48 protein-coding genes and 1 pseudogene (1 of these 49 running past the window's edge) are annotated in these 57,671 nt (G+C 63.7%); 26 read left to right on the forward strand and 23 right to left on the reverse strand.

Translation table 11 applies throughout. The features are described 5' to 3' along the window. Positions 1-55: 55 nt before the first annotated feature. Positions 56-1,522 (reverse strand): ABC transporter substrate-binding protein, encoded by a 1,467-nt coding sequence (locus tag AC1DZQ_RS15000; protein ID WP_476952662.1) that lies wholly within the window; start codon positions 1,520-1,522, stop codon positions 56-58. Positions 1,523-1,769: 247 nt separating this feature from the next. On the opposite strand from AC1DZQ_RS15000, the gene AC1DZQ_RS15005 reads away from it, so the two are divergent. Further along, a complete protein-coding gene (locus tag AC1DZQ_RS15005; RefSeq protein WP_156945017.1) occupies positions 1,770-2,642 on the forward strand; it encodes a LysR family transcriptional regulator in 873 nt (290 codons plus the stop codon). Between the two features lie 255 nt (positions 2,643-2,897). Here AC1DZQ_RS15005 and AC1DZQ_RS15010 read toward each other — a convergent pair whose 3' ends face one another. After that, positions 2,898-3,080 (reverse strand): hypothetical protein, encoded by a 183-nt coding sequence (locus AC1DZQ_RS15010; RefSeq protein ID WP_476952663.1) that lies wholly within the window; start codon positions 3,078-3,080, stop codon positions 2,898-2,900. 83 nt (positions 3,081-3,163) lie between these two features. Continuing rightward, positions 3,164-3,781, reverse strand: coding sequence for a TetR/AcrR family transcriptional regulator (locus AC1DZQ_RS15015; protein WP_043433997.1), 618 nt, complete (start codon positions 3,779-3,781; stop codon positions 3,164-3,166). Between the two features lie 163 nt (positions 3,782-3,944). Here AC1DZQ_RS15015 and AC1DZQ_RS15020 point away from each other — a divergent pair, with 163 nt between their 5' ends. The 4 genes from AC1DZQ_RS15020 (at position 3,945) to AC1DZQ_RS15035 (ending at position 7,364) form a co-directional block, all read left to right on the forward strand. Further along, positions 3,945-4,796 carry a nitrilase-related carbon-nitrogen hydrolase gene (locus AC1DZQ_RS15020; protein ID WP_028275098.1) on the forward strand — a complete coding sequence of 284 codons (852 nt, stop codon included), beginning with the start codon at positions 3,945-3,947 and terminating at the stop codon, positions 4,794-4,796. A gap of 10 nt (positions 4,797-4,806) precedes the next feature. After that, positions 4,807-6,237: an APC family permease gene (locus AC1DZQ_RS15025; RefSeq protein WP_084475808.1), complete on the forward strand. Its 1,431-nt coding sequence runs from the start codon at positions 4,807-4,809 to the stop codon at positions 6,235-6,237. A gap of 364 nt (positions 6,238-6,601) precedes the next feature. After that, positions 6,602-6,880: a hypothetical protein gene (locus AC1DZQ_RS15030; protein WP_043433975.1), complete on the forward strand. Its 279-nt coding sequence runs from the start codon at positions 6,602-6,604 to the stop codon at positions 6,878-6,880. Positions 6,881-6,971: 91 nt separating this feature from the next. Then, the gene (locus AC1DZQ_RS15035; protein WP_028275097.1) at positions 6,972-7,364 is read left to right on the forward strand and encodes a RidA family protein; all 393 of its coding nucleotides are present in this window, start codon (positions 6,972-6,974) and stop codon (positions 7,362-7,364) included. Positions 7,365-7,608: 244 nt separating this feature from the next. On the opposite strand, the gene AC1DZQ_RS15040 is transcribed toward AC1DZQ_RS15035, so the two are convergent. The 7 genes from AC1DZQ_RS15040 to AC1DZQ_RS15070 form a co-directional block, all read right to left on the reverse strand. After that, the gene (locus AC1DZQ_RS15040; RefSeq protein ID WP_476964285.1) at positions 7,609-8,835 is read right to left on the reverse strand and encodes an MFS transporter; all 1,227 of its coding nucleotides are present in this window, start codon (positions 8,833-8,835) and stop codon (positions 7,609-7,611) included. Then, positions 8,813-9,709 carry a dihydrodipicolinate synthase family protein gene (locus AC1DZQ_RS15045; protein ID WP_476964286.1) on the reverse strand — a complete coding sequence of 299 codons (897 nt, stop codon included), beginning with the start codon at positions 9,707-9,709 and terminating at the stop codon, positions 8,813-8,815. The genes AC1DZQ_RS15040 and AC1DZQ_RS15045 overlap by 23 nt, the downstream gene beginning before the upstream one ends. 138 nt (positions 9,710-9,847) lie before the next feature. Beyond that, a complete protein-coding gene (locus AC1DZQ_RS15050; RefSeq protein WP_476964287.1) occupies positions 9,848-10,765 on the reverse strand; it encodes an EamA family transporter in 918 nt (305 codons plus the stop codon). A gap of 70 nt (positions 10,766-10,835) precedes the next feature. After that, complete coding sequence (locus AC1DZQ_RS15055; protein ID WP_476964288.1) at positions 10,836-11,579, reverse strand: B3/B4 domain-containing protein; 744 nt, start codon at positions 11,577-11,579, stop codon at positions 10,836-10,838. Next, positions 11,572-12,177, reverse strand: a complete 606-nt coding sequence (locus AC1DZQ_RS15060; protein WP_476964289.1) for a helix-turn-helix domain-containing protein — start codon at positions 12,175-12,177, stop codon at positions 11,572-11,574. The genes AC1DZQ_RS15055 and AC1DZQ_RS15060 overlap by 8 nt, the downstream gene beginning before the upstream one ends. A 458-nt stretch (positions 12,178-12,635) precedes the next feature. Next, positions 12,636-14,462 carry an FAD-dependent oxidoreductase gene (locus tag AC1DZQ_RS15065; RefSeq protein ID WP_476868208.1) on the reverse strand — a complete coding sequence of 609 codons (1,827 nt, stop codon included), beginning with the start codon at positions 14,460-14,462 and terminating at the stop codon, positions 12,636-12,638. Between the two features lie 151 nt (positions 14,463-14,613). Then, positions 14,614-15,954 (reverse strand): MFS transporter, encoded by a 1,341-nt coding sequence (locus AC1DZQ_RS15070; RefSeq protein WP_476952670.1) that lies wholly within the window; start codon positions 15,952-15,954, stop codon positions 14,614-14,616. Positions 15,955-16,103: 149 nt separating this feature from the next. On the opposite strand from AC1DZQ_RS15070, the gene AC1DZQ_RS15075 reads away from it, so the two are divergent. Both AC1DZQ_RS15075 and AC1DZQ_RS15080 read left to right on the forward strand, forming a co-directional pair. After that, positions 16,104-16,967, forward strand: a complete 864-nt coding sequence (locus tag AC1DZQ_RS15075) for a sugar phosphate isomerase/epimerase family protein (RefSeq protein ID WP_476946710.1) — start codon at positions 16,104-16,106, stop codon at positions 16,965-16,967. Continuing rightward, on the forward strand, positions 16,964-17,779 hold the full coding sequence (locus AC1DZQ_RS15080) for an SDR family NAD(P)-dependent oxidoreductase (RefSeq protein ID WP_476946711.1): 816 nt from the start codon (positions 16,964-16,966) through the stop codon (positions 17,777-17,779). The genes AC1DZQ_RS15075 and AC1DZQ_RS15080 overlap by 4 nt, the downstream gene beginning before the upstream one ends. Here the strand turns inward: AC1DZQ_RS15080 and AC1DZQ_RS15085 are convergent. Next, on the reverse strand, positions 17,740-18,777 hold the full coding sequence (locus AC1DZQ_RS15085) for a LacI family DNA-binding transcriptional regulator (RefSeq protein WP_476868212.1): 1,038 nt from the start codon (positions 18,775-18,777) through the stop codon (positions 17,740-17,742). The genes AC1DZQ_RS15080 and AC1DZQ_RS15085 overlap by 40 nt on opposite strands. A 182-nt stretch (positions 18,778-18,959) precedes the next feature. Here AC1DZQ_RS15085 and AC1DZQ_RS15090 point away from each other — a divergent pair. Beyond that, a pseudogene (locus tag AC1DZQ_RS15090) lies at positions 18,960-19,355 on the forward strand (aminotransferase class III-fold pyridoxal phosphate-dependent enzyme); the annotation flags it as partial. Between the two features lie 344 nt (positions 19,356-19,699). Here the strand turns inward: AC1DZQ_RS15090 and AC1DZQ_RS15095 are convergent. Next, positions 19,700-20,476 carry an SDR family NAD(P)-dependent oxidoreductase gene (locus AC1DZQ_RS15095; RefSeq protein ID WP_476946712.1) on the reverse strand — a complete coding sequence of 259 codons (777 nt, stop codon included), beginning with the start codon at positions 20,474-20,476 and terminating at the stop codon, positions 19,700-19,702. A gap of 213 nt (positions 20,477-20,689) precedes the next feature. Here AC1DZQ_RS15095 and AC1DZQ_RS15100 point away from each other — a divergent pair, with 213 nt between their 5' ends. Beyond that, positions 20,690-22,306 carry an FAD-binding oxidoreductase gene (locus tag AC1DZQ_RS15100; protein WP_476946713.1) on the forward strand — a complete coding sequence of 539 codons (1,617 nt, stop codon included), beginning with the start codon at positions 20,690-20,692 and terminating at the stop codon, positions 22,304-22,306. 80 nt (positions 22,307-22,386) lie between these two features. Here AC1DZQ_RS15100 and AC1DZQ_RS15105 read toward each other — a convergent pair whose 3' ends face one another. Then, complete coding sequence (locus tag AC1DZQ_RS15105) at positions 22,387-23,361, reverse strand: helix-turn-helix domain-containing protein (protein ID WP_476964290.1); 975 nt, start codon at positions 23,359-23,361, stop codon at positions 22,387-22,389. Between the two features lie 579 nt (positions 23,362-23,940). Here AC1DZQ_RS15105 and AC1DZQ_RS15110 point away from each other — a divergent pair. The 3 genes from AC1DZQ_RS15110 (at position 23,941) to AC1DZQ_RS15120 (ending at position 26,608) form a co-directional block, all read left to right on the forward strand. Further along, entirely contained in the window at positions 23,941-24,519 is a 579-nt protein-coding gene (locus AC1DZQ_RS15110) for a TetR/AcrR family transcriptional regulator (RefSeq protein ID WP_476946715.1), read from the forward strand. Between the two features lie 458 nt (positions 24,520-24,977). Further along, entirely contained in the window at positions 24,978-26,198 is a 1,221-nt protein-coding gene (locus AC1DZQ_RS15115; RefSeq protein ID WP_476952673.1) for an acetyl-CoA C-acyltransferase, read from the forward strand. Next, complete coding sequence (locus AC1DZQ_RS15120; protein ID WP_476946717.1) at positions 26,195-26,608, forward strand: PaaI family thioesterase; 414 nt, start codon at positions 26,195-26,197, stop codon at positions 26,606-26,608. Before AC1DZQ_RS15115 ends, AC1DZQ_RS15120 begins: the two co-directional genes overlap by 4 nt. Positions 26,609-26,750: 142 nt before the next feature. Here the strand turns inward: AC1DZQ_RS15120 and AC1DZQ_RS15125 are convergent, their stop codons facing one another. From AC1DZQ_RS15125 to AC1DZQ_RS15140, 4 genes are all read right to left on the reverse strand, one after another. After that, positions 26,751-28,070: an NADH:flavin oxidoreductase gene (locus tag AC1DZQ_RS15125; protein ID WP_476952674.1), complete on the reverse strand. Its 1,320-nt coding sequence runs from the start codon at positions 28,068-28,070 to the stop codon at positions 26,751-26,753. A gap of 134 nt (positions 28,071-28,204) precedes the next feature. After that, entirely contained in the window at positions 28,205-29,233 is a 1,029-nt protein-coding gene (locus tag AC1DZQ_RS15130; protein ID WP_476964291.1) for an ABC transporter permease, read from the reverse strand. Continuing rightward, complete coding sequence (locus AC1DZQ_RS15135; RefSeq protein ID WP_476964292.1) at positions 29,230-30,189, reverse strand: ABC transporter permease; 960 nt, start codon at positions 30,187-30,189, stop codon at positions 29,230-29,232. The genes AC1DZQ_RS15130 and AC1DZQ_RS15135 overlap by 4 nt, the downstream gene beginning before the upstream one ends. After that, a complete protein-coding gene (locus tag AC1DZQ_RS15140; protein WP_476946720.1) occupies positions 30,186-31,694 on the reverse strand; it encodes a sugar ABC transporter ATP-binding protein in 1,509 nt (502 codons plus the stop codon). Before AC1DZQ_RS15140 ends, AC1DZQ_RS15135 begins: the two co-directional genes overlap by 4 nt. 126 nt (positions 31,695-31,820) lie before the next feature. Between AC1DZQ_RS15140 and AC1DZQ_RS15145 the strand changes: the two genes are divergently transcribed. Then, positions 31,821-33,080 carry a substrate-binding domain-containing protein gene (locus tag AC1DZQ_RS15145; protein WP_476946721.1) on the forward strand — a complete coding sequence of 420 codons (1,260 nt, stop codon included), beginning with the start codon at positions 31,821-31,823 and terminating at the stop codon, positions 33,078-33,080. A gap of 563 nt (positions 33,081-33,643) precedes the next feature. Here the strand turns inward: AC1DZQ_RS15145 and AC1DZQ_RS15150 are convergent. Both AC1DZQ_RS15150 and AC1DZQ_RS15155 read right to left on the reverse strand, forming a co-directional pair. Next, entirely contained in the window at positions 33,644-34,663 is a 1,020-nt protein-coding gene (locus AC1DZQ_RS15150) for a dihydrodipicolinate synthase family protein (protein WP_476952677.1), read from the reverse strand. 27 nt (positions 34,664-34,690) lie between these two features. Further along, complete coding sequence (locus tag AC1DZQ_RS15155) at positions 34,691-35,704, reverse strand: ornithine cyclodeaminase family protein (RefSeq protein WP_476964293.1); 1,014 nt, start codon at positions 35,702-35,704, stop codon at positions 34,691-34,693. Positions 35,705-35,848: 144 nt separating this feature from the next. Between AC1DZQ_RS15155 and AC1DZQ_RS15160 the strand changes: the two genes are divergently transcribed. From AC1DZQ_RS15160 to hxlA, 10 genes are all read left to right on the forward strand, one after another. Continuing rightward, on the forward strand, positions 35,849-37,225 hold the full coding sequence (locus AC1DZQ_RS15160; RefSeq protein ID WP_476964294.1) for an aldehyde dehydrogenase family protein: 1,377 nt from the start codon (positions 35,849-35,851) through the stop codon (positions 37,223-37,225). Positions 37,226-37,331: 106 nt separating this feature from the next. Beyond that, the gene (locus tag AC1DZQ_RS15165; protein WP_476964295.1) at positions 37,332-38,834 is read left to right on the forward strand and encodes a bifunctional 3-(3-hydroxy-phenyl)propionate/3-hydroxycinnamic acid hydroxylase; all 1,503 of its coding nucleotides are present in this window, start codon (positions 37,332-37,334) and stop codon (positions 38,832-38,834) included. A 41-nt stretch (positions 38,835-38,875) separates the two neighbouring features. Then, positions 38,876-39,814, forward strand: coding sequence for a VOC family protein (locus tag AC1DZQ_RS15170; protein WP_476868224.1), 939 nt, complete (start codon positions 38,876-38,878; stop codon positions 39,812-39,814). 30 nt (positions 39,815-39,844) lie between these two features. Next, a complete protein-coding gene (locus tag AC1DZQ_RS15175) occupies positions 39,845-40,876 on the forward strand; it encodes a fumarylacetoacetate hydrolase family protein (RefSeq protein WP_476944186.1) in 1,032 nt (343 codons plus the stop codon). After that, complete coding sequence (locus tag AC1DZQ_RS15180; RefSeq protein WP_476946724.1) at positions 40,873-41,724, forward strand: ABC transporter substrate-binding protein; 852 nt, start codon at positions 40,873-40,875, stop codon at positions 41,722-41,724. Before AC1DZQ_RS15175 ends, AC1DZQ_RS15180 begins: the two co-directional genes overlap by 4 nt. An 89-nt stretch (positions 41,725-41,813) precedes the next feature. Beyond that, on the forward strand, positions 41,814-42,830 hold the full coding sequence (locus AC1DZQ_RS15185; protein WP_476952678.1) for a fumarylacetoacetate hydrolase family protein: 1,017 nt from the start codon (positions 41,814-41,816) through the stop codon (positions 42,828-42,830). Then, on the forward strand, positions 42,830-43,438 hold the full coding sequence (locus tag AC1DZQ_RS15190; RefSeq protein WP_476858218.1) for a cupin domain-containing protein: 609 nt from the start codon (positions 42,830-42,832) through the stop codon (positions 43,436-43,438). Before AC1DZQ_RS15185 ends, AC1DZQ_RS15190 begins: the two co-directional genes overlap by 1 nt. Beyond that, on the forward strand, positions 43,435-45,405 hold the full coding sequence (locus tag AC1DZQ_RS15195) for an acetoacetate--CoA ligase (RefSeq protein ID WP_476964296.1): 1,971 nt from the start codon (positions 43,435-43,437) through the stop codon (positions 45,403-45,405). The genes AC1DZQ_RS15190 and AC1DZQ_RS15195 overlap by 4 nt, the downstream gene beginning before the upstream one ends. Positions 45,406-45,546: 141 nt before the next feature. Continuing rightward, positions 45,547-46,137, forward strand: a complete 591-nt coding sequence (gene hxlB, locus AC1DZQ_RS15200; RefSeq protein WP_476952680.1) for a 6-phospho-3-hexuloisomerase — start codon at positions 45,547-45,549, stop codon at positions 46,135-46,137. A 111-nt stretch (positions 46,138-46,248) separates the two neighbouring features. Further along, the gene (gene hxlA, locus AC1DZQ_RS15205) at positions 46,249-46,872 is read left to right on the forward strand and encodes a 3-hexulose-6-phosphate synthase (protein WP_476946726.1); all 624 of its coding nucleotides are present in this window, start codon (positions 46,249-46,251) and stop codon (positions 46,870-46,872) included. Between the two features lie 1,185 nt (positions 46,873-48,057). Here the strand turns inward: hxlA and AC1DZQ_RS15210 are convergent. Then, a complete protein-coding gene (locus AC1DZQ_RS15210; protein WP_476952681.1) occupies positions 48,058-48,981 on the reverse strand; it encodes a LysR substrate-binding domain-containing protein in 924 nt (307 codons plus the stop codon). Between the two features lie 134 nt (positions 48,982-49,115). Between AC1DZQ_RS15210 and AC1DZQ_RS15215 the strand changes: the two genes are divergently transcribed. From AC1DZQ_RS15215 to AC1DZQ_RS15225, 3 genes are read left to right on the forward strand one after another with little or no spacing between them, the layout of a single operon-like run. Beyond that, complete coding sequence (locus AC1DZQ_RS15215) at positions 49,116-50,411, forward strand: cytochrome P450 (protein WP_476946727.1); 1,296 nt, start codon at positions 49,116-49,118, stop codon at positions 50,409-50,411. A gap of 26 nt (positions 50,412-50,437) precedes the next feature. Then, positions 50,438-50,761, forward strand: coding sequence for a 2Fe-2S iron-sulfur cluster-binding protein (locus AC1DZQ_RS15220; RefSeq protein WP_028276580.1), 324 nt, complete (start codon positions 50,438-50,440; stop codon positions 50,759-50,761). A gap of 15 nt (positions 50,762-50,776) precedes the next feature. Beyond that, entirely contained in the window at positions 50,777-52,015 is a 1,239-nt protein-coding gene (locus AC1DZQ_RS15225; protein WP_476946728.1) for an NAD(P)/FAD-dependent oxidoreductase, read from the forward strand. 232 nt (positions 52,016-52,247) lie between these two features. On the opposite strand, the gene AC1DZQ_RS15230 is transcribed toward AC1DZQ_RS15225, so the two are convergent. From AC1DZQ_RS15230 to AC1DZQ_RS15240, 3 genes are all read right to left on the reverse strand, one after another. Continuing rightward, a complete protein-coding gene (locus AC1DZQ_RS15230) occupies positions 52,248-53,651 on the reverse strand; it encodes an MFS transporter (RefSeq protein ID WP_476952830.1) in 1,404 nt (467 codons plus the stop codon). Between the two features lie 616 nt (positions 53,652-54,267). Further along, the gene (locus tag AC1DZQ_RS15235; protein WP_476868233.1) at positions 54,268-55,455 is read right to left on the reverse strand and encodes an oxidoreductase; all 1,188 of its coding nucleotides are present in this window, start codon (positions 55,453-55,455) and stop codon (positions 54,268-54,270) included. A 337-nt stretch (positions 55,456-55,792) separates the two neighbouring features. Next, positions 55,793-57,671: the 3' portion of a LuxR C-terminal-related transcriptional regulator gene (locus AC1DZQ_RS15240; RefSeq protein WP_476964297.1), read on the reverse strand. 572 nt of this gene lie beyond the right edge of the window; only the last 1,879 of its 2,451 coding nucleotides appear in the window; its start codon lies beyond the right edge, outside the window — the gene reads right to left on this strand; it ends in the stop codon at positions 55,793-55,795.

A 57,671-nucleotide genomic window follows, 5' to 3' on the forward strand; every position in this document is an offset into this window, starting at 1 on the left:
GGGCAAGGGCCCGGGCTTTGTTGGTGCAGCCCGGGCCCTGCCTGCGTCGTATCGTTTAGGCGGCGCGTTTGATGGGGGCGAAGAAGGCCGTGAACGGGTAATTTTCGTTGTAGGCGGGAACTTCCAACCCGGCCGGAACGACTGAGACTGTGCGGGCATCGTAGAGGAATGCGGCAGGTGCTTCCCTATAGAGGAGGTCCATGGCTTCCTTATAAAGGCCCTGGGCTGCGTCCCTGTCCGTTCCCGTCAAGGTTGCCGCCTTGTCCACCAATTTGTCGTACTCCGGGGACTTCCAATAGCTCAGGTTGAAGGATGGCTTTTCGCTGGAATGGAACAGCGTCGTGAGATTGTCGCTGCCGGCGTCGCTGTAAGTCGGCCAGTAGTTAAGTACAAAGATGTCCTGGGCGCTCTGAGGATCAGCCTTTGCGCTGTCCCATTGCTGGTTGAAAAGTTCGGCTTTCACGTCCAGCTTCACACCGATTTTGGCGAAGGCGTCCTTGATCAGCGGCACGAACCGCGCTTCCGCGGGATTCTCGGAGGCGTAGGTGAGTTTGAGGTTCATGCCGTCGGCATGACCAGCTGAGGCCAATAGTTGCTTGGCCTTTTCCAAGTCCTGGGAGTACTGCGGGACGTCCTGGCTGTAGGGGAAGATGCCGCTGGGAGCAGGGCCGTGGGACTGCGTGCCGTAGCCCTGCCCTCCGATGTCAATGATCTCTTTGTACGGAATCGCGTAGCTGAGCGCGCGGCGGACCTCCGGGTCGTTGAGTGGTGCGCGGCTGGTGTTAAACATGGCCAGGAAGTTGAACGGTGAGTTGAAGTCTTTCACCGTGAACTTCGGATCGCTGGCCAGGGTCTTGAGGTTTTCCAAGGGAATGTTGGTCGCGTAGTCCACCTCACCTGCGGTCAGCATCTGCTGGGCCGTGACTGCGTCCGGGGTGATAGAGATGTCGACAAAGTCGAAGTGCGATGCAGCCTTTTTGTTCCAGTAGCCGTCGTACTTCTTCAGCACGACCTTAGAGCCGGGCTTGTAGGAGCCGATGGTGTAGGGGCCGGAGCCCGCGTCGATTCCGGCCTCGAAGTACTTGTCATTCTTGGCGGATGCGGCCAGGGCCTTCGGGGCAACGATCCAGGCGCCGTAGGTCGAGGAGGCGACGAGGTCCATCGGCGCAGCGTACTTCAGCTGCAGCGTGACAGTGGAGTCGTCCGGGGCGGTAACGCTCTCCACCGGTGCCCAGATGAAGGATGCGGCTGCATGGTCCCTGGCAGCGTCGATGCTGGCTTTGACCGCCGCGGCATTGATCGGCTCGCCGTCGTGGAAGGTGGCTCCGGAGCGGATCTTGAATGTCCAGGATTTTCCGTCTGCACTGGCGCTCCAGGACTCGGCTATTGCCGGGGAATACGCTTCTGCGGAACCTGCAGGGTTCTTCCAAAGCAGGGGTTCGTATATGTTGCCCATGTAGAGGGCTTCGGTGGAAAACGAACGAACCGGATCCCACGTGGTAATGGCTGCAGATGCGGCCACAGAGAAAACGTCGGGGCCGGAAGAAGCTTTGGGTGCGGCAGGACTGCATCCCGCCGCGCTAAGGGCAACGACGGCGGCTGTGGCCGTGACAAGCACCGTCCGAGCCGGGTGTGGAAATGAGAGTGCCAACAGAGACTCCTTGAAGAAGGGTGGGAAGTGTGACGAGTCTAACTAGGTGTACCTATACCTGGGAAATGCCTAACATGAGTAAAACTCATACCTTGGAGGCATAGTGGACTTGAGGCACTTGACGTATTTCCTGAGCATCGTTGATGAAGGATCAATCAATGCCGCTTCACGCTGTTTGCGGGTGGCCCAACCCTCTTTATCCCGGCAGCTTCGCTCCTTGGAGCAGGACCTCGGGCTCACCCTCTTCGATAGGTCAGGAGCAAAATTGTCGCTGACCGCGGCGGGCACTGCGTTTCTGCCCATCGCCAAGGACCTGGTCACCCGCGCCGCCCAGGCCAAATCATCCGCGCGGGCGATGGCCGGAGGTTCGGTGCAACGGCTTACGGTAGCGGCAGCCTCTGCCACCGTCGCCGACATCATCGCCCCTTTCATTGTCTCGCAGGGGCCCGATGGAGTCCTGACCAATGTTGTCGAGGCGACCCCTGAGTTTGTCTACTCGGCGTTGCAGGACGGTAAGGCTGACTTCGCTCTGGGAACAAAGCCCCCACCATCCGAGCTCAAATCGGTTGTAGTTGGCAGGGCGTTCCTTTGGGCCCAGTGCAACGCCAAACACCCTCTTGCCGGGAGGGAGAAAATCAGCCTCCAGGAACTCGTCCAATGGCCTCTCATAACCATGACCGCTGATTTTGGTGTCCGCACAATGTTCGATGATGCTGTCAGCACTGAGCGCCTCACCTACACGACCGGATTTGAAGTACGCTCGGCCGTGGTCGGCCAAGCCTTGGCAGCCGCCGGCAAAGGCATCTGCGTGCTCTCGGATGATCCGAATTTCGGGGTGCACGCCATGCCCATCACTCATCGGGGAAAGGACCTCGTGTTCACTCTTTTCGGTGTCTGGAATCCGCTGCATTTCGCCGCGCCTGCGATAAGGGAGTGCCTGCAGAACCTTTCACGTTTCACCTCGGAGCTGTACCCCGCCGCTCGAATATAGAGGGGATGCAATCCTCAACTCTCGGCCCTGGTGGTTGAGCGGCCTCTCGAACTCTGAGTGCTAAAAGCTCACGAGATTCGCGGGGCGTGGCTCCGGGGGCAGTGGCCATCGACAGGAGCTCTCGAAGCTACTTCCACTGCCTATAAAACGCCGATACTGGACCTTTCGTGAACCTGGGGGAGTGATCGAACCAGGCACTCTTCGCCCACGCAGGAGGATGGGTGCGAGAGCCTGGCTAGTGTTCCTTGACTTCTTTCAGGACCGCACGCGCAGCTGCCGCGTCGTGAAGCTCGGCAGGTACTTCTCCTGTTCTTCGATCCTGCGCCGGTACAAGTCGTGGGCGGCCTGTTTTGTGATCCCCAGCGATTCGCGGATCTGGGCCCACTTCGGTCCGGATACCGCGACATCCTTTGGGGTCAACGACCCCGAGGACTGCATCGCCGGAGCATACCGACGCACCGGGGTGCGCGCCCGATGAGTCGCGCCCGTCAACTTGCTTGTGTCCGCTGTTGCTCGGGGAGTCAGCTGAGCTGCAAGTTGTTGCCGGTCTTGGCTTTTACCATGTTCGTCGCGTAGCTGATCAGGAATTCGTACTCGTCTTCCGGCGTCAGGTCGCCGAGGAGTACATCCATTACGAGGCCGTCCTCGAGGGCTACGAAGCTCCGGGCCAAGAATCCGGCTGGCGCTGAGAGGGTGAAGGCATCCTCCTGCGCGCCTCGTTCCAGGATCCCTTTGTAGAGGTTCGTTTGACGCTCCACGAACGCCATCTGCTGCCGAGCGGCTGCCTTGTTGCGCAGATAAACTGGGATGAGTTCCACGAGAATCCGGGAAGCGGTTTCGCTTTCCCCGGGCCAAGGTACGCCTGAGTGGATGCAGGCCCTCAGTTGCGCTTCAGGGTCGCTTTCGGCTTGGATGCGGGCCTCCCGGCGGTCACAGTACTCCGTCACGCCTTGATGGAAGACCTCGCTGAAGAGCTCGTCGACGTCCCGGTAGTAGTACAGCACCGCAGCCGGGGTGACGCCGGCCTCGTTGGCAATGTCGGAAAGGCGGGCCGCTGATGACCCTCTGTCCAGCAGGACTCGTCCTGCTGCTGCTACGAGTTGATCCCGGCGGGCTGTCTGATTCCGTGGTCTTGCCATGCTCACCATGCTTTCACACTGGCCTCGAAGTGACCCTTGACACACCCAAGTTCGTTAATTATTCTTTAATTAATCTTTAGTTAATGAAATCTCCCACGATAGGAATGCTACCGTCATGACTCGACTTCTCCCTCTGGCTCTTGTGCAATCACCTGCTGAGTCCTTGACTGATTTTGCTGCTGGTCTCGAGCGAAGGGTCAAAGCGCATGCCGTCGCCGACCTTTTCGTTTACCCGGAGCTTCACTTGAACACGGTGGATTCTGCCGGGTTTGTGGACCGGCAGGCCTACATGGAAGCCTCGGCAGAACCTCTTGATGGCCCGCGCGGCCGTACCCTTGCTGAGCTTGCCGGAGACCTTGGGATCTGGCTTTTGCCTGGCAGCGTGCTTGAACGTGGTACGGACGGGCATATCTACAACACCGCCGTTGTCTACTCTCCACAAGGAAAAGCAGTAGCCGCGTACCGAAAGATCTTTCCCTGGAAGCCCTATGAGACCGTTTGTTCCGGTAAGGACTTCGTGGTCTTCGACATGACCGGCTACGGCCGCGTCGGTTTGTCAATTTGCTACGACGCCTGGTTCCCCGAACACAGCAGGCATCTGGCCTGGATGGGGGCAGAGCTCGTTCTCAATGTTGTCCAGACGCCGACCAACGATCGTGTGCAGGAAGTTGTTATCGGTCAAGCCAATGCAATCGTGAACCAGAATTTCGTTGCCAGTGTGAACGCGGCGGGCCCGCACGGGGTTGGACGTAGTTTCCTGGTTGATCCTGAAGGCCGCGTGCGAATTTCGGCAACCGGGCCCGAAGACGCGACATTGGTTGATGTGATCGACCTGGACCAGGTAGGGAACGTCCGTCAATATGGCACAGCGGGCGTCACCCGCCCCTGGGACCAGTTCGCTGAAAACGACGACAGCATTCCATTGCCGCTATACGCCGGCCAGCTTGATCCCCGCCTTTGGCGGCAGACCAACGCCCCGTCAACCCTGACCAACCTCAGCACTGCCCCAGCCTAAGGAACTCCCCATGTCCGCTGAGAACATTAAACTTACCCCCAAGCTATCCCTGCTATCGGTGGTCGTGTTCGGCTTGGCCTATATGGCCCCGGGAATCGTAATGACGATCTTCGGTATCATCTCCTCCACCAGCGACGGAACAGCCCCGACAGCATTCGCCCTCGCCACGGCCGCGATGCTGCTGACTGCCCTCAGCTACGCGAAAATGGCAAAGATCTTTCCGAACTCGGGATCAGCCTACGTGTATGCACGACGGCTCCTCGATTCCCGTGTCGGTTTCCTCGTCGGGTGGGCAATCCTCCTCGACTACCTCTTCCTTCCCACCGTGGCCTGGCTGTTCCAATCGTTCTACCTTGCAGCGCAGTTTCCCGGCATCCCTGTCTGGGCCTGGCTCGCTCTGAACGCTGGACTGACAACGATCATCAACGTCACGGGAATCGTGCTCACTGACCGTGTCAATAAAACGCTGACCCTTCTGGTTGTTACCCTCATCGGGATCTTCATCGCCTACTGCCTGGCCTACCTCGGGGGCAACCCGCCTGCGTCGTTCACAGACCCCTTCTGGAACAATGCCACGACGGTCGGCGGCGTCGCTGCCGCAGCCGCTATCGCGGCCTACGCCTTCCTGGGATTCGACGCCGTCAGCACACTCAGCGAAGAAACCAAAAACGCCCAGCGCAACATTCCCCGCGCGATCCTCCTGACCGTCCTCGTCGGCGGAATAATCTTCGTCGTGGTCTCCTACATCATGCAGCTCGTTCACCCAGGCGGAGACTTCGAGCACGCAGCGACCGCAGCATACTCCATGCAGGTCCTCGTCGGCGGGCAGTTCTACGCCAACATCACCAACATGCTCTTCATCATCGGCGGGTTCGCATCGGGCCTCGCCATCCAGGCCAGCACCAGCCGACTCCTCTACGTCATGGGCCGCGACGGAGTCCTACCCCGCAGGCTCTTCGGACGCCTCCACCCCCGAACCAAAACGCCCATCTTCAACCTGGTCCTCGTCGGTGCCGTGGCCATGCTGGCACTGAACATCTCTTTGGAAACGGCAACCTCCTTCATCAACTTCGGAGCCTTCCTGGCATTCACAGCCGTCAACTTCTGCGTCATCGCCTACTTCATCCGAAACCGCCGGCAAGGCAAAAAGCTTTCGATCATTGGCTTCATCGTCCTACCAATACTGGGCGCCGCGGTCGACATCTACCTTCTAACCCAGCTCAGTCCCATCGCCATCACCATCGGCTGCTGCTGGATCGGTCTGGGAGTTGTTTATCTAACCTTCCTCACCAAAGGATTCCGCAAGGAACCACCAGAGATGGACCTCCACGACCGTGAGAGGCAGCCGGGCGAACCCACCAAGGAGGTTCAGCAACCAAACGCTGACGACACGCGGTCAACTAAGCGGAATGCCAGCCAGGCCCAGCCCACCGAAATCTAACCCCCACCACCAATACAAGGACGGGCCAGGCACCAGTGCCCAGGCCCGTCCCTCTGTGTGGCGGGTGCCATCTCGAGAAACGGGACCTAATYAGCGCCATTGCCACCGTTCCCTTTCACACCCGATCGGCGCTCTCCAAAGTCGTACCGTTCCGTAGTGACAACCCACTGCATCCCGGGCTGCGGAACCGCCACCCGGGATGCGGTGCAAGTTCGGTGGCAAACCTCCGGTCAAGAGAATCCGATCGGGCGAGTATGCCATCGCTGAAAACCATTTCTTCGTCCCAAAGATCCGATTCGCTACGTGCGTGCCCACATCATGAGCATCAAATCAAAGGCGATATTAAGAGCAAATCAGGAGTCCAATGATCATCACGATCGAGGCCGGCCGCTACTTCCACATCACAGGCCTATCCCCGACGGAAATCGCAGACAGTATCAACACGGCTGTAGAGATGGCCCGCGACCACTCGATGACAGAAGGATGGCAGGGCATTCTCGTCACCCGCCACGGACCTGATATGTACACAGTGAACCTCAGCGCTGATGTTCCCTACGGAGTAACTGTGGAACGGGACCTGCCGCAAGAAGTCCCGAGCAGGTGCCGGACGGCTGAGAGCTCACCGCAGCCGTGCCGGCAGTAGACTGAAAATCAGCGAGCGGACTGCCGTGGTAGCCGGTCGCCGGCCGGTACGCTCCGGCAGCGCGCGTCGTCCGACGGAGAGGACCTCAGCGATGGAACCGACCTATGTGATGGCCGAGAGCGCCCCGGCGCCCGTGGGCCCCTATTCCCAAGCGTGCGGTATACCGAATGGCCTGCTGTTCCTTTCGGGGCAGACGCCCATCGACCCGGCGACCGGGCAGCTGGTCGGCGGTGGCATCGAGGAGCAGACCGCACGCGTCTTCGACAACCTTGGCCTCGTCCTCGAGGCGGCCGGCAGCAGCTGGCGCGATGTCGTCAAAGTCAACGTCTTCCTCGTCGACATGGACGACTTCGCAGCGATGAACGCCGTGTACGCGAGGTACTTCGACGGCCAGTACCCCGCGCGCACGACGGTCGCCGTCGCCGGGCTCCCGCTCAGGGCGCGCGTCGAGATCGAACTGCACGCGATGCGCCGCGTGGGGTGATCCAAACGCACGACCACCTCGATACGCTCACTCCCGAGATCATCGACACAGCCAGAGAAGCCCTACTCGTCGGCAACTAAGCCCTGCGAATTCACTGCCAAATAGCGCTGCGATCCACAAAATAACCGTGTGAATCGCAGAGCTATTTGGCGTTGTCTTGGCGGCGCTTTTTGGCGCGCGCCTGATGCACCCCCCGCCGGGCTGCGGGCATGTCGGGGTGAGGGTGTTGTTGAATTCAGGCGGGCTAGTGCTTGGACCAGCGTGGACGGGAGCGCTCGATGATGCTGGTGGTCGCAGCAACTGCTGTGAGGGCTGTCGCCAGCAGAAGTGGTGCCCAGACCGTCTGTGCGATGGTTGCACCCGCGACGGCTGTTCCGGCGGATCCTGCTGCGATCTTGAGTGCGCCTACCCAGATGAAGATTTGGCCGCGGGCCTCGATGGGTGCGTATTCGCTTCGCGCGGCGAGGGTTGCCGCAAAGAACATTGCGTTGGCGATCCCTGCCAGGCCGAAGGCAATGAGGGATGTGGGGAGTGTCGGAGTAAGCATCGCGAGTATCAGCGTTGCCGCGACGAGTGCGGAGAGGGAGCTCATGAGAGGGTCTGCGTCGCGGCGAAGCGGTCGGAGCATGAGCCCTGCTGATCCGAGGAGATTCCCTATCCCGTAGGCTGCGACCAGTGTTCCGGCGGCCGCGGCGCCGCCGAACGCGGGAGCTGTGGCAACGGCGTAGATCGGTAGCGCGGCGACAGAGAATGCGACGGTCACGGTGAGTCCGAGTGTGCGGCGCAGCGGACCACGTTCCCATATGAGGCTCAGTGTTCGTCCGGGTGATGGCACCTCAACGGCCTTGTTGGGCGGCTCTTGCTTGGGGAGTGCGAGGACGGCTCCAGCACCAACGACGGCGGCTCCGGCCAGAACGAGTGTCGCGGTGAGTGCGTCGGATGCTGCCGCGATCCATGCGACTGCTGCGGGGCCGAGGGTGCCGCTGAGTCCGTAGCTTGCGACGTCCCAGCTTTGTGCTCTGCGTTGGCTGCGCAGTTCGGGGCCGGCGATGGAGGGCAGGCGGCTGCTGATCCCGCCGGTGAGCATCGGCCCGAAGATGCCGGAGACGAAGAGCAGCATGGCTGGCCAGATCGGCCAGGCGACGGGCAGGAGCAGTGCAGCAGCACCGAGCAGCACCCCGTGGAGGACGGCGGAGCACGCGATGACCTTGCGTCCGTCGCGGGCTGTATCGAGGCGTCGGGCGATGAAGGGGCCGAGCAGGTGGGGTGCGGTGATTGATGCTCCCAGGATGCCGGCCAGCCAGCCCGGCATCCCGCAGGCGTGCGCGAGCAGCACGATGGCGACCACTGCGCCGCCGTCTGCGCTTCGCACCAGCGTCGCGGCGAAGACGTAGCGCGCCAGCGCCCCGCCCCGGCGGTACTTCCCGCGTGAAACGTCGAGGCCGGCGCTACGGGATAAGCCCGAGCTCATCGACAATCCTGCCAACATGGGCACGCTGCTTCGCGGTCAATCCCTGGAGGGGAAGCGGCAGGCACGATGGTGATGCCAGTCCCAGCTGTTCCGCTATGGCCGCAACGACCCGGATACTCCCGCCAAACTCGGCGAACGACTCCCACAACGGTGCAAGCCGTTCGGACTCAGCGGTCGCGTCTGAGACCCGCCCTTCCAGGGCGGCCCGGGTGATCCGCAGCGCCAGGGCGGGCACGGTGCCGCCGATGACGGAGTACCAGGCATCGCACCCGGCGGCCAGTCCGGCGGCGGCCTTGGCGTCACCGGAAACTCCGATGGTCACGTGCGCCGGGACGGCGGCGCGGATTTCCTGAACCCGCGCCTGTGCTAGCTCGGGATCGGCCGGCACGCCGGGGATTTTGATGGAGGCGATTCCGGTCAGTTCCGCGATGCGTCGGTAAAGCTCGGTCGTGAAGGTGAAATGGGTGGTGCCCGGGTTGTCATAGACGATCACGGGCAGCGACGAGTTCGCGGTGACGGTCCGGAAGAGTTCGAACACGTCATCGTCGGTGAGGGACTGATAGGTCATGGGCGCAAGCAGGAGCCCGGAAGCCCCCGCCTGCTCTGCCATTTCAGCGTTCGCGAGGACGTGTGAGGTCCGCAAGGCCCCAACACCAATGAACACCGGTGTCGCGCCGGCGTGCTCGACGGCAAGACGAGCCACACGGCTCCGTTCCTCGCCGCCCAGATACGCGTAGGAGCCCGTGGATCCGAGCGCGGTAATGGAGTCAACCTTCGCCTCCGAAAGCCGTTCGATCAGGCGAACGAAGGCGGGCTCGTCAACAGCATCATCTGCCAGAGGGGTCAGGGGGAAGGCACTCAAGCCGGTGAACATGGTTATAACTCCTTAGGTCTGAATAACAGGGAAGCAAAGTCTGAGGCACTCCCTGGGGGACTTAGCTGCGGGGCCCTGTCAGCAGGGAATTCCCGCGTAGCGACAGTCTGGCGGACCCCCTATTTGGAGGACTGTCGCTTACTTTGGCCCTTGGCCGATGAGGTCGGGGGCGATGCGGGCGCCGGCGTGTTCGCGGGAGCGCGGTTGCCGTCGGCCGCCGCGTTGCGCGGCGGCGCCGGCGAGGACGACGAGCGTGATGCCACCGAATTGGGTGAGTGAGGGCTGCTGGTGCAGCACGAGCAGCCCGAGGAGCACCCCGATGGCGGGTTCGAGGGCCATCAGGGTGCCGAACGCGGTGGGCGTCATCCGGCGCAGGGCGAGCATCTCGAGCGCCATTGGCAGCACCGGCATCAGGACGGCCAGTCCGAAGGCGGCTGCGAGGATCCCGAGGTTGAGATGTCCGGCGGACTGCGGGATGCCGACGACCGCTGCCGTGGCAGCTGCGACGGGAACGGTGAGTGAAAGCGCACCGATGCCCGTGAAGCGGTCGCCGATCCGTTGGGTGAGCACAATGTAGACGGCCCACCCGACGGCCGCGAGGCCTGCCAACCCGATACCGGCGAGGTTGATGTCACCGGCCCAGGGTTCGGTCAGCAGGACGACGCCGATTAGCGCCAGGGCTGGCCAGATAAGCGCCCGTGCGCTGTGGGTTCGCACCGCGGCGACGGTCAGCGGACCGAGGAACTCGATCGCGACGGCGGTGCCGAGCGGGATGCGTTCGATGGAGGCGAGGAAGGCGATGGTCATCAGTCCGGTGGCGGCGCCCAGCCCCAGGAGCACGGGGATGTCGGGGCGGCGCAGCGCGCGCAATGGGGGGCGGGCGATGGCGAGGAAGATGAGTGCTCCCACGCTGAGTCTGAGCCAGGCGGTTCCGGCCGGCCCCACCGCCGCAATCAGATCCACTGACAGGGCCGAGCTCAGCTGGACCGAGAGCATGGCCGCCACGGCCAGCCCCCACGGCGGAACGGGAACATTCTTGGGGACGCGCTGGCTCACGGCTGGCCCTTTCGGGCCTGCCGGTCACCGATCGCGCGTGTCCGGGAGTGGAAGGGCATGTCAGTCTCCTTCATTGAGCATCTCCATTGGTCATCGTGCCGGCGGGGATCAGGCGGCGGGCGACCCCGACGTCGGGACCCAGTAGGGTCAGCCGGGAGACCAGGTCCTCGGCTGCGGCCTGGAGCGCCTCATCGGTCATGGGTTCGAGCGCGTCGAGGATGAACAGCGCGGAGGTGGTCTCCTCGCCGAGCTGGGTGCGGCGTGCCTGTCGCCAGTTCCAGCGCCGGCAGGTCACCCCGGCATCGTCGCACCACACCACCTCGCCGGATTCCGGGTGCTCGATCACCGCGGCGCCGTCGGCGGCGGTATCAAAGGGCTCCTTGCCGGTGGCTCGAACCAGCCGCGGCGCACCGCTGTAGCGGGTCAGATCCTCCCCACCCAGCGGGACCTGATGGAGCACCGAAACCGCATTATAGAGATCGGTGAGACGGTTCACCCGGGGCAACCCGGACACCGCCCGGCGCAACAGCGCCTCCAGGGAGTTGCGCGTGCGGTTCGGTTTGGCTCCGAAGCCCTGATAAGCATCGCGCCACGCAGCCACGTGCGGGAGCCGCTCAACCGGTCGGCCGTTGAGCAGCTCCCGGGCTGCGGATTCCGCCTCCTGGAGCAGCTCCTCACCGGCCTGGTCACTCGGGCCAGGGACGAGTCCGTCAACGGCCAGCAGCAACGCCCGGTAGTCGGGCCGCAGCGCGAACACGGTGGCGTCAACATGGCCGCCGTCGAGAAATTCCTGAAGCATGCCCGACTCAGGCATCGGACGCCTCCGGCCGGTGTCCCGTCCCCACGCCCGGCTCGAAGACGGCCAGGGAGAACCTCGCCGGCTCCGTGCCCGAATTGGCGTAAGAGTGTGCCACGTCGCCCGGGAACGTCACCGCATCGCCCTCATCGAGGGTGAGCAATTGACCTGCGACCTCCACCGTGACCGTGCCCTGCTGGACCTGCAAAAGCTCCTTGGTGCCCGATGTGTGGGCCTCGCTCACATGACGGTCACCGGGACCCAACGTCCAGTCCCACAGTTCAACCACGTCCGGCGGCTCGGTGCCGGCCACCAACACCCCGCGCCCGCCGGACTCACCGCTCCACAAAGCAGCGCCCTCACCACTGCGGGTGACCTTCACCGGCTTCGGCCGAGGTGACTCGACCAGCGCCGGCAGCCCCACACCGAGCGCGTCACTGATCCTCAGGAGCGTTCCAACGCTGGGATTCGCGGCACCCTGCTCCACGTTGACGACCATCCTGCGGCTTACCCCGGCAGACTCCGCCAGCTGATCAAGCGTCCAGCCCCGCGACTGCCTCTCCTGCTTAACCCGGGAGCCGATTGCCAGCGCCAAGCTCGTTGTACTCTCATCCATAAGTGCATCATACTGCACTTTGAGTGCATTATCTAGAACACCTAAATGCGCTGTTACCGTCACGATCGTCACCGGTTGGGGCCAGTTTCAGTTGCTCGCCCGGGGCCAGAAATACTTGACACAATCAGGCCGGCAGTCGGGTAGCTGTAGATCCAGTTCCCCTCACGTCGAAGTGATGCCGTATGTATATGTGGAAACACTGAACTGGTCATCACGGAAGGGGAGTTCTAGCGCCTACTTCCACTCCCGTGTTTTTAACTCCGATAATGAAGATTCCGTAAGGGTGCACTCGTAACCGACGAATCTTCGCCTTGCGCTACCACTGATGGTGCGATGCCTCAGTGGTTCAGCAGGTCACATCGTCATTGGGGAGGGCCGACGCCCTCCCTGTGGAACCGCGTTTGGGGAGCCCGCCGTCTTCCGGCGTTGGGCCGCGCCGGGGCGCCATGAGGTGCTCGTTATCGCTGGTATGCGGAAGGCTGCCGGGCTGTGGCGTCCTGTTTTTTCTGGATTGCTTGTGCCATTGGCGCGGGGTCGTCTTCATAGTCGGTGGCCCCGGCCAGATCGCGGCCGGCGATGTAGCCGAATGTCAGTGCGGGTCCCAGGTTGATGCCGCCGGCAGGGTAGTGGCCGCCCATGACCGATGCGTGATCGTTGCCGGCTACATACAGCCCCGGGATGGCTTCGCCGTCGTTGTTCAGGACGCGGGCGCGGCCGTCCGCGTCGAGGCCGGCGAAGGTACCGAAGCTTCCTGGCACTACCTTGACCGCATAGTAGGGGCCTTTTTCAAGGGGTGCCAGGGATGGGTTGGGACCCACGTTCGGATCGCCGCCGTAGCGGTTGAATTCGGTGTCCCCTCTCCCGTAGTCCGGGTCCACGCCTTGGCGGGCGTGTTCGTTGAAGCGCTCCACGGTGTGCCGCAGGGCGACTGGGTCGATCCCGGATTTGGTGGCGAGTTCTTCAATCGTGCGGCCCTTCTTCAGGTAGCCCGAGCGCAGGTAGGGAAACAGCGGCACGGGCAGCGGTTTGGCCATGCCCAGTGGGTACTTGCGGACGAACCGGGTGTCGGCGATCTGCCAGGACTGCACCGCCTCGCCCTCGGGCGTGGCGTCGATCAGTGCGGTGATGTAGTCGTAGTAGCCGTTGGCCTCGTTGACGAACCGTTTGCCGTTGGCCCTTACTCCGATGGAGCCGGGCTTGGCGCGGTCCATGATGTGTGGGAATGTGCCCGTCCGGCCGTTGCGGTAGGGCACGAGCGAGACCGGGCACCATGCAGCGGCTGACTTCACATTGGTTTTGAACCGGGCGCCGACGGACTGGCCCAGCGAGATGCCGTCGCCGTTGGCTTCAGCCGGCGCCAGCGTCCAATGCTCGCGGCCGGTAGGGGTTTTGGGGAACAGTTCTTTGCGTCGTTGAATATCGTGGGGGAATCCGCCGGTTGCCAGCACCACGCCGCGGGCTGCTTTGATGGCCAGTGTGCCTTCGGGGGAATCGACGAGGGCGCCGGATACCCGCCCGGTGCCGTCGGTCAGCAGGCGGGTAACGGGTGTGGAGACGCGGATGTGGACGCCGAGGTCGTCGGCGGACTTCATCAGCCGGCCGGTCAGGGCGGTTCCGTTGACCAGTTGCATGTTCCTGCGGTGGACCAGAAGATCCCAGACGTGCGGGGTGAAGCGGCGTGCGGCGTGGAACAGGCCGATGATGCGGCCCTGTGACGCTGAAAGGAATTTGGTGAGGTCGGGGCCGGCCATGATGCCCATGCCCAGAAACGAGGTCTCATAGAGCTGGTGGCGCATCTTGGCGCGTACTTCGGGTTTGATGCTGCGGGCGTTGATGGGCTTGGGCCCGACCGAGCGGTGGCCGGTTCCGGCTCCCGGTGTTTGGCCGTAGATGTCCTTGATATTCTCGCCTGGGGTGAACTGCAGGCTGGTTTTGTTCTCGAAGAAGCCCACCATGTGCGGCACGGCCTCAAGAAATGCTTCGACCTTCTCGGTCTGGTAGTCCGGGCCGAGGCGGTGGCGCAGGTAGGTGCGGATGGCTTCCCGGTCCTCGCTGACGCCGGCAGCTTTCGCCAACGGATTTGCCGGGGTCCAGGCCCAGCCGCCGGACCAGGACGTGGCGCCCCCGCAGACCGGGGCCTTCTCCACGACGATGACTTTCAGGCCGTGGTAGGCGGCCGTGACCGCTGCGGAAAGCCCGCCCGCGCCGGAGCCTATGACGAGGACGTCGCAGTCCAGGGTCTTGGCGGGGGCTGTGGTCAGGTCATCGGATTCTGTGGTGTTCACTCGGCTCTGGCCTTAATTGTTGGCTGTATCTGTGGTCTGTGTTTTGTGTGCAGGGGGTGAATGCGTAGCAACTGGCGTCCCGGTTGCCGGTTGCCGCACACTCGTCTTCGCTTCGCCGCTGGTTTGGGCGCGTCCTGCTTCTTGGGTGGGTTTAGCGGTGTTCCTTGTTGGCCCACTTATAGGACCAAAGGCTGGACACCAGGGCTATCAGGCACAGCCCGGCAAGCAGTGCCGCGGCAGGGGCCCAGCTGCCGCTGCTGGCCATGAGGGCGGTGGCGATCAGCGGGATGAAGCCGCCCACGGCCCCGGCCAGTGCATAGGCAAATCCTGCGCCGCTGTAGCGGATCCGGACGTCGAACATGTCGGTGAACCAGGTCTGCTGAACGCAGGTGGAGATGTTGTGCCCGAGATTGATCAGGACGACGAAGCCCAGGATCATCGGGATCAGTTCACCGCTTTCCAGCGCCGCGAAGAACGGCGCGGCTGAAAGGGCCGCGGCGAGCGGGCCGATGATGTAGAACCACTTCCGGCCGTACCTGTCCGCGAGGCGTCCCCAGAGTGCCAGGAAGGGGATGGCCAGGACCATGGCGACCATCGAAGCGGTCAGGACCGTGGAGGTAGGGGTGTGGGTGAAGTTCTTGACGTAGGCCAGGGAGAAGGTGAAGCCCATGTAGAAGGTGCTCTGGTCCACCATCCGCATGCCGATCACAGCGAGGATCTGCTTGGGGCTGGTCCGCAGCGCTTCGGCCAACGGTGCGCGCGCGGCCTTGTGTTCTTCCTTGGCGGCGGTGAACTCCGCCGACTCGGGTACGCCGGCACGGATCCAGAGGCCGATCAGGGCGAAGAGGATGCTGATCAGGAACGGGAGCCGCCAGCCCCAGGCGAGGAACTGTTCCGGGGTGGTCAGGGCGGTGACCAGGGAGAACGCTGCGGTGCCGAGCAGCAGTCCGACGAAGGAGCCGATCTGCACGCCGGTGGCGAGGAAGTTGCGTTTGCCTGCCGGCGCGTTTTCTACTGCCATCAGGGCCGCGCCGCCCCATTCGCCGCCGACGGCGATGCCTTGGATGGCCCGCAGGGTCACGAGCAGGAGGGGTGCGGCGACGCCGATCGCGGCGTAGGTGGGGAGCAACCCGATGGCGGTGCTGGCCAGTCCCATCATGATGACGGTGATGAAGAGCATGGTGCGGCGGCCGTACTTGTCGCCGAAGTGGCCGAAGATGGCCCCGCCGATGGGGCGGAACAGGAAGCCGACGGCGAACGAACCCATGGAGGCCAGCAGCCCGGCGACCTGGTTGTCCGAGGGGAAAAACAACGGCCCGAACACGACGGCGGCAGCGGTGCCGTAGAGGAAGAAGTCATACCAGTCGACGACGGCGCCAACGGTGCTGGCCAGCGCTGCCCGCCGTCCTGCCCTGGCACTGAAGACGACGGGCGGGTGGTTCAGGGCGCCCATGGTGGTACCCCCGGTGCTCGAAGTGTGGGAACTAGGCATTGCGGTTCACCGCAACCTTTCTGTTTGCTCGGCTGCACCTTTGCGGGCGAGCGGATTGAGTGCTTTAATGACTACGTAGTCATTTAGTGATTTAGATCATACGCACACCGCTTGATGGCAGTCAACACTTAGCGAGCAGGATGGAAGTTATGAATAGAACGATTGGTCTGGCGCACTTGTCGGCGCTGCATTTGAGTCCGCCGGACCTGGTGGAGGCAGCGGCAGATGCGGGCTTCACCTCGGTCGGGGTCCGGGTTCACCCGGCCACCCGGGGTGAAACTCAGTACCCGATGGCTGCCGGTTCGTTCATGTCCGCGCAGACCATCGAACGCCTGGCCGGTACGGGCCTCTCAGTCCGCGACATTGAAGTATTTACCCTGGACGGACACCGCGGCCGCGAGGAATGGGAACCGGTCCTGGAGGCAGGAGCGGCCCTCGGCGCGAGCGTTCTCAACGTCATCGGCGGTGATCCGGACCGCGCCCGGCTGACGGACAGCCTTGCGGCTCTGGTTGACGATGCCGCCCAGTACGGAATCCGTCCGTCCATCGAGCCGATCTCCTATCAGCCGCTGGATTCCGTACCCGCTGCCGGCCTGCTGGTCGACCGGACGGGGTGCGGCATCATGCTGGACGCGCTCCATTTCGTGCGGGCGGGCAGCCAAATTGAAGACCTGAAAGCCCTGCCTTCCGGCGCGGTCACAGTCATCCAGCTCTGTGACGGCCCGGCCGAAACCCCGGCACTGCCGGTCCCGCACTGCATGCCGCTGGGACAGGACGTGAACGGATCCGCGCGGCAGATCGAGTCGCGTGCGAAGCGGCTGGCCCCCGGGGAGGGAGTGTTCCCTCTCCGGGAGATCCTGGCGGCACTGCCTGACGCGCCCATCAGCGTCGAAGTCCCTGACGTCTGGGCCGTCGAGACCGGCGGCACAGCCGCACACCTCAAACACATCCACACCGCAACCGGGATTCTGATCGGCTCACCCCTGAAAACTGAAATGGAGAGAACATCATGAGCGAACTCACCGACGTGACAACACCGGGGGCAGCCGCAGGCAGCACCCCGCGGCCCCGAACCGCCAGCGCCGAGATCTATTGGCCCGGCCGTTTCCGGGATCAGGTCATCCTGGTCACCGGCGCCGCCGGCGGGCTCGGATCCGACACCGCGGACCGGCTCACACGCGAAGGCGCCACTGTCGTCTGCACCGACGTCGCCGACGGCGGGCTCGGCGACGGAAGCAGCCCCGCCAACTGCATGGCACTGAACGTCACCAGAAGGACCGATTGGGACCGCACCGTCCAGACAGTACTGCAGCGGTACGGCCGGATCGACGGGGCGCTGTTCGCCCACGGAATCCAGGGCCCCGAGGTCGCGGTGACCGAAATGCCCGCCGACGGATGGGCTAGGACCCTGAGCGTGAATCTGGACGGCTGCCTGCACGGCCTGGCGAGCCTCCTCCCCGCCCTCACACAGCAGGGATACGGCCGGGTGGCCATCCTGTCCTCAATTTCCGCCCGTGAAGGGAACCCGCACCAGGCCGCCTACTCAGCGTCCAAGGCCGGACTCGTGGCCCTGGTCAAAACGGCAGCAAAGGAAGTCGCGCCTTTCGGGGTTACGGTCAACTCCATCGCACCGTCCATGATGAAGACCCGGCTCCTTGAAGACCTCAGCCCGGAACGGAACGCCCAGCTGCTCGCCAAAGTCCCCATGGGCAGGGTCGGACTGCCCGAGGAATTCTCCGCCCTGGCCACGTGGCTGCTCTCGACCGAAGCGAGCTACGTGACCGGTCAGACGCTCGACCTGAGCGGCGGCCGCAATACCGCCTGAGGAGGCGGCGCGGTCGTCCCCCGTATTTCCAGCCTGACCGGAAATACGGGCTTCCGCGTCTGGCTGGGAGGCCCGCCCTCGATTCTCCCGGCCAGGCGGTCGACCGCCTCGTACGACATCTCCGCAATGGGCTGGTGCACCGTGGTCAGGTTCACAAAAGCCCAGCGGGATGGCCCGGAGTCATCAAATCCCACAATCGACAGCTCCTCCGGAACCCGAAGGCCCAACTGGGTTGCAGCGTCCAACGCAGCAAACGCAAAAGCATCCGTCACGCAAAACAGTGCCGTAGGCCTGTCCTGGCGATCAAGCATCTCCAGGGCCGCCCGCACCCCGTCCTCGTGCGTCAGGCGGAGGTGCTGAATCCAGTCCTCGCGTACCGGGATGCTGCGGCGCTCCATCGCAGCGCGGACACCATCCTCGCGGTCACGGCCATTGGACCGGTCACGCAAAGTGGACAGCACGCCGATTCTCGTGTGCCCCAGACCCTGCAGATGGGAAATCACCAGCTCACCCGCGCCCCTGTCATCCGCCAGGACCGCCTCGACATCGACGCTGACATCATCACGGCTCAACAGCACCACCGGCGTCCCGCGGTCAAGGACCCGCCGGACCGCGGCAGAACCCTCCCTCGCCGACACGAAGATCATCCCGTCAACCGTCGCACGGTCGAGCACATCAACAGCCTCAGGATCCGGCGAAATATCCGGGTCCCGAATCAGCACCATCCGGTAACCACGCTCCAGCAACCGATTCTGCAACGACTCCACAATGACCGGGTAGATCGGGCTGGTCAGATCCGCGACCACAATGCCCACCGCGTGCGTCCGCCGGGTCACCATCATGCGGGCCGCTGCATCCGGTACATAGCCTAGTTCCCGCGCCCCGGACAAAACCCGCTCCTTGGTAGAAGGCGCGACAGCCGGATCCCCCCGCAAAGCACGTGAAACCGTCGACTGCGACAATCCAAGATGCCGGGCCACATCAACACTGGTAACCATGGCCTAATCGTATTTCACCCACAGCGCGCCAATGGCGGAAGTCCAGGCGCGACCAAGATGACTTGAAAAGGAAAGCCTGATCCAGTCAACCATTACTGGATCAGGCCCTCCTCAATGGGCCCACGACACCATCAGGAGGACTCGGCCCTCTAGATTGCCCCTGACGACACTTTCAGGAGTATCGGGCCCTCTGCGACCAGCGCAGCATCATGCTGATCCCGGATGAAGTCATGGCAGGGTTCGGCCGCGCCGGCGACTGGTTCGCCCTCGACGCCTACAAAGTCCGGCCGGACCTGATCACCTTCGCCAAGGGCGTCAACGCAGGCTACGTTCCCGTCGGCGGTGTCATCATCTCCGAAGAAATATCCGCAACGTTCGACGAGCGCGTGTTCCCCGGCGGACTGACCTACTCCGGCCATCCCCTCGCGGCCGCGTCCATCGTGGCCTCCATCGACGCCTTCGAAGAGGACAACATCGTGAAAAACGCCGACGCGACCCGCTATCTGAAGGAATGGCTGGTTGCTCACCGTCGGCTGGCGGCGGTCACCAAGGGCGGGCCGTTAAGCAGCCAACCGCGCAACAAGGCCAGAAGATCATTGAGTATTCGAGAAAACTGGAATGCTCGGTGATTCTTTGGCTCCTATGGGCTGATGGAACCCGCAATGAATCCCTTCACCCCCGGCTCCGGCGTCAAACCACCTGCCCTCCGTGTCTGAACGATTAGTGAGGAACGAGCGAGGTCCATGCCTCCAGAATTGTTCGGGGTGAGGTCTTCGACGATCCCCTTGGCCCGAGTCAACAGAGTCTTTGAAGGCGATATGCCGGAGTGTCTTACATCGATGTAGCCAGCGGAATCATCAGCGTTCACAGTAGGTGTTGGTCCACGGCCAGGTGGCGACGCATAGGCCGGTCTCGATCGGACCTACATCATCGCGCTGGCTCCGCCGTCTACGACCAGGTGGGATCCCGTGACCCATTTCGCCTCCTCGGAGGCGAGGTAGAGGCCTGCATACGCGACGGCGAGTGGTTCCCCAGGTTTGCCGTCAATCGTGCGCTCGATGATCGGGGCGACAGGCGCGTTCTCGCCGAATTCCTCGAACATCGCGAGTACCGGCGGAGTCGCCATGACACCAGGACTCACGCAATTGACGCGAACGCCGACGGCGACACCCTCGGCGGCGAGCTGCCGAGTCAGAGCGATGACGGCCCCTTTCGCGGCAGCATGGGCGGCCTGCGGCAGGGCCCGGGCACCCTGGATCCCGGCGCCCGAACCGATGTTCACGATCGCACCGCCGACGGCGGCCAGGTGCAGCCAGGCGCTTTGGCAGGCATGCCACACCAGGTCCAGCTCGTTCTGGATGGTCGACCGGTAATCCTCGCCGCTCATCTGGGCGAACGGCGCGAATTTCGGCATGCTGGCGTTGTTGTAGAGCACGTCGATGCGGCCGTGGCGTTCGATCGCGCCGCCGACCCAGCGATCGATGTTTTCCCGGGTGCCCAGGTCCAACGGGGCGCTTGATTCGATGGCGCCCCCGTCGGCCTCCACCAGGCGGACCGTCTCCGCTGCTCCGTCGGCATCGAGGTCACAGCCGACAACAGTGGCGCCCTCGCGGGCGAATAGCCGGGCGGTAACCCGGCCCATTCCGCCCCCGATGCCTGTCAGCAGAACGACTTTTCCTTCCAGACGACCACCAGCCATGGTTCCTTCTCCATTCATCTCGTCCGATGTAGTGAGCCCATGCAACCACAGCGCGCAGGGGACCGGAGGCCGGAGCGGTGTGATGGTGCAGTTCGTGCACACTTCTGTGCACGGACTGCACCATGGGTCCGCAATCTCCCCACCCCGGCACCAGATGGCGCAGGATGAGCAGCACGTGTTACGCACGACACACCGCATCAAAGGAGATGATGAATGATGAGTATCACCCCCGATACGTCGACGCGCCCGCTCCCACCCGGCGTCACCGAGTTCGACCTCGAAAAGGCACTCGCGGCGTTCGCCGCCGCGATTGGCGAAGACAAGGTCGCAAGCGACGCCGAGTGGCTGGAAGATTTCCAGGATCCCTTCCAGGTTCCCGGCTCCGCCACGAATCTCCCGTCCGCAGTCGTCAGCCCAACGAGTACCGAGGACGTCCAGGCAGTCGTTCGGATCGCCAACGAGTATCGCATCCCTTTGTGGCCCATCAGCCGCGGCAAGAACAACGGCTACGGGGGAGCCGCGCCCCAGGTGCGCGGCACGGTGATGCTCTCGTTCCGGAACATGAACCGCGTCCTGGAGATCAACGAGGAGCTCGGCTACGCGATAGTGGAGCCTGGCGTGAGCTGGTACGACCTGCACGAAGCGATTAAGGCCGGCGGACACAACCTCGTCGCCTCCATCGTGGACATCGGCTGGGGAGGCGTCGTCTCGAACACGCTCGAGCACGGGCTCACCTACATGCCGTACTCGATCGACCAAGCCTCACATTGCGGCTTCGAGGTGGTGCTCCCGAACGGCGACCTCATGCGCACCGGCTCGGGTGCAATGGATAACAACCCGACCTGGCCGCTGTACAAGCGCGGCCTCGGTCCGACGTCGACCGAGATGTTCATGCAGTCGAACTACGGCATTGTCACGAAGATGGGCTACTGGCTGATGCCGAAGCCAGAGGTATACATGCCGCTGTGGCTGCGCGTCTGGGATGAGGCGCAGACGCCCGCCGTGGTCGATGCGCTGCGCGAGCTCATGCTGGCCGGCACCATCGACATGCGCCCGCAGCTGTCGAACACCCTGTGCATGGCCTCGATGCTCACCACACGCGCCGAGTGGTACACCGGTGAGGGCCCGATGCCGGAGGAGATCATCGACAAGATCGCCAAGGAGATGGGACTGGGCCGCTGGATGATGCGCTTCGCCCTCTACGGCGACGAACCGGTCGTCGACCACAACTTCGAGAAGCTCAAGGCGCGCTTCCTGCAGATTCCGAGCGTAGATATCATGGGCCAGAAGCACGGGGCAGACGCCTGGGAGACGCTGCCCAACCCGCACGAGCGGGTGCAGATTGGGGTGCCGAGTCAGGATCTCTACAAAATGGCCGGATGGTCAGGCGGCGAGGAGGGCGGCCACGTCGACTTCTCGCCGGTCATCCCGCTCACGGCCCAGCACGCGATCGCCGCGCAGAAGCTGATGGCCGAAATGTGCGCCGAGGCCGGCCTTGACTTCCTAGGTGGCATGCTCCCGATCAACGCCAGGTCGACCACGTTCATCAACGTGATCCCCTTCGACACGAAGAACCCTGAGCAGGTCGCCAAGGCGTACGCCCTTGCCAAGCGCATGGTCGCCGAGGCCGGCAAGCGCGGCTACGGCGAATACCGGGCGCACCTGTCCTTCATGGATCTCGCGGCCGACCAGTTCGGCTTCAACGACCACGCACTGCGACGCTTCAACGAGACGATCAAGGACACCCTTGACCCGAACGGGATCATCGCCCCGGGCAAGTCCGGGATCTGGGGCACCCGCATGCGGGAGGCCGGTTTCCCCCAGGCCTGATGGCGCATCTTCGGGGGAGCCCCCGCCCTGCGGGGGAGCCCCCGCCCTGCCCAACGGGCAGGTGCCGGGAAGACCCCGCCCTAMCAAACGGGCGGGGTCTTCCCGGCAGGCTCCGCCAGATGCCTGGCTTCCCGCGGGGCACAGCCGTGGACCTCGCGAAAGGCTCTGCTGAAGCTTGCCGGATGGCGGTATCCCCACCTCGTCGCGACCGTCGCGATCGTCGTTTCAGGGGACCGCCGCAACTCGCTCACGGCACCCTCGAACCGGCGTTCGCGGATCCAGGCCGACACTCCGGTGCCGGAGGCTGCAAAGAGTTTGTGGACGTAGCGCGTGGACACGTAGTGGGCCTGCGCGATCCGCTCTGGCCCGAGTTCCGGGTCGTGCAGGTGGTCCATCACGTACCGCTGCATCCGAGCGAACAGTGTCTCAGGTCGGGAGCGCGGATCGGAAGTCTCCTGCGCGCCGTACATGCTGCGAAGCAAGGGCAGCAGCATCTCTGCAGCGCCTTCCCCGTCAGGGCTCAAGAGCCCGCCGCCGCTCGTTGTGGTTCGGGCTAGCTGGACGAGGAACGGGGTTCCCGGCCCAGTGAGCCGTCCCTGACCCGAATCCACCCGCGTCGCGGAACGCCGGGCGATGCCCTCGGCCTGCGCCCCGATGAACCACTTGGGAATGCTGAATACGACCACCTCGAAACCCTCCCGGCCCTCAAAAGTGGAAGGCCGCGACGTATCCTGGCACGCAATGTCACCGGGGCGAAGAAGGCAGCTGCGATCCTCCTGTTCGATATGTACGGCGCCCCTGGTCATCAGATACAGCAAGATACACTCCGGATCGGCGGTCGCAATCATCCGCTGCGTGCGTGCCACCCGGTGCGCAAGTCCTTGGATGGACCGGACCCCGACCGGCCCGACCTGGCCACCGGCCAAGCGGGCCTCGAATGACGGCGCCCCGAACGATTCGACCTGCATCGGGAAGAAGCGTTCGGCGATTCCCGCCGACCAGTAGTCCCGGCGCTCGGCCGGAGGAACCGACCGGGTATCGAGTACGGAAGTCATCCGGTCCACCTCAGATAAGGTTCCGTGATAGATCTGCAGTGTAGGCGAGCAGATGCCGAGCAGGGAAGGGCGGGCGTAGCCGTCGGCCCCGGGCTGGATCGACGTCGGGAACGCCGGGTCGATTCCGTGCGGCGCCGATGCTGCCGGCGATTGGAGGCCCCGACAGCCCACGACAACCCGAGCTGACCGCCAAGTCCCTCGCCAGGGCCGAACCTCCGGCTTCCATGACCTCCGTGGCAGAAGACGCAGTCACGGCACCTCCCTTAAAGATTCGATCCGTTTCGTACTGAGTGTAAGGTGCGTCAGAATTCCATGCAAAGATGCCACGTCACCTCGTCGGTGGGTTACTGAAGAATGCCCGAAGGTCGCGGGCCTGAGTGGGAATCCGTGGCAATCCGTTTCGTGGCCCCAGAAGACCCTTTGCTGCCAGGCCACTTGGGGCGTTGTTGTTCCTATATACACAGGCTGACGCTTTTGCCGGGCCCCCATCGCCAGTACCTCGCGATACCCGGAAGATTGAAGCATCAGGTGTGATCGTGTACGTTTCGTATTGGATGGCTAAGCACGTATGGTTGACCCATGGCAATCAGAAGCGAAGAAAGTCGTCGGGCCATTTTGGAAGCAACCATGAAGTTGCTCGAAAATTCGGGGCCTGACGGATTTACGGTGCAAAAGCTCTCGATCGAGCGCATTGCCCGTGAAGCCGGCGTCAGCAAGACCACTATCTACAGGTGGTGGTCGAGCAAGGTTGCCGTGGTTATCGATACATTCCTGGACAACCATGTCGCGCGTACTCCGGTGCGCCAGGATGTCCCTGCCATCGACGCGCTTCGTGAGCACATGGCCTCACTTGCGGAGGTCTACGCGGGCAATGAGGGCCGGCTCGTGGCGCAACTCATCGGTGAGTGCCAGGGCGACGAGGCGGCGATGGCTGAATTCAAGAAACATTTCTGGATCCCGCGCGCGCTGGTTGTTACGTCCCTGGTTGACCGGGCCATAAGCGAGGGGTCGATGCGCAAGGATCTCGACGCCCAGGTCGTCACGGAGCTGCTCTATGCTCCCGTGTACTTCCGTCTGCTGTTCCAGTCTGGTCCCCTTGACGCCAAGGCCACCGATGCCATCATGCAGACCGCACTTGAAGGGCTTGCTGCAGGGTAGCGGCCCCAAGTACTACCTGTTTCCCGTCCGAGTCCATGGGCCCGATGGGCTCCGTGACTAAAAACTTGAGCCTATAACCTTGGGTTCCCGCGGCATGTTGGGCGAATAGTATGCCGGTGTCGGCTTTGGCCGGGGAGCGGCCCGGCCCCCGCGTTGAGTGGCGGGCACCTATTTGAGGGTGCGCAAGAAGTCTTCGGCGTCGGTTCCGGTAGGCGGCGACGGCCTGTCATCTCCTGCGCCTCCTGAGGCATCTTTGCGACATGCTCGTGGCGCCCCTTGCCTCCCTGATTTCCCTTTCCTGTGTCCAGTGTGGGCCTGTGAGGCTTCGGCCTGTGCAATACGATACGGTTCGTATATATTTAATTCGACGTTAGATGTGAGGAGTCTGACCCTGATCTGTCCCTGCCCGTGGAGCTAGCCCGTTAGGGAAGCTGTCCACACTGAGAGGAAACATCATCATGAAAACCGCCATCGCGCCGAATGACGCGGTCGTCGTCGCCTATCGCAGGACACCGATCGGCCGTGCCCGCAAGGGATCGCTGGCCGGTGAGCGACCGGAAGACCTCGCGCTGGCAGCCATCCGGGGAGCGCTCTCGGCCGTTCCACAGGTTGACTCCGCCGAGTTTGCGGATGCCTACGTGGGGAGCGCGGTACCGCAGGGCGCGCAGGGCGACAACATTGGCCGCCGCATCATGGTGCTTGCAGGGATGGACAGCGTCCCCGCGGTCACAGTGAACCGCTTCTGCGCCTCCTCGTTGCAGGCCACCGCGATGGCTGCCCAGGCAGTGCGGGCCGGCGACGGGGACGCGTTCCTGGTCGCGGGCGTCGAATCGACCACCTCGACACCGCCCGCGGTTGAATCACCCCACCCCGCCTTCGCGGACACGGCACGGCGTGCCGATGGCATCTTCCAATCCGGCCAGGCGTGGGTCGACCCCCGGAATCAAGGGCAGCTGCCCGATGTGTACCTCCCTATGGGCAAGACCGCCGAGTTCGTGGCCCGTCAAACCGGCACCACGCGCCGCGACCAGGACGAATGGGCGCTGGAGTCCCAGCGCCGGGCCGAACGGGCGATCGAGTCCGGGTACTTCGCGCGCGAGATCGTGCCGGTGGCCACGGCTGCCGGCACGGTGGTGCGCGCCGATGACGGCCCGCGTCCGGGCACCACTCTGGAGGCCCTCTCGAGCCTCAAGCCGGTGTTCCACGAGTCCGGAACCGTCACCGCGGGCAACGCCAGCCCGCTCAACGACGGCGCGTCAGCCCTGGTGGTGATGAGCGCCCGGCGCGCGGGCGAACTGGGGTTGAAGCCGCTGGCCCGCATCCTGGGCAGTGCCGCAAGCGGCCTCTCGCCGGAAATCATGGGACTGGGTCCGGTGGACGCATCCCGCCGGCTGCTGGATCGTTTGGGCCTGTCGATGGGTGACATCGACATCGTCGAGCTGAACGAGGCCTTTGCCGCCCAAGTGGTTCCCGTGGTGCGGAAGCTGGGCGCAGATCCCGAGCGGGTCAACCCGTTTGGCGGGGCGATCGCCTTGGGCCACCCCTTCGGTGCGACCGGCGTGCGGCTGGTCGGAACGCTCATCAACGGACTGCAAACCACGGACGGATCGCTCGGCCTGGCGACGCTCTGCGTGGGCGGCGGCCAGGGCATGGCGATGGTAGTGGAGAGGTTGTCGTGAACCAGCCAGCGATCATTGCCGACCCGGCCCGCTCGATGCTGGCCGCCGACCGGAGCCTGGACGGGCTCGGCATCCAGGTGTTGCGCGCCAGCGAGGGCCGTGCCACGGCCGTCCTCCGGGTCACGCCCGAAATGGCCAACGGGCACGGGATTGCCCACGGTGGATTGGTCTTCGCGCTGGCAGACACCGCGTTCGCTATGGCCGCAAACACATTCGGCGCCGGAATCGCGACCGCCGAGGCTTCCATCTCCTACATTTCCCCAGCCTGCATCTCGGAGGAGCTGGTCGCCTCCGCTGAAGTGACCTTTCACGAGGGCCGCCGGATGATAGTGGATGTGGTGGTGCGGGCGGGGGAGCGGACTGTCGCCATCTACCGCGGAACGGGCAGGGCGCTGCGCCCGGCGGACTGAGGCTTCTTGAACAGCTGCCGATGTGGGGCGGCAAGACATGCGTGTGTGCCCGGGCTCCAAGTCGGAGTCCGGGCACACACGTATTTGTACCAAGGTTGCCGCGCCGGCTCCCGCCACGGGTGGGGCCGGCGCGGCGCAGGTGTCAGCTCTTGGATGCCTTCGGGCCGGCGGTCGCCAGTTTGTCGGCGATGCCCATGAGGACCGGTGACCCCGTCGCAGCGATCAGTAGGCCCTGGACTGGACGCTTAAGCTTTACCGATACAGGTTCCTTGGCCCCCGCAAGGACCGCTTCGCGTCCCATGGCCGGGTTCTTGTGGCACCGGACCGGCACATTGAAGATCAGGCGGCGCAGGCATGAGTTGTCGTGGTCGCACCACACGATCTCATCCTGTCGTCCCTGGAGGACCTTGTTGGGGAACTCCGGATCGGCCAGCATTTGCCGCGCCAGCATGATTGCGTCCGCGAACCCGGCGGTGATGGCGTCTGCACACTGTTGCGGGTCGAAGGTGCTGCTTAGGAGCAACGGGACCTCGGGCATGGCGGTGCGGAATGCTTGCGGCTCGCCGTGCTCCAAAATGGCGCCTGAGTGGGAGGTGACGTTGTTGTCCATCGACTCGTAGTTCGCATCGCTCAGGGCGATATATCCCACGCCTTCCTTTTCAATGATCGCTGCAACTTCGGCGAACCCTTCGGGTCCCTGGCCATCGGGAAGGTGGTCGTTGGTACTCATCCTGAGGCCCACCGGATAGTCTGTTCCGACTTCGGCCCGGATCGCCCGAATCGTGTCCGTGAGGATGCGGGCGCGGTTTTCGGCGTTGCCGCCGTATTCGTCCGTCCTCCAGTTGGTGCGCGGTGAGAGGAAGGAGGAATAGAGGTAGCGCATGTGTGCGCCCAGCTCGATGCCGTCGAAGCCGGCCGCCTTGGCACGCCGCACTGCGGCGACGGCCTGCTCCTGGACCTCGCGGATTTCCTCCTTGGTGATCTCCTCCGGCGTCGGGTTCGTTCGGCCGCCGGGAATGTAGAAACCGTGCGGCAGGCGGGGTGCGGCCATGCGGACGGGCTTCGGGCTCGCGGCCCTAGTGGGCCGGCCCTCGCCCGGCACGCCCATGGCGCCGAAGCTCGGGAAGATCTGGGCGAAGATGGGTGCATCGTGCTCGTGCACGGCATCGACCATGCGCCGCAGACCTGGAATGAACTCGTCCCGGTCGAAACGCATCAGGGGCTGGAACGGTGCCTCTTGGTTCCCGCGCTCGGTGGCCACGCCTCCACCGATGATCAGCAGCCCTGCGCCGCCGCGTGCCCGCGTAGTGAGGAACGCGATGGTCTGATCGCTGGGATGGCCGTCCTTCGTCGGCTGAAGTACGGCCATCGGACTGAGCACAAAGCGGTTCTTGATTGTCAGGCCGTCGATTTTCCAGGGGCTGGAAAGCACTTCGGCGACGGTTGCTGTCTCGGGGGACATTTATTCTCCTTGGTTTTCAGTTGGACCGGGATGAAATGATTCATCCAAAATTGACATTCGACTCGGCGCGTATCGTATCGTGATGAGCGCGTGTCGCAGTGGAACGGCGAAAGTAGCGGAAACCGGACCAGGCCTCAGAACCTGTCTCGGACGTGGCGTTCCCGACCGTAGAGCGACACCACAGCAAGGATGATGACCCCGAAGACGATGCGGCTCTGGGCTTCCGTCAGCCCATTGCTGACGATGATCGTTGACAAGAGGGTGAGAGTGAGTGCGCCCAGCAGCGTCCGGGTGTAGCTGCCGCGAATCGAGCCGAAGATCGAGCCGCCGACGAGGACCGCGGCCAGGCCGGAGAACAGGTAGGGTTCCCCGATGGTTTGCGACCATCCCGCGCCGAAGGATGCGATGAAGATGCCGGCAACCCCGGCCAGGGCTCCGGAGGCTGCAAAGACCATGGTCCACACGGCAGCGGTCCGGACCCTTGCCAATTGAGCGGCCCGGAAATTGATTCCCGTCGCGTAGAAGCGACGTCCCGCCGCGGTGCGATTGAGGAAAAGCCATATTCCCACCCCGCAGAGAAGCACGATCAGGATGATCGGGGGGAATGGCAGGCCAAGGGTGGTCCCCCTTAGGCTGGCCAGGGAACGCAGCGCCTCCGGCGGGGCGGAGGAATAGTCGCCGTCGGCGAGGAACAGGGTCGCGCCCGTGATGGCCGCGCCGGTGCCCAGCGTGACGATCAGTGGCTGGACCGCGAAGCGGTGGCAGATCCAGCCGATCAGGGCGCCGACGCCGCCGCAGACCACGACTGTGATCAGCAGGGCTACGACCGCAGGGACCCCGAGCTTACCCGCGACGTTCGCCGCCATGAATGTACCGAAAAGGATGTAACCCGGGGCCGCCAGGTCAAGCCCGCCCAGGATCACCACAAGCGTCTGGCCCATGGCTGCCAGGGCCAGCAGGGACGTGATGACCAGTATCGAGGTGATTGACCTGGGGTTTGCGATTGCCGGTATGGTGATCACCAGCCAGGCCGCCAGGGCCAGCACGACAAGGACCTGCAGGGCCGGTACCTCGAAGACCCAGGCCCTGAACCTGGTCCAGGGTCTGGGCCGGACCGTCGGTGCCTGGGTTTTTGGTGCGGGGGACAGGGTGTCACTGCTCATGATGCGTTCCTCTTCAAGCGGGGGGCCAGCAGCGTCGCGCCCAGCACGACGCCAACGACGAGGACGGCGCCGTAGGCAAATTGGATGAGGCTGGGTGCCACGCCCGAGGCCGTGAGCAACTGTTGCAGCAGATAGATGGAGACCGCCCCGAAGAGGGCACCCAACAGCCCGCCGCGGCCGCCGGCCAGGCTCGTTCCGCCCAGCACGGCCGCGGCGAGCCCCAGCAGGGCATAGGTGGAGGCGAGCGAAGACTGCGATGACTGCACGATAGCCGTCAGGGCGATTCCCGCGATTCCGGCGAAGAGGCCGCCGAGGGTATAGGCCAGGATCCGGATTGCCTTGATGTTCACGCCGGAACCGTAGGCTGAAACATCACTCTCGCCGGTCGCGAGGAGATTGCTGACGAAGGCCGTGCGGCGCAGGGCGAACCAAATCAGCCCGGCGACGCCGATGGTCAGGAGAGCGCCCGGGACGATGCCGATGCCCCCGGCGAAGACCTCCGTCCAATTATTCGGGGCGGCCACCGGATTCTGAGCTATGGTCAGCGACAGGCCAACGAGCAGGAACAGCGTCCCGGTGGTTGCGACCACCGGATGCAGGCGCACGACGGCGACCAGGATTCCGTTCAGGGCTCCGATTCCGGCGGCCACCGCCAGGATGATGGGTGCCGCGAGATGCCAGTTGCCCAGCCCCGCGGGAATGAGGATGGCGACGAACAGGCAGTTGCTGAAGGTGGCCAGGGGACCGACCGAAATGTCAATGCCACCGGCGAGGATCGAGGGCGTGGAGGCGAATCCCACCAGCACGAACGGCGCCAGCGTTGCCAGGGTGCCGGGGAGACGCGCGGGGGAGAGGAAGGACGGTGAGACGATCAGGTTCAACACCAGCAGCACCAGTGCGAGCAGCAGGGCAAAGGCGAAAGGCCAGCGCTGGAACAGGGGGAGGACGCGGTTCATGTATGCACCTCTGATTTCTGGCCGAAGTATGCGGCGACGATGGACTCGGTGGAAAGCTCGGAATGGGGGATCTCGGCAAACACTGATTGGTCGCGGAAAACCAGGACGCGGTCTGCGAGGTCGACGAGTTCGTCGACCTCGCTGGAGAGGACCACGACGCTCATGCCTTCGGCACTGAGCCGGTCCAGGATTGCGTAGATCTCCCGCTTGGTCCCGATGTCGACCCCTCGCGTGGGGTCGTTAAGCAGCAGGACCCTGGGGTCCGTGGCAAGCCAGCGGGCCAGCAGCACCTTCTGCTGGTTGCCGCCGGACAGGGTTGAAATTGCATCCTGCGCGGCGCCGAAGCGCAGTGACAAGGACCGAGCGAACGCATCGAACCGCCTGGCGATGCTGCGGGTGTCCAGCAACCCGCAGCGACGGTCCTCCCCCAGGGTCGGGAGTGCGAAGTTCTCCCGGATCGACATGGACTCGAACAGTGACTCACCGCGACGCTCCCGAGGCAGGTACGCGACCCCCAAGGCATCCCCGTTCCGCTCGGTAAGGTCTGCGGCGCCCTCGGGCAGGAGGCGAACAACCCTGCCCGGCCCGGCAGCCACGCCGGCCAGGCGCTTGATGAACTGGTCCTGTCCGTGGCCTTCAAGCCCGGCGAGGCCCACGACCTCACCGGCGCGCAGCTCGAAGTCGATGGGTGCCGAGGCCGGTGCCAGACGGACGGCGGATCCCCGAAGGATGACGTCCCCGGGGTCGTGCGGCTGCCGCCGGGTCTCGTTGTGGCCGGAGTTTCCGGTCATGTCCGAGATCAACCGGTCGACGGACAGGTCCGAACGGTCCACGGTGGACACGCTCCGGCCGGACCGCAGAACGGTGACCCTGTCCGAAATCTCCGCGACCTCGTCCATCCGGTGCGAGATGAACAGGATGGCGGTCCCCCCGGCCGCGAGTCGGCGCAGCTCGACGAAGAGCCGATCACGGGACCTAACGTCCAGGGAAGCCGTTGACTCATCAAGGATGAGCACCTTGGGCTTTCGCACGAGCGCCCGCGCAATGCAGATGGACTGCCGCTCGGAGAGCGAGAGTTGGCCGGCGGGAAGATCGAGGGGTACCTCGCCGGCGATACGCGAGAGGACATCTTGCGCTATTGATCGCTGCTCGGCGCGGCCCAGCCGGCGACGGAACGTCCCGTGGGACCCGAGCCAGACATTCTCGAGGACCGACTGGCTCCCCGCGGTGAGGACCTCTTGGAACACCGCCGCAATCCCCAGGTCCATGGCCTGTCGTGGCGATCGGCTGTTGACGGGGACGCCGTCCAATGTGACGGAGCCGGCGTCAGGACGGTGCACCCCACCCAGGATCTTTACGAGCGTGCTCTTCCCTGAGCCGTTTTCGCCCAGGAGCGTGTGGATCTCGCCCGGCCGGAGATGGAGGTCACCGTCGATAACGGCGCGCGTGGCACCGAACCGCTTGCTCACCCCGGCGAGCATCAGGCCGGATGGTTGGTTGTTCACGGCGAATCTCCTTTGAATGGCCGATAAATGTGTCTCAGGTCATATTCGAAACTAGACGAATCGTACCGCATGTGCTTAACCTGATGCCATACGATACGAATCGTTTTATATGGCAGGAGATAAACCATGAAGAAGACGACCTTTTTCCCCCGCTTCTCGACGGTCGGCGCCGCGATTCTGGGGGCCGGCGCCCTCGTCCTGACGGGCTGCTCGGCATCGGCGCCAGCGGCCCCGGGCTCCTCCGGAGGGGCAACCCCCGCCAAGGTGTCGCCGGCGGCAGCCGGGACCTGCGGGTCGCTGCCTACGGGTAGGGCGAACGATCCGAACGGCCTGCTGTCCGGTTTGCCCAAGGAGATCGCCGCGGGCTACAACCTCTACCCCTACGAGATCCGGAAATCGGCATGGGCCGACTATAAGTCGAAGAAGACTGAGGGTTTCACGGCTGCGATCGTGGGCATGCCACCTGCCAGCCCCTTCATTGCCTCCATGTCGGAGGCGATCCGCACGAGCCTGAAGGCCAATGGTGTCAAGATCGTCGGCGACTTCGCCCCAGATGACCCGTCGAACGTGCCCCTGCAGCTTCAGCAGTTCAACGAAGCGCTCTCGCTCAAGCCGGACGTGATCATCTACACCGCCATCGCACCGGAGCCGTCCGTGGGCTTGGCAAAGGCCGCCCATGACGCCGGCATCCCGCTGGTTGCCGCCCAGGTGCCGATCGATTCCGAGTACGCCGTGAGTGTGACGAGGAATACCCCGCTCGCTATCGCCCAGGTCACCGCCGGCACCGTGGCGTCAATCGGGGGCAAGGGCAACGTCCTGCGCGTCGACGGCATCCCGGGCATTCCGGTCTCGACCTTCGCGGGCCTGGGCATCGACGCCGTCCTGGCTAACTGCCCGGAGGTCAAGGTCGCCGGGTCGGTCACCGGCTTCTTCCAACCGGCCACGGCCCAGGCGGAGGTCCAGAAGTTCCTTGCGACCCACCCTGCCGGGGTTGACGCCGTCTTGCAGGCCGGAACGATGGGCGTCGGCATCCGCAACGCCTTTGTGGAATCGGGCATGGAGGTGCCGCCGATCGCGGACGACGGGTCCAGCCAGGGATTCTCCTCCTGGGCGCTGGCAAACCCCGGCTACCCCTACTTCGGCACCACGACCCCGTCCGTGCGCACCGGTGAGGCAGTGGTCGATGTGGCCCTGCGCATCCTGAAGGGCGAGGGACCGAAGATCAACCAGATCGTTGAACCCTCGGTGATCGTCTCCCGGGAGAACCTCGCCAAGGTCGCGGACCCCTCGTGGGACCACAATGATCTGACAGACCTGGCCGGCGACCCGGCGGACTACCTGCCCACCGACCGGCTCAACGCATTCTTCTCAAACCCCGGCGCATAGGGGCGGTGCGAGTCATGAGCACGAGCGATGACCCTCCACCCGGCCTGCCGATGTCCGGGTGCCGGGTGCCGGGACCAACGCCGGGCCGGTGAACGACTCAACGCGTTCTTCGGATAATCCCGGGGCCTGACGCCGACGCAGGAGCACACTCATCACCGGTCCTGGACCGGAACCGAGGGCCTCTTCCGCCGGGTGGATGTCGAATCGACATCCACCCGGAAGGGGCCCTCGCCTGCTGTTGGGCTGCACGGTGAACGCGCCGGCCGGCGCGGAAGCCAGGATTCAGGGTACGCGGCCGCACGAGAACCGTCCGTCCTGCAGACCCCGGCCGCTTGCCTGTTTGTAGTCCGTTTCGGCGGCCGACGCACGATCCCGTTCCCTGCGTCGTCTGATTTCGTCAAGGGTGGCCCGCGGTCGCCGGATCGGTTCCGGTGCTGCATCTAGTCATTCAAGGTCATTCAAGCCGTTTTCACGCGCAAAGAAGCCCCTTGGGACACTGAACCAGCATGCCGGTTCAGTGGTCCAAGGGGCTTTCCAATGCCGGCACTCCGCCGGACGGCCGCTTAGGGGCTGACGCGTCCGCGCAAGAATTCCGAGTCCGGGGAATCGGTGACGGGCAGTCCCGAGGCTTCCAGGCTTGCGCGCAGCTGCTTCATGAAGCGGTCGGGAAGTCTGACTGCCGGCGGGCGCAGGGCGCCGCCGTTGAAGCCGGAGAGCCACTCCTGGTACTTCCACTGGGTGCGGTTGATGGAGCTGGTGCCCGGGGTGGAAGTGGACGATACAGCCATATTGGCGGCCCGGGCCGGCTGGACCTCCCAGTAGCGCTTCATGGCTTCTTCCCATTTGCCGGTGCGCGCCAGTTCGAAGGCCTTGGGGTAGTAGTCTCCCATCCAGTTCGTGTTCGCGGTGCCGGAGAACTGGACGTCCAAGACCGACATGAGGGGGATTATTTCGGCCTCGATGGGGCAGGAGATCACTACTTCATCGCGGAAGTGGTGGTACATCTCCATGACTCCGGGGATGCCCGGGTAGCCCTGTTCGGCCTTGATGGCGACGATGCTCGGCATCGCGTCGAGGACGCGGCGCACGAAGTCCACGCTCATGCCTGCGGGGTGGATGCGCTCGAAGCCCCAGGCGGGGAGCGGGAACAGCATGGTGGCCAGATCGGTTTCGTCGGTGAAACGCTTGGTGTAGTCGAACACCTCGTCGTACGAGGTCGGCCAGAACGATGAAGGGTAGGCCAGCAGCGCGCGGTCGGCGCCGGCCTTGGTAGCCAGGTTTGCTGCATGGATGTTTTCTTCCAGGGTGCCGAAGATTGCGTGGAAGAAGAGGGCGAAGTCCGGGCCGGCTGCTTCGCGGGCGATGGCTGTGATTCGGGCGTTCTCCTCCGGGGTGATATTCGCTTCGGCGATCAGCAGGGAACCCTTGTAGCCACGTTCCTTGAGCAGGAGGATGTCGTGGCGGATCGCGTTTTCGTTGATGGCAGAGAAGTCCGGGGTGAAGGACGGGTGCGTCACCGCGACGGTGCCGACGAATTTCTCCCGGGCCCAGGAGCGGGCTTCGGATTTGGTGTATTCCACCATGTTGTTCTCCTTTATTGTCAGTGGGGTCTATTTGCGGCTGGTGACGATGCCGACGGGCAGGACGGTGCCGATGCCCTCGGCGCGGGCGCGGTTAACGAGCATCTCGGCAACAACGATGTCCTGCAGGCCGGAACCGGTCGACTTGTAGATACGGATCCCGTGCTCCGCGTCGATGGCGGTTTCGCCGGTCAGGACGGCATTGAGTGTGACAATGAGCGAATCGACATCGACGCCGTGTGCCCGGGCCGCGATCATGTCCCCGCTGCCGTGCACGACCTCGTCACGGGTGTCCACCACGACGACCGCGGCGCGGGCGATCAGCTCCGCGGGCAGCTCGCGTTGTGCGGGGGTCGTGGAACCGATCGAGACCACCGCGGCGTTCGGGCCGACCCATTCGGCCAGCAGCGTAGGGGACTCGTCGCGGGAGCGTGCCGCGCACAGGATGAGATCCGCGCCTTCCGCGGCCTCGCGGGCCGAGCCGACAGCTCGTGCGGGTGCGCCGAACGTGCCGTCGAACTCGCGTGCAAAGGCCTCGCGGTTGGCAGGGGTCGGACTGAACACACGGATGTCGGCGAACTCAAGCAGGTGGGAAAAGGCTGTCAGGTGGGAACGCGCCTCAAAGCCGGAGCCGATCACACCGACGATCAGCGGCCGCTGCGGCACGATCGTGGAGGTGCCCACGGCAGTGGTCGCTGCGGTGCGCAGGCCGGTGACGCGATTTCCGTCCACGAGAGCCACCAGATCCGCGGTGTCCTTGTCGAAGAGTGAAATCAGATAGCTGACGCGCAGGCCGTCCGCGAAGGACCCGGCGATTGACTTTGCGCCGAACAGTTGGCCGTTGGGCGGCACCGAGGGCATGATCCGCAACCATTCGCGAGGTGTCTGGGCGAAGATCCTTCCCGGTGTGCCGCCCTCGTCGTCGGGGGCCTTGTAGGCGGCGCGGATGGCTTCGATCGCCCCGGCCCAGTCCGAAAGGCTGGCGACGTCGGCGTCGGTGAGAAAGAGCGGAAGATTGTTCGGTAACTCGCCATTGGTGCTCACGGGGGCACTCCTTGGATGTCGGGCAGCCGGTCCACGGGCTGCGGGCGTGGGTGGATTTACTGAGTAGACCCAAATAGTATCCGATACGAATCGTATCCTATATAGTCGTGACAGAGAACACGTCTCCAGGAAAGGATCCCAACCATGGCAATCGCAACCGTCAACCCGACCACCGGTTCGACCGAAATGATCATTGAGCCGCACTCGGCCGAGGAAGTCCAGGATCGCATCGCGGAAGCCGCCGAAGCGGCGCGGCTCCTGCGCGGCAGCACGTTCGCCCAGCGTGGGCAGTGGATGCTCGCCGCGGCGGACATCTTGGAGGGTCAGGCGGAGGGCCTGGGCGAATTGATCACCGTCGAGATGGGCAAGCCGATTGCGCAATCGATTGCCGAGGTGCACAAGTGCGTCAAGGCCATGCGTTTCTACGCCGAGCATGCCGGGGAATTCCTGGCCGATGCCCCGCTGGCGGACCCGTCAACTGTCGGCGCAACCCGCGCGTGGACTCGCTACGAACCGCTGGGCACCGTCCTGGCGGTCATGCCCTGGAACTACCCCCTCTGGCAGGTCATCCGGTTTGCGGCCCCGGCGCTTATGGCGGGCAACTCCGGCCTGCTCAAGCATGCCTCGAACGTGCCGCAGGCGGCGCTCTTCCTTGACACGCTCTTTGAGCGGGCAGGGTTCCCGCGCGGCTCCTTCCGCACTCTGCTGATCGGCGGCTCCGAGGTGGCCGGCGTCCTGGCCGATACGAGGGTCAAGGCGGTCACCTTGACGGGTTCCGAGCCGGCGGGGCGCTCCGTTGCCTCCATTGCCGGGGACCATGTGAAGAAGGCCGTGCTGGAGCTCGGTGGGTCGKACCCTTTCATTGTCATGCCCTCGGCGGACGTCTCGGCCGCGGCGGCGACCGCCGTGCGTGCGCGGATCAGCAACAACGGCCAGTCCTGTATTGCCGGCAAGCGCTTCATCGTGCACACCGAGGTCTATGACGCGTTCGCCGCCGAATTCGTGAAGCTGATGTCGGAGCTTGTCGTCGGGGACCCGCTGGATCCCGCGACCCAGGTAGGGCCCTTGGCCACCCTGTCAGGGCGCGATGAGCTGGCCGGGCTCGTTGAGGACGCCCGCGCCCTGGGTGCCCAGGTGCTGACCGGCGGGGTGACCCCCGGGGGCCCCGGCTTCTTTTACGCCCCCACGGTGCTCGCCGGGCTCAGCGACGGGATGCGGATCATCCAGGAGGAGACCTTTGGGCCCGTCGCCTCGCTCTATCGTGCGGCGGACCGCGAGGACGCCCTGCGGATCGCCAATCAGACCACCTTCGGGCTTTCCAGCGCGGTCTGGACCAGCGACGCCCAGGAAGAGGAATGGTTCACGGCCAATCTTGACGCCGGCGCGGTGTTCGTCAACGGCATGACCGTCTCGCACCAGGAGCTTCCGTTCGGCGGGATCAAGCGCTCCGGGTTCGGGCGTGAGCTCGCCGCGGACGGCATCCGGGAGTTCTGCAACCTCAAGACCGTCTGGAAGGCCTGAGTCGCAAGGCTAGACGCGCATTCAAGCCCACCCGTGCCCTTGTGCGGCTAAGTGATGCATGTTACTTTTTATTCGAAACGATACGTACTGAACTTGAAGGAGCAAGATGGCTAACGTCAACGTCGACGTGGTAGTGATCGGGGGAGGGCCTGTAGGAGTCACTGCGCTGGCCTTGCTGGGGCGCGCAGGTCTGACCGCCATCGGGGTGGAGCGTGATGTCCAGGTTTGGCCAACTGCCCGCGCCGTGCACTTTGATGGTGAAACCTTCCGCACCCTCCAATCGCTGGGAGTCGCCGAGCGCTTTGCCGAGGTAACTTTGCCGATGTCCTCCTTCCACATCGAGAACGAGGAGCGGGAAGTCCTGGTGTCCTTGCCCACGGGTCAGTTTGGCACCCAGGGTTGGCACGACGATCTCACCTTTCACCAACCGGACATCGAGGTCCTGCTGCGGGATGTCGTGGAAGAACTTCCCGGCGTCGAGCTCCGCCGAGGCACCAGCGTGCTCTCCGTGCGCAATGAGGGACCGGGCGTTGAGGTGGCGGTGCGTGGCTCCGACGGCGCGGAATCCTTAATTCGCGCCCGCTGGGCCATCGCAGCGGACGGGGCACGTTCACCAAGCCGCCAGGCGCTGGGCATCGAGTGCGAAAAGCTGGGCGAGGATGCACAGTGGCTTGTCGCGGACGGCATTTTGGAAGAAGGCCCCGGCCTGTCTTCCGACATGATCTTCCTGGGTCATCACACAAGGCCCGCCCTGTGGATCCGCCTCCCCGGCAAACGGGTGCGGATGGAGTTCATGTTGATGCCGGGGGACGACCCCGAGGAAATTGCCACCCCTGCGGGTGTGGAAAAGATCAGCCACGGCGTGCTGCCGACAGACAGATTCACTGCAGACCGGCTCGCTATTTATACCTTCCGTGGCCGCATCGCACGGCAGTGGCGCGCCGGGAACATCTTCCTGGCGGGGGACGCAGCCCACCAGGCGCCACCGCTTTTTGGTCAGGGCCTATGCGCCGGAATACGCGACGTGGCCAACCTGGTGTGGAAGCTCGATGCCGTCAAGCGCCGTGCGGCCGACGACAGCCTCCTTGACACCTACGAGAGTGAACGCATGCCGCATGCACGGTTCTGGGTCGAGCAGGCAACCCGGGCGGCGGGCTTCATGCAAACCACCGACGCCGACACCGCGAAGCAGCGTGACGCCTTCATCCGCGCAAACCCCGCCGCATCCGCACCGATCTCACCCGCGCTGGGCCCTGGCCTGCACGACGGCGGCACCGACGAACGCGCCGGCCGGCTCGGCATGCAGCCGATCCTCGCCGACGGGGTGCGCCTGGATGACATGGTGGGAAGCCGTTTCCTGGTGGCAACAACCCGCGAGCTCTATGCCGCGGTCCCGGCCCAACTGCGGGAACTACTTGAGGAACATGCCGACGTCGTGGTCCTGTTCGATCCGGCCAAGGTCGGCCAGATCCTTGCCGCCGCCGGCGCCCAGGCGGTCGTCGTTCGCCCGGACCGCTACATCCTGGGCCTCGGCGACACCCCCGAGGCCCTGGAGCGCCTCATCCGCAGCATTCCGCAGGCCGGCCACAACGTGCCGGCACGCATCTAAACCCACATCCGCGTCAAACGGACAGAACACAGGAGACCATCATGGCATTCAGCCCCATCACACACCTGAGGCACTTCGACATCGCGGTGCCCGACTACCAGAAGCAGGTTGAGTTCTACAAGAACCACTGGGGCCTCACCGAAATGGAGAACGACGGCGGCGTGACCTACTTCGCCGCCGAGGGATCCCCGGAACAGTATTCGGTCCGCGTGCGCGAGGCCGATGAGAAGCGCCTTGACATGGTCGCGTTCGGCGCGGCGGACAAGGCCTCGGTGGACCAGCTCGCCTCGGACCTCATTGCCAAGGGCGTGAAGCTCATTGGCGAACCCGATGACGTCAAGACCCTCGGTGGGGGATACGGCTTCCGCTTCTTCGACTTGGAGGGACGCACCATCGAGGTCTCCTCCGATGTTGAGGTGCGCAAGCACCGCAAGATCGAGGAACGCGAGGCGATCCCGGTGCGGCTCTCCCACGTGGTGCTCAACTCCCCGGAACCGGAAAAGATGCGCGCCTGGTATGAACAGCATCTGGGCTTCCGTCTCTCCGACACCCTGAACCACCCGCACATGGGCGACCTCTTCTACTTCATGCGCTGCAATGCACAACACCACTCCATAGCGATCTCCCGCGGTCCGCATGCCTCGCTGCAGCACGCGTCCTTCGAGCTGCGCGGCATCGACGAGTACATGCGCGGAAGCGGCAAGCTGCTGCGGTCCGGGTTCAAGAAAATCTGGGGCCCTGGCCGCCACAAGGCCGGGGACAACACCTTCACCTACTTCCACGATCCCAACGGGAACACCATGGAATACACCACCGAGCTGGATTCGGTGGATGAGGATACCTGGCATCCAAGCATCTTTGACACGCGCGACCCCGAGACCTCCGACCAATGGGGAACCGGCGGCGACATGGACGAATTCATCGCCCGCGAAATGTTCAACGACCGCGACAAGGGCCTGTACGTGGCCCCACCGGTATAGCGGCAGCAGACAATGACTAATGGAGGATTCATGGAAGAGGCACGCGTGAACGGATTCATGCTGGGCACTTTCGAGGACGGCGGGGAGGAGTTTCCCGGTGTGGTCTTCGGCGACGACGTCGTTGACCTGCGCACAGTGGTGCCGGGAATCGGGCGGATCGGGGACCTGTTCGCTGACTGGGATGCGCACCTGGACGCCCTCGAGGCCATCGACCCGGCAGCGGCGGGCGCACGCCCGCTCGACGGGCTGCGGGTGCTGCCGCCGGTGCAGCCGGTGGGCACCATCATCGCCGCGGGGGCGAACTACCGTGAGCACGTCCTGCAGATGAGTGTGGCCCACAAGCTCGGCAAGGAAGGCGCCGATGCGGCGCAACTGGCCGCCGACGCCGCAGCCGAAATCGACGAGCGCGGCCGGACGGGCGACCCCTACGTCTGGACCGGGATCCCCTCGGCGGTCTGCGGCGCCTACGATGACGTGAAGTTGCCGGATGTCGGCGGAAACGTCGACTGGGAACTGGAGCTTGGCGTGGTCATCGGCCGCAGGGCGCACCGGGTCGCGGCCGAAGACGCTTTCGACTACGTGGCCGGGTATACGATCGTCAACGACATCACGGCGCGCACGCTCGTACCGCGCAACGACATCGCGATGATGGGCACCGACTGGTTCCGTGCCAAGAACCAGCCGACGTTCTTCCCCACCGGCCCCTACGTGGTGCCGAAGCGGTTCGTCCCGGATCCTGCGAAGCTCCGCATCCGCTTGAGCCTCAACGGCACGCTGATGCAGGATGCCTTGGCCGATGACCTGCTCTTCGACATCCCGAGCCTGATCGCCTACGCCTCCTCGGTGGCCGTGCTGCTGCCCGGCGATGTCCTCATCACCGGTTCGCCTGCGGGCAACGGTTCGCATTGGGGCCGTTACCTGAGGGACGGCGACGTGATGGAGGCGGAAATCTCTGGTCTCGGCATCCAGCGTTCAACGGTCCGTGGGCCTAGCGGGCAGTTGCCTCCCTGGTATGTGGATCGCCCGGACGCGGTCGCCGCGGCCGGCGGGGCCGCCCCGTGATCCTGCGTCAAAGCCACTTCGTTCCGCCGGTGTCCTATCTGCTGGCGGCCGAGCTGGGATTTCTGCGCGGTGTTGAGGTGCTGCCCACCCGGACGCCCTCGAGCGCGGAGCAGCTGCGGGCCCTGCTTGCCGGGGAGCAGGACATGGTGGTCACGGCTATCGACAACCTGTTCGAATGGACCCGGGCCGGCGCCGACGTGCGCCTGGTTGCCCAGGTCGAGCAGACCACGCAGCTGGGCATCCATGCAGGCGGTGACGTGGAATCCCTCGCGGACCTGGCCGGGTGCCGGTTCGCCGTGGACGCCCCCGACAACGGTTTCGCGCTCATCGCCAAGCACCTGCTACGGGACGCCGGCGTCGAGGTCGACTACGTGGTGGTGGGCGGCGTTCGCGAACGCTTGGACGCGCTGCTCGGCGGCCAAGTGGACGCGACCCTGCTCGGGCCGCCGTTCGACAAACTGGCCGAAAAGGCCGGGATGCGGCGCGTGGTGGACGTCAATGCCCTGCTGCCGGAACTGCCGGGCCAAGGCCTGGTGGTCCGCGCCGAGCTTCTCGCTTCCGCAGAGCTGGAACGCTACCTGGGCGCTTTGGTGCGCGGGGTGGCGGCCGGAGAGTCGATGACCGACGCGGAGGGAATCGAGTTGCTTGAACGCTGCGGCTACCAGGCGGCGGCCACGGCGGCCTGGGGCGCGCGCGCCCGCACGCTTGCGGTGGATCAGCGCGGACTTGGACTGCTGACCGGGATCCGTCGAAGCCTGGGCATGCTTCCGCCGGACATCGGGCTGGAGGAGCTCTGCGACGGCGAACCACTCCTGAGGGCCACCCGGGCCGCCACGGTCGGTAACTGAGCGTCACCCCCACGAACTTGTCTATTGCAACCCCACCAACCCAATGCGATACTGTACGTATCGTATGTTTGATGTCCAAAGGAGCAACCATGAAACTGGGACGTATAGCAGTGCCCACGCCCGACGGCGAGCAGATTCGACTCGTCGCGGCCCAGCCGGAGCAGGGCCGGGTTATTGACCTTGCCCGCGCCTATGCCTTGACGCTGCAGCGCAAGGCTGCCGAGCCCGAGCGCGCCCGGGATCTCGCCCTGGCGGTGCTTCCCGGAAGCCTGGCGGCGGGAATCGGCGGAGGCGCCGTATTCCTGGACGCCGCACACGCTGCGCTTGCCGCGGCCGACGACGCTTCGCTTGCCATCGATGAGGTCTCGTGGCGGGCGGCGGTCGACGCCCCGGTCATTCGCGACGGGCTGACCTTCGAGCAGCACATCCAGAACTTCCACCGCATTGTCGCCAAGGCACAGCCGGCAAGGTCGATCTACGAGCGTCCGGGGTATTTCAAGGGCACTACGGCCATGTCCTATGGCCACAACCAGGTTCTGCCCTACCCCGACTTCACCGAAGCCCTCGACTGGGAACTCGAGGTCGGCTACGTCGTGGGCAAGTCCGGAAGCGACCTGACCCCGGACACGGCGCTGGACCACCTCTTTGGCATCACCGTCTTCAACGACTTCAGCGCACGCGATATCCAAGGCGCGGAAATGGCGATCGGCATGGGCCCGCAGAAGTGCAAGGACTTCGGCTACGGCATTGGCCCCTGGGTCACCACCATGGACGAAATCGATTCCATCGAGGGACTGCGCGGCCAGGTCCGCGTCAACGGGGAGGTGCTCTCCGACACCAAGGTCGAGGACTTTGTCTACACCCCCGCAGAGCTGCTGGCCTACGTCTCGATCTCCGACCGCCTGCAGCCGGGCGACATCATTGGATCGGGCACGATGGGCTTCGGCGCCGGCGTTGAAATCGGAAAGTTCCTGAAGCCCGGCGACGTCATTGAACTCGAGCTCGAAGGCGTCGGCACGTTGCGCACACCGATCTCCACCGAACGCCAGAAGGCTCCCTGGTGGCCCGAGCCGCGCACCTACCCGCACGAAGAATGGGTGGTCTGATGACCCGCCCCCCAGTACGCCGCATCGTCACCGGGCACGACGACCAGGGACGCGCCATCATCCTCTCGGACGGTGCCGCGCCCAACCACTGGTCCTCGGAAGTGATTCCGGGATTCGGTGCCACCGTGCCCTGGCTGACCGCGGCCGGACGCATCGACCACGTCACCGACGCGGACCCGGCCGCGGCCGACGCCGAGATTCCCAGCTTCCCCGCTGCCGGCGAGACGATCCTGCGCATTGCAGACTTCCCGCCGGACGCCGTCTATCCGGACGAGGCGGGTTCGGTGATCTTTAGCGAGCTCGACGGGCACGACGAGGCCGAAGCAGGCGCCGAGCACAGCGGCTCCAAGCACTTCTGGTTCCATCGCACCGACTCGCTGGACTACGCTGTCGTGCTCGAGGGCGAGATCACGCTGCTGGTCGACGAGGGTGAGGCAACCATGCGCGCCGGCGACGTGGCCGTGCAACGCGCCACCAGCCACGCGTGGTCCAATCGCACCGACCGCACGGCCCGGGTCCTTTTTGTGTTGATCGGAACCGAGCCCCTCACAGCATCCCAGATCGCCGAGCGACGCAGGGAAGCTTCCCGGCCCTTGGAGAGCGCATGATCCTCAACGCCCACGCCGCAGACGGCGAAGTGATCTGGGAGCCCGACCTCGAACGCAGCGCGGAGACCGGCATCGGGCAATTCGCCGCCTTCCTGGGCCGGCAAGGCATTGATGTCAGTGCAGGCTACGACGAGCTCTGGCAGTGGTCGGTGGATGAGCCGGAACAGTTCTGGGAACTCTTTGCCCGGTTTGCGGGAGTCGAGTTCGGCGGTACGGCAGGACCGGTCTGCACCACTGACGCCATGCCGCACACGCGGTGGTTTCCGGGACGCACCCTCAATTTCGCCCGGCACCTGCTGCAGGGCCACGAAGGAATTGCGCTGGTGGGCATCGCCGAGGACGGGACGCGCGAAGAGGTCACCTGGGACGCGCTGAGGCGCGAGGTGGCATCCCTCGCCGCGCACCTTCGGGACCGCGGGGTGGGCCACGGGGACCGGGTCGTCGGAATCCTTCCGAATGTTGCCGAAGCCGTCGTCGGGCTGCTCGCCACTGCCTCGATCGGCGCGATCTGGTCCGTCTGCGCCCCTGAGTTCGGCCCGGGTGCGATCGTTTCGCGGTTCGCCCAGCTCGGTCCAAAGGTCGTCATCGCCGCGCCGGGCTACCGGCTCGGCGGGAAAGACCGGGACCGCCGTGGGGAGCTGGGGGAGATCTTCGCTCAACTTCCCACCCTCGAGCACATCATCTGGGTGGGGCGGCATACATCTGTCCCGAGTGTCCCAACCCGGGTTCCGGCCGTGGACTGGACCCAGGCCGTGGCCGAACCGGCGGAGCTCGTCTTCGAGGACGTCGAGTTCAGCCACCCGCTGTGGGTCCTGTTCTCCTCCGGGACAACGGGCATTCCCAAGGGCATCGTGCACGGGCACGGCGGGGCGCTTCTTGAGGAAATGAAGATGCTCCTCATCCACTCCGACCTGCGGCCCGGGGACCGCTATCTCAACGTGGCCTCTACGAGCTGGGTGCTGTGGAACGCGCTCGTCTCCGCACTGGGGGTGGGGGCGACGGCGGTACTCGTCGACGGAAACCCCACCTTCCCGTCCATCGACCGGGTGTGGCAGATTGCCGCAGCCGAGCAGGTCGCGGTCCTCGGTGTGGGTGCGGGATTTGTACATGCCTGCGCGAAGGCGGCTCTGGTACCGATGCGCGACCACGACCTGGACGCCCTGAATTCCCTTCAGGTCACTGGATCGCCGCTTTCGGCCGACGGTTATCGCTGGGTCTACGGCAATGTGGGTGACATCTGGTTGAGTTCGATGAGTGGTGGCACCGACATCGCCTCCATCTTCGTGGGAGGATCCCCGACATTGCCGGTCCATGTCGGCTACATCCAGGCTCCGGCCCTCGGAGTGCGCGTGGAGTCGTGGGATGAAGCCGGCAATCCCACCCGGGGCAAGGGCGAACTGGTAGTGACCAGGGCAATGCCCTCGATGCCGCTGAGCTTCTGGGGAGACGATGGCAGCAGGTACCACGAGAGCTACTTCGCGATGTACCCGGGGGTGTGGCGGCACGGGGACTACATCGAGTTCACGCACCGGGGCATCCTCATCCACGGCCGTTCCGACTCGACCCTCAACCGCAACGGGCTGCGGCTCGGTTCGGCAGACATCTACACGGTGGTCGAATCGCTGCCGGAAGTCGCCGAGGCCCTGGTTGTCGGTGCGGAACTGGGCACTGACTACTACATGCCGCTGTTCGTCCACCTGGCCGACGGTGCCAATCCGGACGTGACCCAAGAGGCGATCACAAGATCAATCCGTGAGAACCTCTCCGTCCGATACCTGCCTGACGAGATTGTCTTCATGCCCGGAATTCCGCATACCCGCACCGGAAAGAAGCTGGAAGTCCCCATCAAGCGGCTTCTGCAAGGAGCGCGGCTGGAAACGGTCGCGGATCTCGGGTCGGTGGATGATCCCGTGCTGTTGGAAGAATATGCCCGGTTTGCCCTTGAACGGCAGACTATATCACCGTAGGCGGCACCGCTACTGGCTTCCGACAGGTTCGGCCCGCCGTAATGGGTGGTGGGCGCCGGGAAGTATCGAGGATAAGACATCAAGCGACTCAACGGCTGGCTAAATACTGCTCACCCCGTCAAAGGAGAGACATTGGGAACCATGCCAACAGCAACACCTGTCAGTCAAAAAACCGCGGGCGCCATCGGCCACAGCCTCACTCTGATCCGGGGCGAGGTTGGAGAGACGGCAGACTGCATCAATGAACAGGAACTTGCTCACCTGGCCACCCATCTCACCACCGTTAACCGGGTGTTCGTTGCAGGGGCAGGCCGCAGTGGACTGGTTCTCAGGATGGCCGCTATGCGGCTGATGCATCTCGGCCTCACGGTCCACATCGCAGGGGACGCCACCACTCCTGCAATCCGCGCCGGGGACCTGCTGGTGGTGGCCTCTGGATCCGGAACAACCTCAAGCGTGGTGAAGGCGGCAGAAACTGCGGCAAAGGCCGGTGCAAAGGTGGCCGCATTCACTGCCAACACAAACTCCCCACTGGCTGCAGTATCCGACGTGCTCGTGGTTATCCCGGCCCCGCAGAAAGCCGACCACCAATCGGGTGCGTCTCGGCAATATTCCGGAAGCCTCTTCGAACAGGTGCTATTCCTCGCCACCGAAGCGGTGTTCCAAGCCCTCTGGGAGGAAACCTGCATTTCTGCCGAACAGCTCTGGACCCGGCACGCCAATCTCGAATAGCAGGACTCAGGATGGCGACGACGGAGGCGACGACTGATGCAGCGGAAACACCCGTCAACAACTCACCCCTGAATTCCTTTTGCCCAACATTTCCTAAAGAAAGAGCCGATCATGAAACTCCAAGTTGCAATGGACCTCCTCACCGTCGAAGACGCCCTCGAATTGGCCGCCAAAGTAGCCGAATACGTGGACATCATCGAACTCGGAACACCCCTGATAAAGGCTGCAGGCCTCTCCGCTGTCACCGCCATCAAGAATGCCCACCCCGACAAAATCGTTTTCGCTGACATGAAGACCATGGACGCCGGAGAATTGGAGGCCGACATCGCCTTCAAAGCCGGCGCCGACCTGGTATCAGTCTTGGGCAGTGCAGACGACTCGACCATCGCCGGCGCCGTGAAAGCCGCCCGTGCGCACGGCAAAGGCATCGTTGTGGACCTCATTGGGATATCCAATAAAGTCTCCCGCGCCAAGGAAGCGCGTGCCCTTGGCGCCAAGTTCGTGGAATTCCACGCCGGCCTTGATGAGCAGTCACAGCCCGGCTATGACCTCAAGGGGCTCCTGGCCGCCGGCGAAGAAGCGCGCGTCCCCTTCTCAGTAGCCGGAGGAGTAAACCTCTCGACGATCAACGCTGTCCAGCGGGCAGGGGCGGACGTGGCCGTAGCGGGCGGCTCAATCTACGGAGCCGCGGATCCCAGCCTGGCCGCCAAAGAACTGAAGGCCGCCATCATCTGACGCTTCCTTTCCATCACCTGCGGCGGCCGCACGTGCAAAACGTGCGGCCGCCGCATCCAACCCACTCACAAGGAACCGGAGGGACAAAAAGTGAGTATGCGATGAATGCTGGAGCCACGCTTCAGCCACGGCCCACCCAGCGGCGCATCCACCAGTGGGAATACCTGAGCCCAGGCGACGGCGTCGAGGTGTGTCTGGGGGATCTCCAGTACGCCGGATGGGTAGACGCGGTCGGAGACCGCGGGCATCTGATTTGGGTGATCGAGAACGGAACGGCTGACCGCCGGCTGTTCCTGCGCGGGGATGGCGTCACACTATGTCCCATCTGACGCTACTCCCCAACCCGAATCCGACCAGATCCGCGGTACACGATCAAAGCCCTTCCCTCCCGGAATATTCGGAAGAGTGGCGCGAGGTGTCCACTGCTGACCCAAATCTTGTCGACAAGTTACTGAACGAGGCTGAGTCGTCGCTCGTCGAAGTGGCTCTGAGCCGCCGGCCCGCCGGCATTTTGGTCACCCGCCATCACGCAGGCCGGTACGTTCTAGAACTCAGTGAAGAAGTGCCGTTCGGGGAATCCCGGGAGCGGTCCGCCTGGTAAGAGAGCGTTCCTGCTTCCGGAACCACGTGGTCATTATCCAGGCGTCCACTCGAGAGCCAGCACGCAACGCAGCCTGATCCTAGGAGCAGACCGGCGAGCACTGTTGGGGCCCAGAAGAAACCGCACCTTCGGGCTGATAGCCGCCAGCCAGAACCTCGGCGCCCTTGACGCAGCGCGGGGGAGCAGATGGGCCAGCAGGCAACGGGCGGGCCACCGACACCCACACCCGCCCAGACAGGATCAGGAATTGCTTTCGAATTCATCGATCGTTATGCGCCCGCCGAGACGTGGAATTCGTCCTCGCGGCGGGCAGGGCGTTTGAGGATCTCGCTGCGATAGCGCGCAAACGGGAGGACTGGGCCACCAAGCGATCAAGCCACCCAATAGACGCACGCCCTTCGAGAAGGTCTCGAATCGATGTCGGTGATTACCCCTGGGAGGTCGGCTGACTGACCTACTGATGCTGAGGACGTCTCCAAACTTCGCCGGGCTCGAGCCCGCGCAGAGGATCTCACTGTTGAGTCCGTCCAGGAATGGGGCGGGCGCCGACCCTTGCTCGTGATTCTTGTGGCACCCGGCGGTCGCTATTCGGGTTCAATGGCGTCCAGGACCTCGACTGCATATTGGATGACAGCCAGTGCCCGGGCAGTCAGCATCGTTTCTTTGGGCCAAACTGCAACAACAGAGGTCTGGCCGGCGTGGGGACGAAGGTGCCTGGTCACGAGTCCCTTGCCCTCGCTGGAAACCGGGATCTGATTCGGCCGCGACATCAAGAGGCTGTAGCCGAGCCCCCGCCCGACCATCGCCCGGACAAGATCAATTTGCGGGACTACTGCACCCACGTTTGGCTTGAGCCCACGCTGAGCGAACATCAACTGCGTATATTCCGTACTGGGGGCCGTGTTGAGCATGATGAGTGGCTTGGCCGACAGATCAGCGAGATCCACATCATCTTCTTCAGCAAGTGAATCGTTGGCCCCCAGAACGGCCATGACTTCGGTCTTGTAGATGACCCTGCGCTCAACGTCCGCTGGCAAGCCAATGTCATAGACGATGGCCGTGTCCAGGGTTCCATCTTCAAGCGCCGGCAACAGGTCAGAGTGGTCCCCTACCGTGATGCTGATTTCGACCTTGGGGTGCAGGCTCGCCACGCCCTCAAGCACGGCGGGCAGGACGTTGCTTGCCAGGCCCGTATAGCAGCCCAGCGACACCGGCCCCTTCAGCTCGCCGCGGATCTCACCCAATCCTTCTGCCAGCGCACTGGCCTCTCGAAGCAGCTCCCTGGCCCGCTTCGCGAAGTGGCGCCCAGTCGGCGTCAGGTGCATGCCCCGGGCCTTCCTCCGGATGCACAGTTGTTCCCCCAACGCTGCCTCCAGCTCGCTGACGGCATGCGAAAGCGCGGATTCGGAGATGTGAAGCTGTTGCGCCGCGGATCCCAGGGTGGTGTGTTCCGGCAGCGCGGCGAAGAGCTCGAGCTGACGAAACGTGAATTTCGGCACGAAAATCACTTCTCCTAAAGAATCGAAATACTTCCGCTGATATTCGCAGTTTACTAGAGAAATATTGCCTGTGACACTGATTACACAAAGAAGTGCCAGCAGGACCGGCTACACAACGACGTGCCAGTAGGAGTAAGACAACAATGACGACACCAGCCGCACAGTGCCCCTACCACGGGAACTCGGAGACCCGAAGCGATGACGCGGCCTCGGTGCCCGGCAGCAGCGATCAAGCTCGCACCACCGCTTCGCAGGACGCCGTCGACTACGCCGTGGCTGACTGGGTTGACGTGGCTGAACTTGCATCGAATCCCTACCCGACCTATGCCCGGCTGCGGGCAGAGTCGCCGGTCGCCTGGGTTCCGCAGCTTAACAAGTTCCTCGTCACCAACTACGCCGGCTGCCACACGGTGGAACAGGACCAGGAGATCTTCAGCGCCAACGTTTCCGGCGCCACGATGACCCGGGCCATCGGTGCCCAGCCGATGCTGCGCAAGGATGATCCGGAGCATTCAGTAGACCGGGCACCGGTAAATCCTGTGCTTCGTCCCAAGTCCATCAAGGAAGTCTGGGGCCCGGTCTTTGAGCGCAACGCCGAAACCTACCTTGAGAATGTCGCCGAGCTTGGCCCAGAGGAGGCGGACCTCAACCGGGACTATGCCGCCCCTGTGGCCTCGCAGAACCTCATTGACCTGCTGGGGCTGAAGGATGTATCAGTGGAGCAGGTCCGCCGCTGGTCCCACGACTTCATCGCGGGCATGGGCAACGTCCTGGACGATCAGTCGATCTGGGACCGGTGTGACGCTTCGACCGCGGAGGCCGATGCTTTACTCAAGGAACTGATCCCCTACTACCGGCAGAATCCGGATGCCTCGATGGTGTCCGCGTTCGCAAACAGCGGGCTGCCAACATCCAACGTTGCAGCGAATGTCAAGCTGACCATCTCCGGCGGAATGAACGAGCCCCAACACATGGTCACCAACATGGTCTGGGCCCTCAGCAACCACCACGAACAGCGGGCGCAGGTCCTCGCCGACCCCTCGTTGTGGGCGTCGGTGTTTGACGAAGCCGTCAGGTGGCAATCACCGATCGGCATGTACCCGCGCCAAACGACCCGGGAAACCGTCCTGGAAGGGGTCCGGATCCCCGCAGGCGCCGGGATCGGCGTTGTCGTTGCATCCGCCAACCACGACGCCGCCCACTTCGGCGCCTCTGCAGCAGACTTTGATATCCACCGGCCAAAGCGCCCCCACCTCGCTTTCGGCAGCGGCGTCCACCTCTGCGCCGGGCACTGGGCCGCAAAGACCTCCATCGGTCAGATTGCCGTACCGATGGCCTACAAGCGCTTCCCAGGGCTTCGCGTAGACGAACGGCGGAATGAAAGCTGGGACGGCTGGGTCTTCCGCGGCCTGACCAGCCTTCCCGTCACCTGGAACTAAGAGCACCCCGAATACAAGGAGCAACGATGCCCACCGTCACCTACACCCAGCCAAACGGCACCCAGCAAACCCTCCAGGTCGAGGAAGGCACAACACTGATGCGCGCCGCCGTCAGCAACGGCATTGACGGCATCATCGGCGAGTGCGGAGGGCAGGCCATGTGCGCCACATGCCACGTCTACGTGCGGCCGGAATATGCCGAGGCGCTGCCCGAGATCAGCGACGACGAAGACGAAATGCTCGACTGCGCCACCGCGGAGCGGATGGACAGCTCACGGCTGGGCTGCCAGATCAAAATCGACGCAGAACTCACAGGGATTGTCGTCGACATCCCTGCCGGCCAACTCTAGAAGCGGGGCAATGACATGAGCGTTGTCATCATTGGCGGCGGACAGGCCGGCCTACAGGTCGCCGATACATTGCGGACCGAGGGGTACGGGGGCGAGATCCATGTGATCGCCGAGGAATCCGGACTGCCCTACCAGCGCCCGCCGCTGTCCAAGGACTACCTGGCCCCGGGCCAGGAGCCGGCTCCCTTGCCGCTGCGCGGAGCTTCCTTTTTCGTGGACAAGAACGTCACACTCCATGAAGGCGCCCAGGCACTCGCCATCGACCGGGCGGAACGGAAGGTCAAGCTCACCGAAGGTTCACTCGACTACGACCACCTCGTCTTCGCGACCGGTGCCCGAAACAGGATGCTGAACTGCCCGGGCGCATCCCTGTCCGGCATCCATGGACTGAAAACCCTGACAGATGCAGAAGCGCTGCACACGGCGCTGCCCACCGCCCGCAATATCGTCATCATCGGTGCCGGATTCATCGGACTGGAATTCGCCGCCGCCGCCCTGGCCCACGGATGCGACGTGACCGTACTGGAATTCGCGCCTCGCCCGATGGGACGTGCACTGACCCCCGTCATGGGTGAGTGGTTCGCAGCCGCCCACCGTTCACAAGGCGTCGACCTGCGCCTCGGCGAAGGCATTGACCGCTTCGAGCCCGGCGCGGATGGCCGCGTCGGAGCCGCAGTGTCCACCACAGGGGCTTCCTATCCTGCTGATCTGGTCCTCGTGGGCATCGGCGTTCAGCCCAACGACACCCTGGCCTCGGACGCCGGCCTCGAAACCAGCAACGGCATCGTTGTCGATGAAACGCTGCGCACAGCGGACCCTGCCGTTCTGGCGATCGGCGACTGCGCCAGTTTCCCCAGCGCACACGCCCAGGTCCGTCTGCGTCTGGAGTCGGTCCAGAATGCCACCGATCAGGCCCGTCATGCCGCACGCACGGTCCTAGGGGCTAACCACCCGTACACGGAGCTGCCTTGGTTCTGGTCCACACAGGGCCCATACCGGCTGCAGATGGCAGGGCTCGCACGACCCGATGACGACACGCTGGTCCTGGGTGATCAGGCGGCAGCTAAGTTCTCCGTCCTCTGCTTCAGGGACGGCGTCCTCACGGCTGTGGAATCGGTCAACGCGCCCGCGGACCATATGGCCGCCCGCAAACTACTCGCCGCCGGCACGGGCATCACCCGCGACCAGGCAGAAACCGAGGGGTTCACCCTGAAGGCTGTCGCAAGCACCCAGTTAGTCCCAGTAGTCGCCTGACAGGGATTACCCGTCTCCGCCCCGACAAATCCCCCCGTGATCATGGTGATGATCCCGATTTCAAGGGAGAAGAATTTTGTCAGCACAAAGAAGTGCCGCGCCCCTGTGATGTGGGCGCCGCTCGTGGCCGCAATGAGTTGAACTGGCTGTTTTCGGGGGTGTGTACATTGTGCACATTTTGGGTGTCGGATCGGGCCTCAGCGACCCGTCATGAAACCCCCGGGCTAGGGTCTCAGAGCTTTTCGCCGTTGGGTGCCGCCACCAAGAAGGAGACGAGGCAGGCTGCGGCTGCAATGCCGACGGAAACCCATAACGCGGGAGCATAGCCGACGGAAGCCGCCTGGGCGGCGAATGGTTGCACAAGCACGACGCCGAGACCGGCGCCAGTGCCGAAACTGGCACCATTAAGGCCGGGCAGTGCCGCGGGGGCCTCCCTGGGGGACAACACGACAGAGAGCCCGTTAAGACTTGTAAAGAGAAAGCCTGTGTAGGAAATGCCAAGGGCGGCAACAGCGAAAATAATCACAAAGAGATTGTCGGAGAAAGCCGCTGCGACAATGCCGAAGGCCAGACTGAAGCCTGCTCCGAGCCGCAGGGTTAGGAGCCACCCGCGGCGGTCGGCGATCCAACCGGCCAGGGGGGCAGTGCAAACGCCGAGCAGAGCTGGCGGGGCCAGGAACAGCAAGGCCGCAAGGGAGGGATTTAGTCCGAAGCCATGTTGGAGGTCCTGGCTAAGAACCACCACGGTGAAATTAAGCATGGCGAACATGCCGGCGAGGGCGAGCAGGCTGGTAGCGATAACAGGCCAGAACTGCCGGGAACGCAGGTAGTGGACGGCGATAAGGGGGTGCCTGCGCCTCTTTTCTATAGCCCAGAAAGCCGCGAAAGTGACCACTGTTCCGACAAGAAGTGCCAGTGAGATCGGAGACGTCCATCCCGCGGAGGAACCTTCAGAAACGAAATATGTCAGGAATATCAGGAACACGGAGAGGGAGCCGGCACCCGACCAATCCATGCTGCCGCTCACGCCTTGAGGCCGGCCTTGAGGGACAACCTTTAGGATGCACACGGCAGCGATTGCTGCCACGACCAGCACCACGACGAAAATTGATCTGAAGCCGAGGGCTTCGGTCAGGAGTCCACCGGCGAAGCCGTCCAGACCGCCGACTCCACCGCTGATCGCTGCCACAATACCCAGCGATACCCCAAAGACTCTCGCGTTCAGGTTTTCGTTGAGGACGATGTAGGCCAGGGTGAACATGGCGCCGCCTGCTCCCTGCAGGATTCTTCCCATAACGAGCAGGGGCAACGTCGGAGCCACTATGCCCAGGATGGTGCCGGCAACAACGGTGCCGAGGGCTACAAGCATGGCGGCACGGCGACCGATGAAGTCGCTCCAACGTCCGATGACGGGCACTGCAATTGCGGCGGAGAGAAAGAACATCGATTGAAGGGGTGCCGCGCCGGCCGGTCCCTCACCGAAGGCGGCGGCCATCTGAGGAAGTGCCGGCGTGACCATGCTGGCGGTCAGCTGAAAGGTCACCGTGGCCACGATCAGGGTAGAAATCAACCTTGTCGCACGCCAGCCGTCGATCTTATGTTGTTCAGAACTTGTGCTGGGATCTGTGGTTGAGATGTTCACATAAAACTCCTTTGTGATGCCGGGGATCCGGCGTGCGGCAGCAAGCCGCTGAATATTGTGATGTCGGGACCTACCTGAAAAAATTGGCACCACGAGTGGGCAAGCGCCCTGAGAGCATGCCCTTGGTCTAGGAACACCAGCTTCAAGGCCGGAAGTTTTGCCTGCTCCACGGAGTTGGTCGCTCAAGAAGTTAGCGTCTCCCAGAACCGCCGGGACTGGGCGGTGATGTGGTAGGGGATAACAGCTGCCGCCGCGGATTCTGTCGGCGCGGTGACGTTACTGCTCGCGTCCGGAAAACTTGATCAGGGATGACAGTGTGATCTGTGATCCGATGAGCGGCGATAGCCTGAAGCTTGCCGGCAGATAGTCGGTATAGTCCTTGAACGGTGCTTGTGTCAGCCAAGCCCCTGCTATCCATATCTGCTCTGGACTCGGACCTGTGAAGGCAGCCCTTCGGGAGAGCGCCTACCACATCGGTGCCGGTATTTGCATGGCTGAGCAGACCGGTCAGTTCGGATGAAGCACGCGCAACGGGTCTTCGTGGTTACCCATCACGAACGCTCAGACGTTGCCACGGCTTAGGATGCTCGCCGTCGCGAACGGCTCTGCCTTAGACGGTCTTTCTCGACTGGTCCACGAGTTGACCTTCGTGCACGTAGGATTCATATGCTTCGCTGAGATCGACATACTTGCGAAAATTCCGGAGGTCAGACAACTGGTTGTTACGAACGCGAGCAACGAAGTCAGTATTCGCGATTTGCGCCCGGCCTACGCCAATAAAGTCGAAGTCAGCTGCTGTGAGGCCGCGTCGGACCCGAGCCAGGTCCTGCTCGACCTGAAGCTCGGGTTCCTGATCATCGAAAATGTCCTGGGCGAGATCCGTACTTAGGCCGACACTGCCGATGGCGATGACCGGGACGGTAGTCATGGTCTTCACCCACGAAGCAAGGCTGCGCTCTGGGTCTAATTCAGGCCATGCCGGGGCATCAAACCGGCGTGTGGATACGTGGAACAGGTTCACTCCGGCTCGCTCAAGGCGCTGGATGAATGGACGGAGGTCATCTGGATGATCAGCGATCCTGGCACCGTAGTCCACTTCCTTCCACTGTGAGAACCGGAATGAAATTATGAAGTCTGCCCCTGTTGCCTCACGAATGGCAGCTACGATCTCCTCAGGAAAGCGTGCGCGCTCGACTAAGGTCGCCCCGCCATATTCATCTTCGCGCTTATTCGTTTCATGCCAAAGAAAGAGGTCCAATAGGTATCCGTGGGCGCCATGGACTTCGATGCCGTCCGCTCCTACCTCTTGGGCGATAATGGCGCTCTGCACATATGCTGCCTTTGTGTCTTCGAGGTCCTGACTGGTCATCGCTAAGCCGTTAATGCGACCCTCCTGAACCAAGCCGGAGGGGCTTAGTGAGGGGTAATTCGGAAAAGGATTTGGGATTCCATCGACTACTAGCCGCAAAGCGCCGGGATGCCATAGTTGCATAAGAAATACCGCGCCTGTTGCCGTTACGGCCTTCGCGACGCGACGCCAACCCTCTGCGGTCTCTTGGCCGATGATGCCGAAAACGGGCTGCCAGTAGGCCGCAGGATGATCTGGTGCTGCCCCTTCGGCGATTATTAGACCTGCGCCATCTTCGGCACACTTTCGCAGGGTATCTGCCATGCCAAGGGTCGGCGCATAATCACGCGTTTTCCGTTGCATCGCTGGCAGTACAAAACGATTACGAATCCATTTCTTATTTACCAGTAACGGTGAGAATAGTGGATCCGGATTACATTTTTCTGACATTTATGGCACCTCTCCGTTGAGTGTGGCTCGAATTCCTCACACTTTACTCACGGCTTCATTGGTCCACAATTAGGCACATTTTTGTTCCCATGCGATGCAAGACTGTTTTTGAAGCAGCTCCCACCCCTGTTCCTCTGCTCGCCTAGCGGAGGTTATGTCCTCTACTTGCAGGTCAGCGGGGCGGGTCGTCCCATGGCTGCATGTCTGGACAGGCCGGTTTTTAGGCCGCCAAATGCAAACACTGCTTTGTAACGGAGACCTTGGGGGTGGTCCAGCACCATCGCGTGCCGGACCCCGCGTGAGTCAGACAGACGGGCTCCGTTTAATCGCGCTGCACCTACGTTTGGCCGTGTGATGAACTATTCTTTCGGCCTACCAGTCCCGCCCCGGCCGGACCAGACATCAGCGATGCAATTTGAGTGCGTGAGTTGAAACCAAGTTTCGCCAAAATACGCTCAATATGCCCTCCAACCGTTCGGGGTGACACCACGAGTTGGGCTGCGATCTCCTTATTGCTGAGCCCCTGGGAAACCAGGCCGGCGATTTGAGCTTCTCGCTGAGTGAGCGCGGTACCTCCATGCTTCCCATAGCCGTCTGGGGTCTCAGCCGTGCCGTTACGGCGCTTGGTACTTACTTTCGTGAGGCCGGGCTGTGGGGTACCTGTCGAGGCGTACCCTGTGCGGGCTGCGCCTAGTGCAAGCTCGATGGCTTGCTCCTGAGAGGGTTCAGGGCGGGCAGTGAGGACCTTGAATTCCCTTTCCCCGAGCTCGCGTCGCACCTTGGTCGCCATCTGCTCGAAGTCCTTCTCCAGAGGGCCGAACGCCGAGATAGTGGTTCCTATCCCACTCCATACGGCCCGGGCTGCATGGTAGAGAACGGCTGCGGATTCGTAGTGTCCGCCCGAGGCAGCTGTCCAGGACATTTGTTCAATTGTCAGAGCGATGCAAAGGCCGTCGGGGAAGTCTCGTTGTATTTCGAGTGCTGCGATCTGTGATTGCCTCGCCGCATCCAGTTCCCCAACGTGCCACTGGCACAGCCCCATCACGGCATCAGCGTAGGCATGGGCCCATCGTTCTCCGTAACTATCGCTTACCTTCAAGACCTCCCGGCAGGTGGCCAGGGCATCCCCGGTGCGACCGGCGTACATTTGAGTCCAAGCCAGCAGAAATAAGGCGTAGAGGGCCGACGCCGTATCGCCCACTTGGCGGTGAACGCCGACAGCTGCGGTAAAAAGCCCCATGGCGCGGTCCAAGTGATCGTCGAATACCTCACAAAGGGCCTCCCAATGATCTGCATGGGCCGCCAGTGCCCTGTCGTTGAGGCTCTCTGCGATCAGCCGGCATTCGGCAACGTGCTCCCGCGCTTGTTCCCTGTCACCCTGCACGAGGCAGATCCAGGCTCCAACCCACAGTGCGGCTCCTCGTTCAGGGCTCGGTTCGGTTGCTAACTTAAGTAGGCGGTCCAGCCATCGCCTGCCCTCGGCAAGGTTCCCGCCGGCCGTCCAGTGGTACCTGAGCAGGGCGGCGAGGTGCAGCCCCGCGCGTTCCTCCCCCGGAGTCGAGGCCGACCACTCCAGCGCAGACACAAGGTTCGGATGGTCACGCCGCGCCGCCATCAGCCGTTCGGCCTGGTGCGGGCCGCACCAATTCTTCACTGTGGCAGCCGCCCGGGTCAGGTAGTGGTCACGCTGGCGGCGCCGCATGTCCGTGGACTCCCCGACTGATTCGAGAAGCTCAGCACCATACTCGCGGAAGGTCATGAGCTGGCGGTACCGAACCCGGACGCTGCCTCCCGTTTGGGTGCCGTAAACGTTCTCGGCGACGACAAGCGACTTAGCCACAAGGTGGTCAATCAGATCGAGCACGCCTTCGCGTGTCAGCTGGCCAAACCCGCAAACCTCTTCGGCAGCCTCTACCTCGAAGCCGCCCGGGAAGACTGAGAGGCGCGCCCACAGCAGCCGCTCATCTGAACTGCAGAGTTCGTGGCTCCAATCGATCAGTGCCCTGAGGGTCTGCTGCCTTGGTAATGCCGCGCGGCTGCCGCCAGTCAGAATATCGAACCGCTTGTCAAGCCGCTCGATGAGTTGAACAACTGACACTGAACGCAGCCGGGTCGCTGCAAGTTCGATCGCCAAAGGGATCCCGTCCAGTCTCTGGCACAGTTGTGCCACAGCCAGCCGATTACCCTCGGTAACTTCGAAGGTAGGATCCACGCTA

It is taken from the genome of Arthrobacter sp. P1_C12_2 (assembly GCF_056406415.1).

Bases quoted from the DNA above. Each gene is read 5' to 3' on its own strand.
- AC1DZQ_RS15175 (WP_476944186.1), top strand. From the start codon at position 39,845: ATGGAAGAGGCACGCGTGAACGGATTCATGCTGGGCACTTTCGAGGAC.
- AC1DZQ_RS15110 (WP_476946715.1), top strand. From the start codon at position 23,941: ATGGCAATCAGAAGCGAAGAAAGTCGTCGGGCCATTTTGGAAGCAACC.
- AC1DZQ_RS15130 (WP_476964291.1), bottom strand. From the start codon at position 29,233: ATGAGCAGTGACACCCTGTCCCCCGCACCAAAAACCCAGGCACCGACG.
- AC1DZQ_RS15030 (WP_043433975.1), top strand. From the start codon at position 6,602: ATGATCATCACGATCGAGGCCGGCCGCTACTTCCACATCACAGGCCTA.
- AC1DZQ_RS15035 (WP_028275097.1), top strand. From the start codon at position 6,972: ATGGAACCGACCTATGTGATGGCCGAGAGCGCCCCGGCGCCCGTGGGC.
- AC1DZQ_RS15135 (WP_476964292.1), bottom strand. From the start codon at position 30,189: ATGAACCGCGTCCTCCCCCTGTTCCAGCGCTGGCCTTTCGCCTTTGCC.
- AC1DZQ_RS15215 (WP_476946727.1), top strand. From the start codon at position 49,116: ATGACGACACCAGCCGCACAGTGCCCCTACCACGGGAACTCGGAGACC.
- AC1DZQ_RS15015 (WP_043433997.1), bottom strand. From the start codon at position 3,781: ATGGCAAGACCACGGAATCAGACAGCCCGCCGGGATCAACTCGTAGCA.
- AC1DZQ_RS15025 (WP_084475808.1), top strand. From the start codon at position 4,807: ATGTCCGCTGAGAACATTAAACTTACCCCCAAGCTATCCCTGCTATCG.
- AC1DZQ_RS15085 (WP_476868212.1), bottom strand. From the start codon at position 18,777: ATGGTTACCAGTGTTGATGTGGCCCGGCATCTTGGATTGTCGCAGTCG.
- AC1DZQ_RS15115 (WP_476952673.1), top strand. From the start codon at position 24,978: ATGAAAACCGCCATCGCGCCGAATGACGCGGTCGTCGTCGCCTATCGC.
- AC1DZQ_RS15145 (WP_476946721.1), top strand. From the start codon at position 31,821: ATGAAGAAGACGACCTTTTTCCCCCGCTTCTCGACGGTCGGCGCCGCG.
- AC1DZQ_RS15225 (WP_476946728.1), top strand. From the start codon at position 50,777: ATGAGCGTTGTCATCATTGGCGGCGGACAGGCCGGCCTACAGGTCGCC.
- AC1DZQ_RS15165 (WP_476964295.1), top strand. From the start codon at position 37,332: ATGGCTAACGTCAACGTCGACGTGGTAGTGATCGGGGGAGGGCCTGTA.
- AC1DZQ_RS15235 (WP_476868233.1), bottom strand. From the start codon at position 55,455: ATGTCAGAAAAATGTAATCCGGATCCACTATTCTCACCGTTACTGGTA.
- AC1DZQ_RS15075 (WP_476946710.1), top strand. From the start codon at position 16,104: ATGAATAGAACGATTGGTCTGGCGCACTTGTCGGCGCTGCATTTGAGT.
- AC1DZQ_RS15195 (WP_476964296.1), top strand. From the start codon at position 43,435: ATGATCCTCAACGCCCACGCCGCAGACGGCGAAGTGATCTGGGAGCCC.
- AC1DZQ_RS15100 (WP_476946713.1), top strand. From the start codon at position 20,690: ATGATGAGTATCACCCCCGATACGTCGACGCGCCCGCTCCCACCCGGC.
- hxlB (WP_476952680.1), top strand. From the start codon at position 45,547: ATGCCAACAGCAACACCTGTCAGTCAAAAAACCGCGGGCGCCATCGGC.
- AC1DZQ_RS15185 (WP_476952678.1), top strand. From the start codon at position 41,814: ATGAAACTGGGACGTATAGCAGTGCCCACGCCCGACGGCGAGCAGATT.
- hxlA (WP_476946726.1), top strand. From the start codon at position 46,249: ATGAAACTCCAAGTTGCAATGGACCTCCTCACCGTCGAAGACGCCCTC.
- AC1DZQ_RS15170 (WP_476868224.1), top strand. From the start codon at position 38,876: ATGGCATTCAGCCCCATCACACACCTGAGGCACTTCGACATCGCGGTG.
- AC1DZQ_RS15055 (WP_476964288.1), bottom strand. From the start codon at position 11,579: ATGCCTGAGTCGGGCATGCTTCAGGAATTTCTCGACGGCGGCCATGTT.
- AC1DZQ_RS15080 (WP_476946711.1), top strand. From the start codon at position 16,964: ATGAGCGAACTCACCGACGTGACAACACCGGGGGCAGCCGCAGGCAGC.
- AC1DZQ_RS15045 (WP_476964286.1), bottom strand. From the start codon at position 9,709: ATGTTCACCGGCTTGAGTGCCTTCCCCCTGACCCCTCTGGCAGATGAT.
- AC1DZQ_RS15220 (WP_028276580.1), top strand. From the start codon at position 50,438: ATGCCCACCGTCACCTACACCCAGCCAAACGGCACCCAGCAAACCCTC.
- AC1DZQ_RS15190 (WP_476858218.1), top strand. From the start codon at position 42,830: ATGACCCGCCCCCCAGTACGCCGCATCGTCACCGGGCACGACGACCAG.
- AC1DZQ_RS15095 (WP_476946712.1), bottom strand. From the start codon at position 20,476: ATGGCTGGTGGTCGTCTGGAAGGAAAAGTCGTTCTGCTGACAGGCATC.
- AC1DZQ_RS15150 (WP_476952677.1), bottom strand. From the start codon at position 34,663: ATGGTGGAATACACCAAATCCGAAGCCCGCTCCTGGGCCCGGGAGAAA.
- AC1DZQ_RS15060 (WP_476964289.1), bottom strand. From the start codon at position 12,177: ATGGATGAGAGTACAACGAGCTTGGCGCTGGCAATCGGCTCCCGGGTT.
- AC1DZQ_RS15070 (WP_476952670.1), bottom strand. From the start codon at position 15,954: ATGCCTAGTTCCCACACTTCGAGCACCGGGGGTACCACCATGGGCGCC.
- AC1DZQ_RS15125 (WP_476952674.1), bottom strand. From the start codon at position 28,070: ATGTCCCCCGAGACAGCAACCGTCGCCGAAGTGCTTTCCAGCCCCTGG.
- AC1DZQ_RS15040 (WP_476964285.1), bottom strand. From the start codon at position 8,835: ATGAGCTCGGGCTTATCCCGTAGCGCCGGCCTCGACGTTTCACGCGGG.
- AC1DZQ_RS15010 (WP_476952663.1), bottom strand. From the start codon at position 3,080: ATGCAGTCCTCGGGGTCGTTGACCCCAAAGGATGTCGCGGTATCCGGA.